The sequence below is a fragment of the Agrobacterium sp. 22-209-1 genome (assembly GCF_053522485.1).
Genome location: NZ_JBNWCH010000006.1, coordinates 1 through 57671 on the forward strand (window position 1 = coordinate 1; position 57671 = coordinate 57671).

Annotated in this window: 46 protein-coding genes (1 of these 46 running past the window's edge); 26 read left to right on the top strand and 20 right to left on the bottom strand. The window is 58.3% G+C overall.

Annotated features, from left to right (window positions below; genetic code table 11):
• Window positions 1–165 precede the first annotated feature (165 nt).
• The 5 genes from ACQZ48_RS14715 to ACQZ48_RS14735 form a co-directional block, all read right to left on the bottom strand.
• Window positions 166–564 (bottom strand): hypothetical protein, encoded by a 399-nt coding sequence (locus tag ACQZ48_RS14715; RefSeq protein WP_448728922.1) that lies wholly within the window; start codon window positions 562–564, stop codon window positions 166–168.
• Window positions 521–7714 (bottom strand): hemagglutinin repeat-containing protein, encoded by a 7194-nt coding sequence (locus ACQZ48_RS14720; RefSeq protein WP_448728923.1) that lies wholly within the window; start codon window positions 7712–7714, stop codon window positions 521–523. Before ACQZ48_RS14720 ends, ACQZ48_RS14715 begins: the two co-directional genes overlap by 44 nt.
• Window positions 7715–7782: 68 nt before the next feature.
• On the bottom strand, window positions 7783–8235 hold the full coding sequence (locus tag ACQZ48_RS14725; protein WP_448728924.1) for a hypothetical protein: 453 nt from the start codon (window positions 8233–8235) through the stop codon (window positions 7783–7785).
• 18 nt (window positions 8236–8253) lie between these two features.
• Window positions 8254–10083: a ShlB/FhaC/HecB family hemolysin secretion/activation protein gene (locus ACQZ48_RS14730; RefSeq protein ID WP_448728925.1), complete on the bottom strand. Its 1830-nt coding sequence runs from the start codon at window positions 10081–10083 to the stop codon at window positions 8254–8256.
• 427 nt (window positions 10084–10510) lie between these two features.
• A complete protein-coding gene (locus tag ACQZ48_RS14735) occupies window positions 10511–11311 on the bottom strand; it encodes a hypothetical protein (protein ID WP_448728926.1) in 801 nt (266 codons plus the stop codon).
• Window positions 11312–11450: 139 nt separating this feature from the next.
• Between ACQZ48_RS14735 and ACQZ48_RS14740 the strand changes: the two genes are divergently transcribed.
• Window positions 11451–12518: a linear amide C-N hydrolase gene (locus tag ACQZ48_RS14740; protein ID WP_077983983.1), complete on the top strand. Its 1068-nt coding sequence runs from the start codon at window positions 11451–11453 to the stop codon at window positions 12516–12518.
• 224 nt (window positions 12519–12742) lie between these two features.
• On the opposite strand, the gene ACQZ48_RS14745 is transcribed toward ACQZ48_RS14740, so the two are convergent.
• Window positions 12743–13102 carry a VOC family protein gene (locus tag ACQZ48_RS14745; RefSeq protein ID WP_080793764.1) on the bottom strand — a complete coding sequence of 120 codons (360 nt, stop codon included), beginning with the start codon at window positions 13100–13102 and terminating at the stop codon, window positions 12743–12745.
• A 292-nt stretch (window positions 13103–13394) separates the two neighbouring features.
• Here ACQZ48_RS14745 and ACQZ48_RS14750 point away from each other — a divergent pair, with 292 nt between their 5' ends.
• From ACQZ48_RS14750 to ACQZ48_RS14770, 5 genes are all read left to right on the top strand, one after another.
• Complete coding sequence (locus tag ACQZ48_RS14750) at window positions 13395–13994, top strand: superoxide dismutase (RefSeq protein WP_443387794.1); 600 nt, start codon at window positions 13395–13397, stop codon at window positions 13992–13994.
• Window positions 13995–14099: 105 nt separating this feature from the next.
• Window positions 14100–14435 (top strand): ferredoxin FdxA, encoded by a 336-nt coding sequence (fdxA, locus tag ACQZ48_RS14755; RefSeq protein ID WP_077983987.1) that lies wholly within the window; start codon window positions 14100–14102, stop codon window positions 14433–14435.
• Window positions 14436–14446: 11 nt separating this feature from the next.
• Complete coding sequence (locus tag ACQZ48_RS14760; protein ID WP_142913064.1) at window positions 14447–15022, top strand: flavin reductase family protein; 576 nt, start codon at window positions 14447–14449, stop codon at window positions 15020–15022.
• Window positions 15023–15154: 132 nt separating this feature from the next.
• Window positions 15155–15442, top strand: a complete 288-nt coding sequence (locus ACQZ48_RS14765) for a GntR family transcriptional regulator (protein WP_448728927.1) — start codon at window positions 15155–15157, stop codon at window positions 15440–15442.
• A gap of 78 nt (window positions 15443–15520) precedes the next feature.
• Entirely contained in the window at window positions 15521–16969 is a 1449-nt protein-coding gene (locus ACQZ48_RS14770) for an alanine/glycine:cation symporter family protein (RefSeq protein WP_448728928.1), read from the top strand.
• 159 nt (window positions 16970–17128) lie between these two features.
• On the opposite strand, the gene ACQZ48_RS14775 is transcribed toward ACQZ48_RS14770, so the two are convergent.
• Entirely contained in the window at window positions 17129–19111 is a 1983-nt protein-coding gene (locus ACQZ48_RS14775) for a phosphatase PAP2 family protein (RefSeq protein ID WP_448728929.1), read from the bottom strand.
• Between the two features lie 213 nt (window positions 19112–19324).
• Window positions 19325–20605 (bottom strand): ABC transporter substrate-binding protein, encoded by a 1281-nt coding sequence (locus tag ACQZ48_RS14780; RefSeq protein WP_448728930.1) that lies wholly within the window; start codon window positions 20603–20605, stop codon window positions 19325–19327.
• A 194-nt stretch (window positions 20606–20799) separates the two neighbouring features.
• Between ACQZ48_RS14780 and ACQZ48_RS14785 the strand changes: the two genes are divergently transcribed.
• The 6 genes from ACQZ48_RS14785 to ACQZ48_RS14810 are packed head-to-tail and all read left to right on the top strand — an operon-like array spanning window position 20800 to window position 28941.
• A complete protein-coding gene (locus ACQZ48_RS14785; protein WP_448728931.1) occupies window positions 20800–23322 on the top strand; it encodes a hypothetical protein in 2523 nt (840 codons plus the stop codon).
• A 13-nt stretch (window positions 23323–23335) separates the two neighbouring features.
• Window positions 23336–24430: a beta-galactosidase BglB gene (gene bglB / locus ACQZ48_RS14790; RefSeq protein ID WP_443387800.1), complete on the top strand. Its 1095-nt coding sequence runs from the start codon at window positions 23336–23338 to the stop codon at window positions 24428–24430.
• A gap of 5 nt (window positions 24431–24435) precedes the next feature.
• Complete coding sequence (gene pglB, locus ACQZ48_RS14795; RefSeq protein WP_448728932.1) at window positions 24436–25788, top strand: polygalacturonase PglB; 1353 nt, start codon at window positions 24436–24438, stop codon at window positions 25786–25788.
• Complete coding sequence (locus tag ACQZ48_RS14800) at window positions 25788–26891, top strand: ABC transporter ATP-binding protein (protein ID WP_448728933.1); 1104 nt, start codon at window positions 25788–25790, stop codon at window positions 26889–26891. The genes pglB and ACQZ48_RS14800 overlap by 1 nt, the downstream gene beginning before the upstream one ends.
• A 2-nt stretch (window positions 26892–26893) precedes the next feature.
• Entirely contained in the window at window positions 26894–27889 is a 996-nt protein-coding gene (locus ACQZ48_RS14805) for a carbohydrate ABC transporter permease (protein WP_448728934.1), read from the top strand.
• Between the two features lie 2 nt (window positions 27890–27891).
• A complete protein-coding gene (locus tag ACQZ48_RS14810; RefSeq protein ID WP_142913080.1) occupies window positions 27892–28941 on the top strand; it encodes a carbohydrate ABC transporter permease in 1050 nt (349 codons plus the stop codon).
• A gap of 9 nt (window positions 28942–28950) precedes the next feature.
• Here ACQZ48_RS14810 and ACQZ48_RS14815 read toward each other — a convergent pair whose 3' ends face one another.
• The 9 genes from ACQZ48_RS14815 to ACQZ48_RS14855 form a co-directional block, all read right to left on the bottom strand.
• A complete protein-coding gene (locus ACQZ48_RS14815) occupies window positions 28951–29997 on the bottom strand; it encodes a LacI family DNA-binding transcriptional regulator (protein WP_269826737.1) in 1047 nt (348 codons plus the stop codon).
• A gap of 183 nt (window positions 29998–30180) precedes the next feature.
• On the bottom strand, window positions 30181–31668 hold the full coding sequence (locus ACQZ48_RS14820; RefSeq protein ID WP_448728935.1) for an HlyD family type I secretion periplasmic adaptor subunit: 1488 nt from the start codon (window positions 31666–31668) through the stop codon (window positions 30181–30183).
• Window positions 31665–33851, bottom strand: coding sequence for a type I secretion system permease/ATPase (locus ACQZ48_RS14825; RefSeq protein ID WP_448728936.1), 2187 nt, complete (start codon window positions 33849–33851; stop codon window positions 31665–31667). The genes ACQZ48_RS14820 and ACQZ48_RS14825 overlap by 4 nt, the downstream gene beginning before the upstream one ends.
• 148 nt (window positions 33852–33999) lie before the next feature.
• Window positions 34000–37983, bottom strand: coding sequence for a hypothetical protein (locus ACQZ48_RS14830; protein WP_448728937.1), 3984 nt, complete (start codon window positions 37981–37983; stop codon window positions 34000–34002).
• A 43-nt stretch (window positions 37984–38026) separates the two neighbouring features.
• Window positions 38027–38671 (bottom strand): DUF1629 domain-containing protein, encoded by a 645-nt coding sequence (locus ACQZ48_RS14835; RefSeq protein WP_448728938.1) that lies wholly within the window; start codon window positions 38669–38671, stop codon window positions 38027–38029.
• 619 nt (window positions 38672–39290) lie between these two features.
• A complete protein-coding gene (locus ACQZ48_RS14840; protein WP_448728939.1) occupies window positions 39291–40076 on the bottom strand; it encodes a TIM barrel protein in 786 nt (261 codons plus the stop codon).
• A gap of 146 nt (window positions 40077–40222) precedes the next feature.
• Window positions 40223–41428: a 3-oxoadipyl-CoA thiolase gene (pcaF, locus tag ACQZ48_RS14845; protein WP_448728940.1), complete on the bottom strand. Its 1206-nt coding sequence runs from the start codon at window positions 41426–41428 to the stop codon at window positions 40223–40225.
• A 10-nt stretch (window positions 41429–41438) separates the two neighbouring features.
• Window positions 41439–42134, bottom strand: coding sequence for a CoA transferase subunit B (locus ACQZ48_RS14850; RefSeq protein ID WP_142913091.1), 696 nt, complete (start codon window positions 42132–42134; stop codon window positions 41439–41441).
• The gene (locus ACQZ48_RS14855; protein WP_077984019.1) at window positions 42131–42838 is read right to left on the bottom strand and encodes a 3-oxoacid CoA-transferase subunit A; all 708 of its coding nucleotides are present in this window, start codon (window positions 42836–42838) and stop codon (window positions 42131–42133) included. Before ACQZ48_RS14855 ends, ACQZ48_RS14850 begins: the two co-directional genes overlap by 4 nt.
• Window positions 42839–42977: 139 nt before the next feature.
• Here ACQZ48_RS14855 and ACQZ48_RS14860 point away from each other — a divergent pair, with 139 nt between their 5' ends.
• Window positions 42978–43739, top strand: coding sequence for an IclR family transcriptional regulator (locus ACQZ48_RS14860; protein WP_077984020.1), 762 nt, complete (start codon window positions 42978–42980; stop codon window positions 43737–43739).
• On the opposite strand, the gene ACQZ48_RS14865 is transcribed toward ACQZ48_RS14860, so the two are convergent.
• Entirely contained in the window at window positions 43709–44632 is a 924-nt protein-coding gene (locus tag ACQZ48_RS14865) for a helix-turn-helix domain-containing protein (protein ID WP_448728941.1), read from the bottom strand. The genes ACQZ48_RS14860 and ACQZ48_RS14865 overlap by 31 nt on opposite strands.
• A gap of 117 nt (window positions 44633–44749) precedes the next feature.
• Between ACQZ48_RS14865 and pobA the strand changes: the two genes are divergently transcribed.
• Complete coding sequence (gene pobA, locus ACQZ48_RS14870; RefSeq protein ID WP_271359030.1) at window positions 44750–45922, top strand: 4-hydroxybenzoate 3-monooxygenase; 1173 nt, start codon at window positions 44750–44752, stop codon at window positions 45920–45922.
• Here the strand turns inward: pobA and pcaQ are convergent.
• A complete protein-coding gene (gene pcaQ / locus ACQZ48_RS14875; RefSeq protein ID WP_142913097.1) occupies window positions 45916–46860 on the bottom strand; it encodes a pca operon transcription factor PcaQ in 945 nt (314 codons plus the stop codon). The two genes, pobA and pcaQ, sit on opposite strands and share 7 nt — an antisense overlap.
• A gap of 94 nt (window positions 46861–46954) precedes the next feature.
• Between pcaQ and pcaD the strand changes: the two genes are divergently transcribed.
• The 11 genes from pcaD to aroQ all read left to right on the top strand — a co-directional run bounded on the left by pcaD (window position 46955) and on the right by aroQ (window position 55413).
• Window positions 46955–47752, top strand: a complete 798-nt coding sequence (gene pcaD, locus ACQZ48_RS14880; protein WP_443387814.1) for a 3-oxoadipate enol-lactonase — start codon at window positions 46955–46957, stop codon at window positions 47750–47752.
• A 3-nt stretch (window positions 47753–47755) separates the two neighbouring features.
• On the top strand, window positions 47756–48190 hold the full coding sequence (pcaC, locus tag ACQZ48_RS14885) for a 4-carboxymuconolactone decarboxylase (protein WP_077984024.1): 435 nt from the start codon (window positions 47756–47758) through the stop codon (window positions 48188–48190).
• Window positions 48187–48927 carry a protocatechuate 3,4-dioxygenase subunit beta gene (gene pcaH, locus ACQZ48_RS14890; protein WP_448728942.1) on the top strand — a complete coding sequence of 247 codons (741 nt, stop codon included), beginning with the start codon at window positions 48187–48189 and terminating at the stop codon, window positions 48925–48927. The genes pcaC and pcaH overlap by 4 nt, the downstream gene beginning before the upstream one ends.
• A 2-nt stretch (window positions 48928–48929) precedes the next feature.
• Window positions 48930–49550: a protocatechuate 3,4-dioxygenase subunit alpha gene (gene pcaG / locus ACQZ48_RS14895; RefSeq protein ID WP_077984026.1), complete on the top strand. Its 621-nt coding sequence runs from the start codon at window positions 48930–48932 to the stop codon at window positions 49548–49550.
• 68 nt (window positions 49551–49618) lie between these two features.
• Window positions 49619–50680: a 3-carboxy-cis,cis-muconate cycloisomerase gene (locus tag ACQZ48_RS14900; RefSeq protein ID WP_142913102.1), complete on the top strand. Its 1062-nt coding sequence runs from the start codon at window positions 49619–49621 to the stop codon at window positions 50678–50680.
• A 367-nt stretch (window positions 50681–51047) separates the two neighbouring features.
• Window positions 51048–51716, top strand: a complete 669-nt coding sequence (locus ACQZ48_RS14905) for an amino acid ABC transporter permease (protein WP_077984028.1) — start codon at window positions 51048–51050, stop codon at window positions 51714–51716.
• Window positions 51717–51726: 10 nt separating this feature from the next.
• Complete coding sequence (locus ACQZ48_RS14910; RefSeq protein ID WP_173991540.1) at window positions 51727–52377, top strand: amino acid ABC transporter permease; 651 nt, start codon at window positions 51727–51729, stop codon at window positions 52375–52377.
• A 39-nt stretch (window positions 52378–52416) separates the two neighbouring features.
• Window positions 52417–53256, top strand: coding sequence for a transporter substrate-binding domain-containing protein (locus ACQZ48_RS14915; protein ID WP_269826623.1), 840 nt, complete (start codon window positions 52417–52419; stop codon window positions 53254–53256).
• Window positions 53257–53269: 13 nt separating this feature from the next.
• A complete protein-coding gene (locus tag ACQZ48_RS14920) occupies window positions 53270–54031 on the top strand; it encodes an amino acid ABC transporter ATP-binding protein (RefSeq protein WP_077984031.1) in 762 nt (253 codons plus the stop codon).
• A gap of 72 nt (window positions 54032–54103) precedes the next feature.
• Window positions 54104–54973: a shikimate dehydrogenase gene (locus tag ACQZ48_RS14925; RefSeq protein WP_448728943.1), complete on the top strand. Its 870-nt coding sequence runs from the start codon at window positions 54104–54106 to the stop codon at window positions 54971–54973.
• Window positions 54970–55413, top strand: coding sequence for a type II 3-dehydroquinate dehydratase (gene aroQ, locus ACQZ48_RS14930; protein WP_448728944.1), 444 nt, complete (start codon window positions 54970–54972; stop codon window positions 55411–55413). Before ACQZ48_RS14925 ends, aroQ begins: the two co-directional genes overlap by 4 nt.
• Here aroQ and ACQZ48_RS14935 read toward each other — a convergent pair.
• Complete coding sequence (locus ACQZ48_RS14935; RefSeq protein WP_448728945.1) at window positions 55388–56080, bottom strand: TetR/AcrR family transcriptional regulator; 693 nt, start codon at window positions 56078–56080, stop codon at window positions 55388–55390. The two genes, aroQ and ACQZ48_RS14935, sit on opposite strands and share 26 nt — an antisense overlap.
• Before the next feature lie 119 nt (window positions 56081–56199).
• Here ACQZ48_RS14935 and ACQZ48_RS14940 point away from each other — a divergent pair, with 119 nt between their 5' ends.
• Window positions 56200–57671 carry the 5' portion of a bifunctional sugar phosphate isomerase/epimerase/4-hydroxyphenylpyruvate dioxygenase family protein gene (locus ACQZ48_RS14940; protein ID WP_448729029.1) on the top strand. Its footprint extends 430 nt past the window's final position, so only the first 1472 of its 1902 coding nucleotides appear in the window; it begins with the start codon at window positions 56200–56202; its stop codon lies beyond the right edge, outside the window.

A 57671-nucleotide genomic window follows, 5' to 3' on the forward strand; every position in this document is an offset into this window, starting at 1 on the left:
CCGTCACCATACGCACGGCACGGGCGCGGACTTCAGGGGAGAATTTGTTCGTCGTCTTGCTTGTCATAGACCCTACTTCTCACGAGTTGGGGTCTCCGGCAAGTCCGGCGCAGTTCATTGGGAGCGATTGCCTAGTTCACCGACAAGTGGCTTTAGAGCCGTGGATCAAACAACGTGACATCGCCCGTCTATCCGCTTTTCGAGCAAGTCTCGAATCACAGAGGCCATCAACCTAATTTTGATCCATTCCCTAGAAGCAAATACAGTCCAATCGTTGATGTCTTCGGGAAGATGTGCCACCTCGGACATGAAATCCTCAATCATGCGAGATAGAAGATCGCCAATTAATGGCTCTTTGGTGGTGCGCCAGCTATCCAAATCAAGATCTTCTACCCAACAACACATTTCAGCAGGGGACGAAACCTCCGGCCCAATTCCAAACCAGCTCCTTCTTTGCAAGTCTTCATTAGCAAAGTCTTTGAAGAGCTGAACTATCTTTTCATCCCAATCTACTATCATCTCAGAACCTGAAATCTGGAAGCGGAATATGAGCTGCTGGGTCATTGCTCGCAACGGGGTTACCGTTCACATCTACAATGCGCCCATTTTGTGATCTGATCACATATGGCTGCTGTTGCGCAGGATTCGGACTATCCGGATTGCCTGGCATTACCCTTACAAAATCATGCGGGTTGTCGGGGTTGCTGTATCGTGTGCCACCACCTTTGTTTGTTGGCTTGGAAAGCCATGTATCCGGAATACCAACTGGCTTGGTTGTGCTTTCTGGGGCTTTCGGGAGAGTTTGGGCGGCCTTGACGACATCGTCAGTCAACTGCCCCCTTTCCGAGGCATAGGCCAGCTTGGCATAGACTGCGGCATAGAGACCGTCGCTGATATCGGCGAGAAGGCTACCGATCAGCTTACAACTGTCACCGGGGTTGCGTTCGCAATAACCAGCGCCCCTGAGATTGATGTCCGCCTCGATGCTCGCTGCATCCGGCGAAAAGAAGCCGGCGCTCAATTGCCGGGCGGCGGTGCGATTGGCCGCATTCAGCGAATACGCTGCCAGATCGACCAGATCCTGACCGAGATACTGCTTCGCTTCCTCGATCTCCGCTATGATCTTATTCACGCATTCCGCAGTCTGGCACTCGAACAGTGCAAGATCCTGCTTGTTGTCGATCACGAGATAATTTTGCTCGACCTGCCTGATGCAGGTGGCGTTCCCTTCGCACTTCGCCATCTCGTTGATCTGATCGCGCAGCTGTTGATGCGTAAGGTAGTTGTACCTGACCTCTGCCCCCGCGTAGGCGGCCGCGTCGCCGCCGCCTATAGCGGAAGTAAGTCCCATTACCAGCGCGCCGGAGACGATGTTGGCAAGGGACTGACCTGCGGCCGTGCCGGCAAGATCGGTTCCGTCAACCATGCCCTTGACCAGTTGATCGACGTAGGGAGCAATCAGCACCGAAGCGGCGCCGCCGAAGGCACCCTTGATCATGCCCGAGACATCGTTAACGCCGCCTAGGATGCCGCCGCCGACGGCATGTAGTGCCGCCCGGCCAATACCGCCAGCGCCCCAGAACTGCGCCGCCTTCAGGTCGCCGCGGGCCAGCGCCTCCCGTGCAAGTCTGTCGGAGATGTCGCCGACCAGCCCGGCCATGGTCGCTGAGGCTTCCTGATAGGCGGCCTGCGTTTTGTATTGCTGACGCAGAATGTGTTCGAGATCTGGCAGACCGGGTAGCGCGATGTTGGTATTGGCGGTATCGCGGCGGATTGTACCAATATCCTGTGTCTGGTTGGCCGGATCGGTAATGGTGATCGGGATGTTGCCGCCGATGGCCGAATAGGCCTTGCCGGTCTCGCTCTCGCCAGCCTTGACCGGCGGTGCGATGGAGAGGCCGTCAGTACCGATCGAGCCGCCATAGGTTTCTGCCTTCCAGCTTGAATGCGTATCTATATCGGTGGCCTCAAGGGTGCCAGTGGAGAGGTTGTTGCGTCCCGCGCCAGCCTCGCTGGTAATCACGCCAGCGATAAGCGAGGTGTGTTGCTCAATGTTGAGATCGATGCCACCCGTTCCGGCATGGATGCCGGATTGCTCGGTAACGACCGCCGCATCGCCTTTGGCCTTCTGCGTGGAGCCGGAGACACCAGTGTTTCCAAAACCAAGCTGGCCAGACACATTGAGTTGGTCCGCCTTTGCTGTGGCCGTATCCACTTGGCTTTCGATCGTCAGGTTTCTGACATCGGCCACGACCGAGTTGCCAGTGACGGTGGCACCCTTCAGCGCCAGATCATTGGTGACAATGGTCACATCGCCAGTGCCGTTGACATGCGTATTCGTATGGCTGGTTCCGGAGGTGGTGGAACTGCCCTTGCCGTAGGAGCCGTTGACACCGAGGCTGGCATTGCAGCCGCCTGACGTCGTGCAGCCTATATTGATGCCCGCGCCTGCACTCCAGGACTTGTTTGAACTTGCCGCATCGAACGTGCCTGTGGCGGCATTGAGATTGATGTCGCCATTCTCTGCGGAGAGGAAGATGTCACCGGTCAGCGCATCGGACGAGATGACCGGCAGGCCGTCCTTCCCGTAACCGGCGAGAATCTGTGCTCCCTCGCTTGTTATATTACCGTTTTCTGCCTCGATGTTGATGGAGCGACCAGCACGAATGTCGGTGACGACAGGCGTGGAGAACGAGGAAGAGGCGTGGCTCTCCTGATGGCTGACGCCGGCATTGATACCCACGTTGAAGGACAGACCCTTGCCCGCGGAAAGGTCCGACGAGACGCCCTGCAAATCCTTGTAGGCCTGATAGAAGCCAAGCCCGGCAATAGCTGTATTTGTGATGGCGTTGACACCGCCGCCATCCGACAGCCGCTCAGCCGAATTAATGATACTCTGAGCAGCCTTGCCAATCTGGCTGGTCACGGAAACGGTAACACCGGCAAAGGTTTTCTCGTGCATCTCCTGATAATTGGTGCGGTCTTTGGCCGAGAGGAGATTAATGTCATTCCCGGAAAAGAGGTCGACGTCACGTCCGGCGGAGGCGGTTGCCGCCTGCAGATTGACGTTGTTTCCTGCGGAAACAAGGAGATCACGACCGGCAGTAAGAACAGAGACCGCGTTCGTATTGGCCTGCTGCTCCTTGCTGTCTTTGGTCTTCTGTAGTCCGAGACCCACCGAGAAGCCGCCATTGCCGGAGGAGACGCTGATGCCAAAGCCCGAGCGTTTTTCCTTCTCCTGCGATGCGCTGCTTTCGGCGCCAGGGGTAATGTTGACGTCGCGGGCGGCGTCGAGCGTTATGTCACGACCGGCTGCGATGGAGGAACCGATGACATTGACGTCGTTTTCGCGCGCCGTGAGCGTGACATCGGTCCCGGCTGTCAGCGCGGAGCCGACGTTAAGGGTAGACGACTGGCTCTTTTCTTTCTGTTCCTTGCCCCAGAGGGAGAGGAAGCCGCCGCCGGAGCCGGCGAACAGGCCTGATTTCTTGCTCGAGCTTTCCAGCGCATGCTGCTCCTCGGCCCCGATGATGGCGACGCTATCGCCCGCGACGCTGATCGCATCGCCTGCCGTTATGTTCGAGCCGGCGATGACAGTGTTGCCGCCAGCATCCAGCTTGATGTTGCCGGAGGCGGAAAGCTCGGAGCCGACTGTCGCTTCGTCGTAGTTGTACTGCGTTGAGCTCTTTTTCGAGAGAAAGCCCTTGGATGAGGAACTCTGCTCGAACTCCGCGGTATTCTTGCCCGACGCAATCAGCAAATCGCCGCCTGCGCTGACATTGATATCGGCTTTGTTGGTCTCATCACCAGCCGTTACGTCGGAGGCGGAGACGACGGTATCTCGACCTGAGATGATGGACACGCCCTTCCCACTGCTAACCGATGATCCGACGACGGTCTGCGTTTCCGTGTGGCTCGTCGTTTGTTTGCTTCCGCCGAACAGACCGCCCTTTTTCCTGTAGGTGTAATCTATCGTGGTGGTGTCGATGGCCTCAGCGATTGTCACATCGCCGGTCGCTTTCAGACCGACCGTTCCATCAGCGGCAATCGTGCTGCCGATGACGTTGAGGTTGCCGCCTGCATTGGCGGAGATCGATCCGCCCGCGGTGATCTCGGAACCCTGGCTTGTGGTTCTCACAACGGTCGTCGAGCTACGCTTGTCGCGCAAGGTGCTGGTTGTCGACCTTTCGGTAACGGAGATGTTGATGTCTCCATTCGACGTCAGGCCGAGATTGCCGCCGGCATTTACCTTGGCATTGGCGAGCAGAATGCCCTCGTCACCTTTGATTGACGCATTGCCGCCGGCATTAAACGTGCCGCCGATTGCTGCAATCGATGAGCCGGAGACGGTCAAATCACCAGCCGACGCAATCATCCCTGACGTTGCAAGCAGACCAGTATCGATCGTCACCTGATTACCCGCGATCAGCGCGCCAGCGGAATTCAATCTCTCCCTGTCATTGGCGGCGAGATGCAGCACCGGTGCAAGAACATCCAAGCCGTTCACCGTCTGCCATTCATAGACCACGACGGATTCGGTGAGGCTGGCGATCTCCTCAGCCGTCAAAGGTTGGCCGAGCGGGCGTTGCTGCGCTCCGAGATAGGCGGCTCCATTGTCGAGAAGCTGCTTGATCTGGGTAATTGAATCCTGCCCGGTAAAACCTGAGCCCGTGGCCAGTCTGATCTGTTGCTCAATATATTGGTTCTCGAAATAGGCGTCCCCAAGGAACTGGATCTGCCGGTCCGGCTGGTAGCCGATGCGGCCAAGGAAATAGCTGGAACCATAGAATTTCGAGACATCGAGGAAGGCGGCGCGGGTTTCATAGAGAAAGCTGTGGCCGGGAATGGTGCCGCCAAAGCCGCCGGACTGTGGGGTGGCGACGCCGCCAAGCGTGAACAGCGCACCGCCTGCCGTCATACTGGACAGTAATGCGGTCGGATTGTTCGAAGGCGCAGGCGCTGCAACGGCAACACGGTCGGCGATCGTTCCGGCCGAAGCAGTATTGTTGACGGCAGCAAAGCCGGTGATACCAAGTGCTCCGCCCGAGCGGATTGCCGCTAGAACCCCACCGATCGCCTCTACGCTTTCCACGGTTCGTCCGGGGCCGATATCCTTTGACGCATCCCGCGTTCCAAACGGGCTGGGGCCAGGCATGGAAACCTGATATGAGTATTCATGGCCTCCTGTATCGCCACTATCCCGCCTTTCTTCCCACTGGAAGATGACATCAGGATAATATTGGCAACCCGAACTTTGATTGCAGTTGACCGACGTCGTGCGCTGCAGCTGCAAGCCCAGATTTGTCAGCGTGCCGGAGCCAACAAGTGTCATGCCGGAGCCAGCTTCGATGTTGCTGTAGGCATTGGTAAGATCGACGGTATCGACAAAAAGCGTATTACCCGCCTTGATAGTCGCTGCGGGGCTACCAGCCGATGTGAGGCGGTCCTCGGTCACATCACGATAGACATGGCGAATGGGGGCACCAATGACGAACTGCTTATCAGCAAAAGAGACGGAAGATGAACAATCTCCACACAGGTGTGCATAATAGGTGTCATAAGCCGACACGTGTGCGTTTGAGATTTGCTGGCTCGTATAGGTTGGAGCCACACTTTTCTCGTTACGCAGATTTGCCGTCAGGATCGAAATATTGCGACCAGAGGAAATCAGACCTGAACTGTTGACCGTAGCAGCATTGCGCGCGCCAGAAGCACTTCCAGCAATTGTGAGGTCACGGCCTGCGACAATCGCCCCCTGATCATTGGCAAGCACGCCGCCCACGAACAGTGCGGCGTCGCTACCGGCATAGATCAGCCCCGTGGCGGTGTTGGTCAGGTTGCCGGCGATATTGAGGGTAAGATCATTGCCAGCAGCCAGCTGACCGGAGTTGGCAAGTTGCGAAAGCGAGAGCGTCAGATTATGGGCAGCCAGAATGTTGGTAGCGCCATTCGCAGCAAGGCTACCCGCTTGGATCGCGATGTCACCTGCCCCCTGAACGGAACGAGCTGTGCTGCTCGCAGTGACAGCATTGAGCCGCGCACCCGTCAGATCTGTCGTTCCAGATGAGGTGAGATCAATGCCACCTGACGTTAGCGTGCTGTTGGTGAGATTAATATTATTGGCATCGATGTAGAGCGTGCCGGATGTAGCAAGTCTGCTCCTGTTATTGGAAAGGTCGGCATTTTGCTGCCTGATCCTGATGCCGCCCCCGGCGGCCGTGCGTTTATCGAAGCTGATGACACCATTTGTCGAAGACAGCAAAACGTCTCCGTTTGCCTCCAGACTGTCATAGCGGATGTCGGTGCCAGCCGAAGCCTGCAAATTCCCTTCTGCAAGCACGAGCCCGGAAATCCCGAGATCAAGGCCGGAAAGCAGCGCCAGATCGCCTTTCGAAAGCAGCGAGCCCGCTGTGATCGCGCCTGAGGTCGCCGTAAGCGACATCGCCGCGCCAGACTGGGCCGTGCCGCTGATGGCAATGGAACCAGCCCCCGACCATAGCGAAACAGGTCCGGCAGCCGACGCGTCGGCCAAGGCAATACGCCCATCTGCCAGAAGGTTGAGTGCACCACTGGCCCCGAGAGTACCAGCGACATCGACGAAGCCGGCCCCACCATTAATCAGGATATCCTCTTCTGTACCGATAGAAGCGACCCTGGCGTCCTTACCCGCCTTGACCGACACCGATTTCTTCGAGGTCAGACGACCGGCCGAAGCACTTCCCTTAGAGGAGATGCTGACGCCGTTATTGCCAGAGGCATTGCCGATCGAAATCTTGCCGTCTGCCGATAGCGAAAGCTCGCCGGCATTGGCGGCCATGTCGCCGCGCATGCGAACACCGGCGCCCTTTTCCGTGACGACCATCTTGATGCGGCCGGCCTGCATGGCCCCGAGCGCGGAACCATCAATTGCATATTCGGGTGTTCCAGAGGTCGCATCGAGCGCCGTCGCATCGCCAGTAGAATAATCGAACTTGCTCTTGCCGGCCGTGAGGCGCAAATCCTCTCCATAAATCGTGCCGTCAATCTGGATGGTGCGGGATACGATATCGAATAGATCGACCCTCCCGTCTCCCGTCGCAAAATTCGCACCCTTCGGACCAAATGTGACGTCTCCGCTATTGACCGTGAAGCCATTGAGACGTCCGTCAGTGCCAACGTCGGGCACACCCGTCGTCAGCATGGCGCGCGGCGTGTTGATAAAACCGCAACCGTCGCAGGTGATACCGTTTGGATTGGCGATGATGACGTCGGCGCGGCCGCCGAACACTTCGGTAGGCCCGAGAAGCGAACTGCGGTTTTGCGACGTGACCTCATTGAGGATGACGGTGGCAGAACCTTTGCCTTGAAGGTTTGGATTGCCCGGTGTCACGCCACCCAGTTTCGACGTGCCCACCTCACCATTGAAGTTATTGAGAATGACGCCGGGTGTGCCGACGTTGAAATCGTTGTATTTGTTGTGGGACAGGCCCTGGTTGTTGGGCCCAACGATATCGATGAGCGGAACCCCGTTCGGGGCAGCCCCTATCTGAGGGCGATTGTTTGGGTCCGCCCCCAGATCGGGGGCGATTTCCTGCGCACGCAGCAACACAGGCTGAAAGATCAGAACCGAACTCAGAATGCCGACGAGACCCTGTCGACCAAGCACAGCAAGGCGGCGGTGCGCCAGCCTCATCTGCGCAGATTGGCCATTCGGCTTTTTTGCGTTTCTGCTCATCGGTGTCCTCATTGGTCAGTAAAACAGGGCAGCCGCATCACCGGCTTGGCGGCGGTGATGCGGGCGGCTTAGCGATCTTTCCTGCTCGTGTCGGCTTGGGAGGGCTTGGTGTCGAGTTTCTTGTAGACATCCGCCAGCTTCGATTGCGGGGCCGGGCATTTCTTGCTTTTGGCGATCTCGGCAAGAACCTGATTGCGGTTACGCAATGCGTCGATTTCCAATTTCTCTGGCGATTTCGGATCCATGAAGAAAAGGGCCGGCCAAAACAGAAGAACACCGGTCGCGCCCAGGATCACATTTTTTCCCTGCGCATCGGATCGCTCTTTCACCGTCGCCAGCACTTGCCGCTCATTGGTCTCGAATTCGCGCTTTATGCCGGCGCAATCGAAAGCGCTGTCGGCAGGGTTTGTCGAAGCTACCGGATGCGCTGCCCGGCCACCGCAACCGGAAACGACAATGACTATGGCCACCAGTGCGGATACGAAAGATAATTTGGAGGTGTGAAAAGAAGATCTGATCATAATATTCTCTTTTGAAGCCTACCAGCGTGCCGTCACACTGGCGAAAATAAGATTGCCGCGTCCGTGACTGACGCTGCTGGAAAATGCCTGGGAATAGCCGAAATCGGCGCTGATGTTTCCGCCCACGAGTTTCGCGCCAACGGTCCAGCTTGCGAGGTGGCCGTCGGAGATATCGAAGCGATCCTGTGAAAACACGCGGCCGTAATCGAGACCAAGGTAGGGGCGTAATTCGCCCAGAACGGGCGCCACACTTGTGCCCTCCCATGGCATTGTCCGCCACGTCAGTTCGTTACGACTGAAAAATCCGTTGTTGCCGAATATGACACTTTCCCTTGAGCCCCGTACGTTGCTGGAGCCACCAAGTCCGATCTGTTCTGCGCCAAACATGTTGTCGGGCGAATATTGGGCATTGAGGAGCGTCGTTAACTCGAACCGCTGGCCAGCCGCCTCGAACGGCCGCGTCGCGCTGACGGTCGTGTTGAATTTCAGAAACCGAGGATCAGCCGTGCCCGCCCCCGGCTCTCCGGCCTCCACGGCATCAAAGAGATCAAGCCCCTTATCGAGGGCAAAATCCAGAGCGACGACGCCACCCAGAATTCTCTGTGAACGCGACAGGCCCAGACTGCCAATCGTGTATCGACGGCTTCCCACCTCAATTCGATTGCCGAGAAGAAAATTGTCGGTCTGCTTGTAGGTGAGACCGCCTCTGAGGGTCGTGATGGAATCCTTGTCGCGCAGAATGACGCGGTCTATGCCAAATCCAACCTGACCGGAATTTCCCGATGTTTCGATCGGTCCAAAATTGCCGGGAATGGTGCTCTCATATTCGTACCAGGACCCATTCGTTGAAAAAGTCCAGTAGCCATAAGCTACGCTCGTATTGAGCGAATAGCTGTTGCTGTGCCCGCGACCATCGTCGTCCCAAGGGTAGTCCGGGCCGCTGCGCCCATAGGAAAACCCCAACTGATCATTGATGCCCAGCAGGTCGTCTAAGCCGACAAAAACATTGGTCTGGGAGTAACCGGTACTTTCTTGACCGAGGTTGTTGTTGGAAATGCTCGCGTACCAGCGCTTGCGCGGCTTGTTCTCGACGTTGAGGATGGACGTGCCGTCCTCTTTGCCCGGCAACATCGAGGTTTTCGCGTCGTTCGATGACAGCCGGTTGATCTGGTCCAGCCCCTGTTCAATATCGCGGATATTGGCGACCTCACCCTTCACGCCGGGAAAAGCCGTAGCGAATGAACCGTTTCGCCCAGCCGGTTGACCGTTAAGATAGATATCCGAGATCGTGCCCTCGACGACGACCAGCCGCAGCAACCCTGTTCCGGCTATGTCCTGAGGGGGAACATAGGCGCGTGACGTCACAAATCCCTTGTCCAGATAGAGGTCGGTGATGGCCTTCAGCAGAGTGGTGATATCCGCAACACCGATGCAGCGATTGTCGTAACGCTGCGTAATTTTTCTGAATTCAGCGGCGGACAGCCTTGTCGCACCTTCGATCTCTACACGTGAGATATCGAAGCAAGGACCAGCGGATTTCGCGCCGTCTCCTGGCGCTCGGCTCTCACGACCAGCGACGCCATCAGGCGTGACCTGTTTCAGGTTTTCCAGCCGCTGCAACTGTTCTTGTTGTTCTTGCCGCCGGGAAAAATCATCGGCGGGCGACTGTGCAATTGCCTGCCCTGACGCGATCAGGGTTGCAAAAAGCGCAATGAAAAAGGTCCGCTTGAAACTGTTTCGCGCGCTCCTCGGAGAATTGGCTGAGATTCGAGCAACCGGCACAATTGCGAGACAAAAGTCAGGAGGGACTAGCCGTCGGAAACCAGGAATGAAAGCAGCAAGTGACATATTTCGGAGGCCTGCATTTGAAATGAAGTTGTCGCGGCAATGCCGCCCATGCTTCACTCTGCAGCTGTCCTTGCTGTCGATCCCCTACCGGGTGCATAGATCAGTTCATCTGATCCAAGAAGCGTTAAAGTAGTATCTTTCTTTACGAGACGATAGTCCCGATCATTTGCTCAAAGAACTGTACACATTAAAAATTCGCGTAATAATCAATCATACCAACACCATGGCATGCATATCATTTTTCATCCGTGAATTTTAATCGCGGTCCGCCAATTTCAAGCCATTCGGCTCTTCGAGTCAAACAACAACCAGAAGTTATTGCAACAAGCGTTGGTCTGCAAGAACGGATGAAAACCAAAGTTAAGGGGAAACTAAAATTGTTTCTCAGATGGGATATGAACGGTGGCGAGACAACGCAATTCAATGGCTAGAACCGATAGGTCAGACCGACCACCGGCCCGCTCAGCCTCGAATCAAAAACATAACCGTCATCCGAATAATCGACATCGAGAACCTTGTAGCCCGCCGAAACGGACAATGTATCGGTAAAGATGTAGTTCACCGTCGCGAGCGCTGACCAGGTGAGATCGGATCCCGCGCCGAAACCGCCAATATCCACCTGCCCCTGGACGGACAGCTTGTCCGTAAGGCTGAAAAAGGCGCGCGCGCCGATGACGGGATCAACCCAACCGAAACTTTCCTTATGCCTGGCTGATACGCTGCCGATCAGGGGATGGCTGGCAGTGACCGCCACCTCGTTGGAGATATGCCAGAAGCGGGCTCCCGCCAAGGCGTCGAGCGAAAATCCGTCTGCATCCACGATCCGGTAACCGGCCTGAAGCGTCGCCATGAACTCCTGCGTATCGACGTTCGCATCGATTGCCGCGCCAGCCGGAAGGGCGGGCAAACCCGGGATTTGCAGCGCCGGCAGCGGCCCGGCCGCCTTGCTGTCCGTGGTGTCGACATACATTAGATCGCCGGACAGGACAAAGCGGTCATAACGGCCCCAGATGTTCAAGAACCCGCCGAAGTTGAGATCCTCCATAACGTCGGAGAAGGATTTTTCGACATGCAGCGTCGGCGCGCGACGGAAGGGCGAAATGTTGCCGCTCAAACCCGCCGCCCACAGATAACCCGTTGCCTGAAACGCCCAATCCGCGTCATCAACCCTCGCAGGCAGGGAGCCGAGTTGATCCGCGGCTGAGGCCGCGCTTGCAGAAAAAGCCATAACGGCCACCAAAGCTGATAATTTTAGCAATGACGTCTCCCCAACCGATCGCCTGCAGCTAAACCTATTTGACACGCGCCAACAAGTCCGATTTTCTATCATACGCTGTATTGGTACCGCGAGAACCGGAGACGTTCCCATGCGCCTGAACACCCTTCCGTTTTTTTCCGCCTGCACCGCCGCGATCTTTTCCATCGCGACGCTCACAACCTCTGTCGCGCAGGCCTGTACGCGGTTCGTCTATCTCGGCGAAAATGATCAGGTGATGACGGCCCGGTCGATGGATTGGAAAACGGATGTGGGAACCAATATCTGGGTCTTCCCCCGCGGCATGGAGCGCTCCGGCGAGGCCGGGCCGAATTCGGTCAAATGGACTTCGAAATACGGTAGCGTCATTGCATCGGGCTATGATATTTCGACGACCGACGGCATGAATGAGGCGGGGCTTGCTGCGAACGTCCTCTGGCTGGTTGAGTCGAGCTATCCCGCCTATGACGGCAAATCGCCGGGCCTGTCCATCGCGGCCTGGGCGCAATACGTGCTCGACAATTTCGCGACGGTGGAAGAGGCCGTCGCTGCGCTCGAGAAAAACCCCTTCACAATCGTGACCGACAATGTGCCCGGCGAAGAGCGTCTGGCAACGTTGCACCTTTCCCTTTCGGATGCGAGCGGCGACAGCGCGATCGTTGAATATATCGATGGCAAGCAAGTCATCCATCACGGGCGTCAGTATCAGGTGATGACCAATTCGCCGACCTTCGACCACCAGCTGGCACTCAACGAATATTGGCAGCAGATCGGCGGCACTGTCATGCTGCCGGGCACCAACCGGGCGTCGGACCGGTTCGCCCGCGCCTCTTTCTACGCCAACGCCATTCCCAAGAGCGAGAACCCTGTCGAAGCCATCGCCAGCGTCTTCAGCGTGATCCGCAACGTCTCCGTTCCCTACGGCATCACCACACCGGACCAGCCGAATATTTCCTCAACCCGCTGGCGCACGGTGATTGATCACAAACGCAAACTCTATTTCTTTGAATCGGCTCTGACGCCGAATATCTTCTGGATCGACATGACGAAACTCGATCTCTCGAAAGAAACCGGTGCGGTCAAGAAACTCGATCTCGGCCCCAATCAGATCCATATTTATTCGGGTATGGCGAATGAGAGCCTGAAGGACACCAAACCTTTCAAGTTCCTCGGGCTTTGAGGGCGCCGATCGTGCCGCAAGGCATATGAGCGATTGATTGAGAAGGCATGACGCGCCGGACAGAGATCAGAATCTGTCGGTCAGAATTGTGTTTATCCCAATCTGAGCGACCGTTCTCCTCGGAAAGCCCATGTCGAAACAGCGCGGCCATCGATCCGGCATCAACCCTGGCGCGAGAGAAATCACTCACCTTCCAGTCATATCCGTGCGGGGCACAAATATCATCAGCTCCGAGCGGGTTCCCACAATTCCACCGGATTACCTTCCGGATCATGTATCCTTGCGAAGCGCCCCACCTCCGAATCCCATTCGGCGCGGGTTTCAACCTCGACGCCGTCTGCCGTCAGCTTCGCGATAAGAGCATCGAGATCATCCACCCGGAAATTGATCATCCATTGCTGTTCAGCACGACCAAAATATTCGCTATTTCTGGCGAAAGGCCCAAAAATCGTCATCCCAGCCTCCTGATGCCACACGGATTTATGTAGATCGTCGATGCCGAGATGTTTTTCATACCATTCGGCCAGACCGGCAGCATCTGCTGCTCTGAAGAATACGCCACCAATTCCAACGGCTCTGGCCAAGACTTTCTCCCTCTCATCGACAACGGAAGGCATGCTGCGCAGTCGCCCCCAAAATATCAAGCAGAACGGCAGTCGTAGAGGCCATTAAGACCGGTGGAGCATAGTGGCTCTGCTCTGCCGAAGCCGCTCTACCGGATCCAAAAGCGCTTTCTTCCCGCTTGCGCGTCAGCGTCGCATGGCCTTTCAAAAAACCTCTTGACCTGAACCATGGTTGAGGTCCTAGAAGTACTGTCACCTTGTTTTCGCAAGGCTTTTTACATGCTCTTGAGCAAACAGTGACAAAGGAACACCCATGGCTTTCCAGCTTCCCGACCTCCCCTACGCCCATGATGCGCTTGCCCACGCGGGCATGTCCGAGGAGACGCTGAAGTTCCATCACGATCTTCACCACAAGGCTTATGTCGATAATCTCAACAAGGCGATATCAGGCACCGAATGGGAAAACAGCAGCCTCGAAGAGATCGTCCGTGGCACCTATGAGAAGGGTGCGGTGGCGCAATCCGGCATTTTCAACAATGCCTCCCAGCACTGGAACCACAATCTCTTCTGGGAAATCATGGGCCCGGAAAATCATGCGATCCCCAAGGAACTGGAAGAGGCCTTGACGCAGTCCTTCGGCTCGGTCGCGCTGTTCAAGCAGAATTTCGCCCTTGCCGGCGCCTCGCAATTCGGTTCGGGCTGGGCGTGGCTGGTGGTGGATACCGACGGTTCGCTGAAGATCACCCGTAGCGAAAACGGGGTCAATCCGCTCTGCTTCGGGCAAAAGGCCCTTCTTGGCTGCGATGTGTGGGAACACAGCTATTATATCGATTTCCGCAACAAACGCCCCGCTTACCTTGAAAACTTCCTCGACAAACTGGTGAACTGGCAGGCGGTCGCGGCCCGCCTTTGATTTGAGCCCCACCGATCCGGCCGGTCCCGCTGCCCTTGAGCGGCCCGCCGGATCAGGCGCAGCCGGACAGCCGCCGTCCGGCTGCAACTCTCTTCGAGCATTCCCATGCCCTATGTCGTCACCGAAAACTGCATCGCCTGCAAATACATGGACTGCGTGGAAGTCTGTCCTGTCGAATGTTTCTATGAAGGCGAGAACATGCTCGTCATTCACCCGGACCAATGTATCGACTGCGGGATATGTGAGCGCGAATGTCCCGCCGCAGCGATCCGGCCGGATACCGAAGCCGGACTGCATGCATGGCTCGACCTCAATCGCCATTATTCCGGCATCTGGCCAAGAGTACACCAGAAAAAGTCACCGCCAGACAATGCCGACATCATGAATGGCGCAGCCGCGAAAATGTCCATCTTTTCGAAAAATCCAGGAGCGGGCGGGTAGCCCGGCACATCATGTCTCACAATCTCAGGCTGATCGATGGCGGTGCGGTTAATCATGCGCATATTCCGCTGAAGTCGTGCTCTTCTCCCACGATCTCCCCGCGTGAATTCAAGGATGTAATGGCCGGCCTCGCCTTCACCGTGGCGGTGGCTGCGGCTTCCCACGCTGGCGAACGGGTCGGGCGCACAATCACATCCTTCATGCCGCTCAGCGCAGAACCGCCGCTTTTGATCATCTCCATCGACGCCAGCAGCCGCATGGTCGATCTCATCGCAGCGAGCCGACGCTTCTCCGTTGCGGCGCTCGCCAGAGGGCAGGAGGAGATTGCCGACGTGTTTGCGGGCAAGGGAAATCACCCGGACCGGTTCAGCATCGGAGACTGGGATGTCTGGCCGTCAGGAAGCCCCAGGCTTGCCGATGCGCTTCTGTCAATGGATTGCGAACTTGTCGGTTCCATTGATGCCGCAGACCACATCCTGTTCGTGGGCGCCATAACCGAAGCAATGTCCGGTCCCTTGCGCAAATCCCTGCTCTGGAGCGAACGCGCCTATACCGGCACGGCCGCTCCTCGCGCACGCCAAACTTGAATGTAAATCGTTTGTTCGGAATCAATTAAGTTGGCGCAACTATTGCTCTTTCTTGTCTCCAAGGTGATAGTTCAGTTTGGATGCATAAACTATAGGCAGACATTCTGAAGAGCAGCATTGGAGCCGTTGTCCTTGCACATTGACCGGACAATTATCGACGCGATCTTCTGCGGTCGGTTGCAACCTGAAATGCGGCTCGGCGAACAGAAACCGACGACCTTGTTTAATGTGTCACGCACGGTCGTCCGGCAATCTCTGACACGACTGCAGTCCCGCGGCCTGGTTACGGAGCGACGCGGCTCGCGCGTGCGTCATGATCACCCACATAAGCGATATCGAAACCCAGATGACGGCGCGCATCAAGCACACGCCGCAACTCCATCTGCGGGAGGCACTCCAGATACGCCCCCGAAAACCTGACGTCATCGGCCGGACGAAAGCGACGGCCAAGGCATCGCAGACAACTTTAGTGCAACCGCGAAAACAGGAGAGACTGGCATGACGTCGATCATAGGATTTCTCAATACGTTTTTTTGGGGCTATGTTCTCATCTACGGATTGCTGGCTGTAGGCGTGTTCTTCACATTTCGCCTGGGCTGCCTGCAGATACGTCATTTTCCGGAGTTTATCCGCGTCGTCATGCGTGCGCCTGAGACGGATTCAGCTGGCATCACGCCGTTCCAGGCGCTTTGCACCAGCCTCGCCTCGCGGGTCGGCACAGGTAATCTGGCGGGCGTTGCGGTTGCAATGACGCTGGGCGGGCCAGGCGCTCTTTTCTGGATGTGGTTGGTGGCAGCACTGGGCATGGCAACAGCCTACGCAGAAAGCACGCTGGCGCAATTGTTCAAGGTTCGCGGGCAAAGCGGCGAGTATCGCGGCGGCCCAGCATTTTATATCGCTCGCGGCCTGAACGCCCCCTGGGCAGCGACAATCTTCGCGGTATGCCTGCTCCTGGTTTTTGGCCTCGTGTTCAACGCGGTGCAGGCAAATTCGATCGCCGAGGCGATGAATGGCGCATTTGGGGTACCCAAGCTTGCCGTTGGTGTCGTGATTGCCATCATTTCCGGTGTGGTCATTTTTGGCGGGATCAAGCAGATCGCACGTTGCGCAGAATATGTAGTCCCCTTCATGGCGGTCGCCTATCTCGGCGTTGCTTTGTACGTTCTGATCGTCAACATCGCGGATGTGCCCGCGGCATTCATGCTTATCATTAAGAGCGCGTTCGGCTTCGAACAGGCAGTTGGCGGCATTGCCGGCGCAATGCTGAACGGCGTCAAGCGTGGCCTCTTCTCAAACGAGGCCGGCATGGGCTCGGCGCCGAACATTGCCGCAGCTGCGACGCCCAATCCACATCACCCCTCCTCGCAAGGCATGGTGCAGGCGCTTGGCGTCTTCATCGATACGCTATTGATCTGCACCGCAACAGGGCTGATGATCGTGTTGTCCGGGGTGCTTGTGCCGGGCGGTGAGTTGACCGGTACGCCACTAACGCAGGCTGCCTTGACTGCCCATATCGGCGGTGCAGGGCATTACTTCATTGCGATCGCGATCTTCTTCTTCGCCTGGACTTCGGTGCTCGGCAACTATTCCTATGCCGAGAATGCTCTGGTCTATCTTGGATTGGACAACAAGATCGGTTTGACGTCAGCGCGTATCGGCCTGCTGTTGATGGTACTCTGGGGGTCTTACGAGAGCGCCATCACGGTCTTTGACGCTGCCGACGCATCGATGGGCCTGATGGCATCCATCAACCTCGTCGCGATTTGCCTGCTGTCGCCACTGGTCGTCAAATTGACACGCGACTACTTCGAACAGAAACAGTCCAAGAACCCGGTCTTTGATCCACATAAGTATCCGGAACTCTCCGGGAAGATCGATGCCGAAATCTGGCACGAGGTCTCCTCATCCCCGATTGCAGAGGTAGGGGTGACCCCGGCCAAAGCTTGATAGCTTCGCGTTCGGGCGATCCGTCCGCAATTTGGAACCGCTCTGCAGCCGCTCCGGGTTTGCTATTTCCTGTAGGGCGGCCAATTAGCCTACGGCACGTAAAGTCAAGAGCGAGCGGCGCGGCTGCGCATGCCGCGCCCAACCATATTTTGCGTAGGCTTATTCGACCACCACCGACAGTGCCGAGCCGGTATAAACTGGCCGCACCTTCACATTGCCCGCATCTATCGTGGCGAATGTCCCGGTCAGACCGTTGGCGGAGATCACGTCAAGCCGCGTGCCCGTGACTGGCGCGCCGCCATCGAAAACGAGCCTCAGCGTTGCGCCATCCAGCACCGCATTGCCCTTGATCCGAAGCTTAGTCTTCTGTGGGTCGATCGCCAGCGTGCCGCCAGACTGGTGATAGTCACCGCCGATGACGACCTGCTTCTCTCCCCCGAGCGAAAGCCTGCCGCCGCTCACCAGCACGCCGCCGGCTCCCAGCGCATTGGCGGAGGACGCCACCAGCGTTCCCTCCCGGACGATCGTGCCGCCGCCATAGCTGTTATGGCCGCCAAGCGTCAGCGCTCCACTGCCGGATTTGACGAGACGCCCTGCCCCGGCAATATCGTTCGCCCATGTGTCCGCCGCATTGAACCCGCCGGCGGCAGCATCCATCGTCACCTCGACATCGCCGTTAAACGCGCCGTAGCCACCGGCGGCGGCCACAAGATTGATCCGGCCCCAGCCATTGCTGTCATCCAGCAGCGGATAACCGGCCTCAATGCCGGTGGAAAACAGCACGGCGCGGCGCTGGGCGGCATCGAGATAGGGCAGACGTGTCTCCAGCAGAACCTCCGCCCCCTTCGGCACCACCATCGGCGCATCGCCTGCGGCCTTGTCGCGGCTGAAGGAATAGGTCATGCGCCGGCGATAATCCGCCCCGTTCTTCGCCGCATCGCCAAATTGGTCGACATCCGGCTTTGCGCCATGGGCGAAATCGATGAGCGACTGACCCTGCGGCAGGCGCTTAGTGAAATAGGCCTGCAAGGCCGCATGCGCGGCTTTCTTCACCTCGGCATTTTTCGGGTCCTGCAACATGGCGGCGGCCATGGCGGTTGCGGTGATGCGGCCGCCGATCACGTCGAGCGGCGAATGCATGCCGGCGACGATGCGGCTCTCGCCGAGTTCGGAGGCCGCTGTCAGCAATTCGGAAAAGCGCTCCGGCACCGCATAGGCGTAAGCGATGGCGGCCAGATAGGCGGCATTGGTGTGCCCGCTCGGAAAACCGCCATCCTTGCCGCGACCGCGGGTTTCACGCACGTATTTCAGCGCCGGCACGATGACGCCACGATCGCTTTCATAGCCTTCAAAGCTGCGGTCACCAATCGTTTCCTTGCCGGTCTCGATCACCTCGCCTTTGTCGTTCATGCGCCAGGGCCGTGGCGAGGAATAGAAATATTTTGCCGGCGAGGTCGTGCCCTCCGGGCCGCGGATCACCTTCATGAAGGCGACGAAATCCTTCAGTTCGCTATCGGCAGCACCCGCCTCGGTGCCCTTGTCGTCTTCCTTGAGAGCGATGACCTCGTTCGGATCGAAATCCGCCAGCGTATGATTGATCGTCGTCGTTGCGCCCGCCCCTTCCCGATACCAGGCGGCAAGCGGCCCCATGCCGTCGATGACGCTGTAACCCTGCGAACGCCGGTCGTTCATATAGGCTTCGAAAGCGGCGGCGCGCGTGCGGTTCTCGCCGGTGACGGACAGCACGTAACGCATGTTTTCCTGCCAGATAGCGGGATCGACGATCTTCACATGGCTGAAATCCGCCGGGCCATCGCCATTGGCACCGCCATCCGCCCATTTTTCATCGCCAAGCGTCCAGATGCGGTTGAAACCGGAGAGGATTTCGATGATCGGATTGTCCCGGTCGTCATAGGCGCGAACCGCCTCGCCCTTCTCATTCTTGCCGGTCTGGTTGCGGTAATTGTCGGCAAGCGGCAGCGGATAGGGGGCGACCGGCTCAGGCACCGCGATGGCATAACCCTGACCTGCCAGTGCATTGCTATCGAATGCTTCGGCGCTCGAAACGAGTACCAGCAATGCAACGGAGGCAAGCAGGGCCGAGCGTGCGGAGGGAATGGACGACATCTTCAGTTTGGCCATGACGGAGGATCCTGTGATTTGACGCGTGACGAAAGCAGGCGCGCGCAAAGGTTCGGCGCACCGCGCCGTCAGCTTTAAGCCGGGCATATTGCAGTTTTTTTTCGATATGCTGATCAAGATAGATCGCATGTAAGAGAACGGCCGGCAGATGGCGGCGCGATCTGCCCGAAGCTCGCTCCGGGCAGATCGACGTTTTATCTCGAAGCGACGCTCTTATTTCTTGACCGCAACCGCCTCGTTGATCTTTGCGACGTCGTCTTCCAGAACCTTGTAGGTCTGGTCGAGCGTCAATTCGCCGACGATGAGCTGGCTCATGCGCTGCACGATCTGCTGATAAATGGCGCTGCCGCCCTTGACGCGTTCGAAATCGCGGGCCGCCTGCGGCACGTTCTTCTTGTTGTCGAGGAACACCTTCATCGCCGCCTTGGCGTCTTCGCTCTTCAGCTTGTATTGCGGATCGACGATCTCTGCGCCAGTCAGGATGACGTAGTTCTCGGCGATTTCCCGCTGCACCTTTTCGGAGCCGAGAAATTCGATGAAGTGCGCCACATCTTCCGGATATTTGGTGCGCTTGAAGCCGACAATGGCGGTGCCGCCGGGCATGGCGTAGCATCCGGCATCGCCGCAGGGCGCATTGATCGCCGTCCATTCGAAATTGTCGCCGATCTTGTTCTGGAACGGATTGACCATCCAGTTACCGGCCAGATAGGTCACGACATTGCCGTTGACGAATTCGTCGCCCATGTTCTTGTACTGCGAACCGCCAGCCGCACCCCACATTTCCTTGGGGAAGCTGCCATTCTGCGTCCATGAATAGATATCGGCGATGTATTTCCTGGCCGCCTCATCCGGGAAGCTGAACTTGCCGTCCTTCACATAGGTCGAACCGTAAGAAAAGGCGCCGCCAGAGAAACGGTGGCCGGACCGATCCATGGTGAAGGGGATTTGCACGCCGGTTGCCTTGGCGACCCGGGCGGAAGCCTCGACGATCTCGCTGAATTTGGCGGTCGGGCCCGGCAAGGGTTCGCCCGCCTGCTCGAACAGCGTCTTGTTGACGAAGGGCAGGTTCAGCGTCTGCGACGCCATATAACCATTGATCGACTGCGGATCGTTGACATTCGGCAGACGAAGCTGATCGAGGCTCGAACCGTGCAGCTTGGCGAAGGCATCCGCATCCCTCATGTAAGGGCGCATGTCGAGATAATAGGGTGCAAGCTGCCAGTCGGTGATCTTGGCGATATCAGGACCTTCGCCGACCGCAAGCTGCACCGGCAGCTGCTTGGAAACCGCATCATAACCCGAAGACACGAAATTGATCTTCACACCTGGATTGGCAGCCTCGAACTCCTTGCTGAGATCGGCCATGCGCTGCACGTACCCCTGGTCGTCATCCGTAAAAAGGAAAGTAATCGTTCGGGTCTCGGCTTGGGCCGTCGCAAGACCGGCGACTGAGGCCACTACGAGGGCGCTGACGCCCGAAAACAATTTCATCATGCTCATCCTCCCAATGAAAATATTTTCATAAATCGAACGGAAGCTCCTCTGCTTAATTCGATTTATAATGTTTTGCGGCTTGACAGAATAAACGTCAAGCTGTTTGTTTTGGCGAAATCGCACAAATCGAAGCGAAAGAGCGAAAACAGGTTTGTGAAAATAATTTCATAAAGATCGACGGGAGGCGATCCATTATGACGGATGGACCATTTGCGGCGAACGCGTCGCAGCCGACATATACCGTCGCAAACGGCGAAACGGTGACCGCATGGATCGTCTCCGATCTGGTAGAGACGTCTTTTCCCGGAACCGCGGCCCCCGCCGAAGACCGCGTGAACTATCGCTTCATCAACGGTTTCGTGGATGTGGGCGACCTGCCCTGCCGCAAGGCCTTCCAGCAGACCATGATCGACCGCGATATCGCACCCGAGAATGGCTTTACGGTTTCGCACCTCAACCTGCCAGGCTCCAACCGCCGCGTCGAATTCACCGGCTTCTGGCATGTTCCCACCCACGTGCAGCGCTGGCTGAAGGGCACATTCCGCAGCGAAGCTGCAAGACAGGCGCATTTTCGGCTGCGCACATGCGGTGGCGTCCGCATCTGGGTCGGCGGCGTCGAACAGGTCCGTTTCCAACCCTTCATCCGCAATGTCGAAAGCTGCCGTGACATCACGCTCGATCTTTCGGCCGGCGATAACGAGGTGCTGCTGCTCTGCGAGGATCTGGCGGAGCGCGACATCATCTGGTTCTTCGAGCTTGAGGTCGTCGACGCCGTGCCGCTGACCGTCGTGCTGCCCGTGCCGCTCGACCGCGAGGAGACGAAGCGCCTTGCTGCGCTGGTGCGCGATGTTCACCCTGCGCGGGACGTGTTTTCCGGCTCGGCCCTCGAACTGGTCTTCGGGGCGCCGCCTTCGCACGATCTGCCGGTGCATATCGCCGTCAAAAGCCATGGCCATGAGCGCGCCACGCTTGCGGAGGTGAATACGGTGCTGAAGGCGGGGCAAGCCTCGCTGACGATCCCCGAAACGACAGGCATTTCGGATGGGTATCACGGTGTCAAAATCACCATGGGTTCGGAAACGGGAACGGTAACGCGCGTCATCGACGCCGCGTTCATGCATGATATCGCGCCGGAAGCATCCAAGGCCGATATCATCGAGCGAAAAAAGGCAGCGCTTTCCTTCAGCGCCTGCTTCGGCACCTGGCGCATCGGCCGCGCGCTGGCGATGGTCGCCACCGGCAGCGATGACATCGAGAAGATCGGCGGCATCGTCGATGCGACGCTGCATTCCATTGATCGGCGGGAAGACTGCTCCGATTTCGTCATGATCCCGCTTCTGTGGCTGGTGCGCGCCTATGGTGATCGCCTGCCGGCAGAGATGCGGGCGCGGATCGATGCCTCGATCCTCGGCTATCGCTACTGGGTGGACGAACCGGGCAATGACGTCATGTGGTTCTGGAGCGAGAACCATGTTCTGTGCTTCCACACCAGCCAGTTGCTGGCCGGCGAATATCTGCCGGATGCCGTCTTCGCCGCGTCGGGCCGCACCGGCAAAGAACAGGCGGCGCTGGCGGCCGACCGGCTGGAGCGCTGGTTCGACAGCGTCGAGGCCCATGGGCTGGCCGAATGGAACTCCGCTGCCTATTATCCGGTAGATTTCATCGGCCTTCTGGCCATCGAACATTGGGCAGGACCGGAGCTTGCCGCCCGCGCGCGCTATCAGATCGATCTCATTTTCGAAATGATCGCGCTGCACACGCTTGGCGGCGTTCCCTCCGGTTCGCAAGGGCGGGCTTATGACAAGGAGCTGCGCGCCGGGCCGCTGACGGAACTGGCGCCGTTTGCGCAGGTCGCCTTCGGTCAGGGCTGGCTTAACAATGGCGTCGCCTCGCTACCGATGTTCTGCTGCGGCAACTACCTGCCGCCAGCGCATCTTGCCGCCCTCTCCCAGCTGGAAGGCGGCCGTGCGGTCGAAGCGCGTTATGCGCAGGGGCTGGAGCCCGGCAAGCTCGTACTGTTCAAGAACGAGGCCGCCCAGCTTTCCACCGTTGTCGATCACAAGACCGGCCGCAAGGGTCACCAGCAGCACGTCATGGACATCAAGCTTTCCGGCCACCCCATGGCGCGGCTGTGGGTCAATCATCCCGGTGAGGACGATCCGTGGGGCAGCCAGCGCCCCTCCTATTGGGCGGGAAGCGGCATCCTGCCGCGCGTGGCGCAACATCGCGATCTGGCGATGCTGATCTTCGACACTGAGGATCACCGCAACGACTGGACCCACGCCTATCTCGGCCGCGACGGGCTGGAGGAGGTGCTTGTGGAAGGCAACTGGCTCATCACCCGTTCCGGCCGCGGCTTTGCCGCCCTTTACGCCACGAACGGCCTTGAACCCGTCACCTCTGGCGCCACCGCCAACCGCGAGATCAGATCACCCGGCCGCCGCGCCGGCTGGGTCGGTGTCATCGGCTGCGGCGACACGCAAGCTTTCGCCCGTTTCCGCGAGAAAATTCTCGCCACGAAGATCACCTTCGATGCCGAAAGCAGGCTCCTCTCAGTCACGCCACCCGGCGGACCGGAACTCACTCTCAACTGGGACGGCGCATTCACCATCGGCGGACAGGCCATGGCCTTCGACCATGACCAGCCACAACCGAAAATCACCTTCGACAGTGCCGACCCAGCTTCGGGCAGCGCTGCAAAACCCTTCTACTCCTAAGCGGAATTGACAGATGAACCAGCCAAGCATGGAAAAAGACACTCTCAGGACGACCATCGACAATGTCGCCGCCGCCTTCAGCCGCCTCAAAGGCATTCAGGAAGGTCTGGTCAGCGGCAGTTCCGACGGCAAGATCCAGTTCGATGAATGGGACTGGGAAGTGGGTGTCGGTCTTTACGGCTTCCTGCGGCGGGCGCTCGCCGCCAACGACCGGAAGGCACTGGACGACCTCGTGACATGGTATGGCTGGCAGATCGACCGTGGCCTGCCGCCGCGCCAGATCAACAGTTCCGCGCCGATGCTGCCGCTCGTCATTCTGACCGAACATGTCGACCGGCCGGATTTCCGGGCGCTGGTGGAGGACTGGGCCGACTGGCTGGTGCATCAATTGCCAAAAACCGAAGATGGCGGCTTCCAGCATGTCGTGAAGGAACGGCTGAATGAAGGTGAGCTCTGGGACGACACACTGTTCATGGCCTGTCTGTTTCTCGCCCGCGCCGGTGTGGTCTGTAAACGTCAGGACTGGATTGACGAAGCCGTCTACCAGTTCATGATCCATGCGCGGTATCTCTCCGACCCCATCACCGGGCTCTGGTATCACGGCTGGACCTTCAACGGGCGCCATAATTTCGCGGACGCCTTCTGGGCGCGCGGCAATTCATGGATCACTGTCGCCATTCCCGAACTCTTCGAACTGGTGCCGACGCTTGCGGGGAAAGACAAACGTTTCCTCGCCAATGTGCTGGCAAGCCAGGTACGGTCGCTAAGAAAATATCAGCGCGAAGACGGCATGTTCCATACGCTGCTCGATGACCCGACCTCACCGGTCGAGACATCGGCGACGGCCGGCATCGCCTATGGCATTTTGCGCGGCATCGAGGCCGGCATTCTTGGTGAAGAGAACCGTCCCCATGCGGAACGTGCGCTGAAAGCCGTGCTCGGCAATATCGATGACGAAGGCGTCGTTCACGGTGTCTCCGACGGCACGCCGATGGGCCATGATCTCGATTTCTACCGCCGCATTCCCAACCTGCCCACGCCCTATGGGCAGGCACTGACCATGCTGCTTCTTATCGACGTTTTTCTGAAAAGGCCAAAGGCATCGTGAGCATCATGAACATCAGTCAGGACATCACAGTTGCGGCCAGTGGCCTCGATGCCACGGCGACCATCCAGCACGCTATCAATGCCGCGTCATCAGCAGGCGGCGGGCGCGTTTCTCTCTCGGCGGGACGGCACGTCAGCGCCGGTCTCCAGCTCAAAAGTGGCGTAGAACTGCACCTTGCCGAAGATGCGGTACTCGTGCCGGTTTCAGACTACGACGCTTACGCGCTGACCCGTGTTTCGGTGATTGCCGAAGACTCCGATCGCGGCATGATCATCGCGAACGGCGCCCATGACATCGCCGTCACCGGTCCCGGCCGCATCGAGGCCGGCGGTGAAAACTTCATCATCGGCGACGACAAGGCCATGGGCACCTATATCCCGGCGAAAAAGCGCCCGCGCGTCATGGTGCTTGAAAGCTGCCGCAACGTCCGTCTTGAAAACCTGAACGTTAGTGGCTCCCCCATGTGGACGCTGCATATGGTCGATTGCGAAGACCTTCATTTCCGCAATCTGCGCATCGAAAACGACCGCCGGCTGCCCAATACGGACGGCATCGTGCTTGACGCCTGCCGGCGCGCGCTGATCGAGGATTGCTTCATCTCGACCGCCGATGACGGCATCTGCTTGAAGACCAGCGCCGGGCCGGATGGCAAGGCAGTGGGCATGTGCGCCGATATTACCGTTCGCCGCTGCACCGTTTCCAGCATGAGCTGCGCACTGAAGCTCGGCACGGAATCCTTCGGCGATTTTACCGATGTGGTGTTCGAGGATTGCAAGGTCGTGCAGTCAAACCGCGGCATGGGTCTTTTCTCCCGTGATGGCGGCGCGATGCGGAACATCCGCTTTTCAAGGATCGAGGCCGAGTGCCATGAAACGCCGGGCGGTTTCTGGGGTTCTGGCGAAGCGGTCACCGTCACCGTTGTCGACCGCCGCCCGGAGCGTCAGGCTGGCAGAGTCGACAATCTGATCGTGGAAGACTTAAGCGGTTCGATGGAAGGAGCAATCAATCTTGTCTCCACCTCGGCGGCCGGCATTCACAATGTCAGGCTCGAGCGCATCACACTTGCGCAGCAGCCAGGCATGCTCGGCACCGGCCTGCAATACGATCTGCGCCCCACCAATGCCGATATAGCGCCAAGCGCCGATGCGGCCGGTCGCGCCAATGCTTGGACGCAGGATGCTGAGGGCCGGATTGTCGGCATGGAGGATTATCCGGGCGGCATGCCCGCGATCTATCTGGAAGGCGTTCACGACTTTTCGGCTGATGATGTCGCCATCAAGAGAGCGATGCCCTTGCCCGAGGGATGGAACGGTCAGGAGATCGTCGCGACGGCGAGCTCGGTTGAAGGGAGCATATGATGGGAAGTCTGCAACTCGAAAACCTCAACAAGGCGTTCGGCGCCGTTCATGTACTGCATGATATCGATCTTCAGATCGAAAACGGCGAATTCGTCGTTTTCGTCGGACCCTCGGGCTGCGGAAAATCGACGCTGCTGCGCATCATCGCCGGTTTGGAAGACGTGACGTCGGGCAGCATCGCCATCGGAAATCGCGATGTCAGCGCGCTGTCGCCGGCCGAGCGCAAGATCGCCATGGTCTTCCAGTCCTATGCGCTTTATCCACATATGAGCGTGCGCAAGAACCTTGCATTCGGGCTGGAGAACCTGCGTTTCAAGCGGGCGGAGATCGAAAGCCGCATTAGCGAGGCGGCGCGCATGCTCGCCATCGAGCCCTATCTCGACCGCAAGCCGAAACAGCTTTCCGGCGGCCAGCGCCAGCGCGTCGCCATCGGCCGCGCCATCGTGCGCGAGCCTGACATCTTCCTGTTCGACGAACCTCTTTCCAACCTCGATGCGGCGCTGCGCGTGCAGACGCGCGCCGAAATCACCCGGCTGCACCGTGATATCAAAACGACGATGATCTATGTCACCCACGATCAGGTGGAAGCCATGACCATGGCCGACAAGATCGTGGTGCTGCGCGCCGGGCGCATCGAGCAGGTGGGCAGCCCGCTTGAGCTTTTCGACAATCCGCGCAATCTCTTCGTCGCCGGTTTCCTCGGCTCGCCGCGCATGAACATGCTGAAGGGCACCATCACCAAGGGCGAAGACGGCGGCATCGCCATCGATGCCGGTTACGGCGTGTCCCTGCCCTGCCTTGTCGATCCGGCGGCCGTCAGTCCAGGGCAGGCGGTTCTTGCGGGCATCCGCCCCTCGCATTTCACCATCGCGGATACCGGCCTGCCGTTCGAGGTTCAGTATCATGAAAGCCTCGGCACCGAGACCTATCTCTACGGCAATATCAAGGGCGAGAAAGAACAGATCATCGTGCACCAGGCAGGCCATTTCGCCCCCGCTTCCGGCTCGGTGCTGAAGATCATGCCAGCGCAGGAAAAGGTGCACGTCTTCGATCCGGCCACCGAACTGGCACTTCCGCGCATCGCGAGCGAAGGGAGAGGTTAAGCATGGCCAATCCGAAGCTTGCGAGACTGTCCGACCGCGCGCTCGATGCCGTGATGGCGATTGCCGAAGTGCCGCTCAATCTCATCGAGCGGCTGGTCGGCAAAAGGCGCATGCCCTATATCTTCCTGATGCCGAACCTCGTTCTTTTCGGCATCTTCACCTTCCTGCCGATTGCCATTGCCGTCGGTTACGCCTTCACCGGCGGCACCGAACTATTGATCACCGACCGCCCCTTCGTCGGTTTGGAGAATTTCGGCAAGCTGCTGGATTGCCAGAGCTATATGGACCCCGGCAGCTGCCGGGAATCGCTGTTCTGGACCGCAATCTGGAACACGCTGTGGTTCGTCGGCTTCAACGTCATCGCCACGTTGCTGGTCGCGCTCATCACCGCTCTCATCCTCAACAGGGCGATTGCCGCGCGCGGTTTCTTTCGCGCCATGTTCTTTTACCCGGTCCTGCTGTCGCCCGTCGTAATCGGCCTCATCTGGAAATGGTTTCTGGACCGCAACGGCCTCCTCAACGCCTTCTTCCAGATGCTGGGCGTGCCGCCGGAAATCTTCCTACTGGATGTCGGCTGGTCGCGGTTCTTCGTCGTTGTGGTCTCGGTCTGGTTCCACATGGGCTTTTATACGCTGATCCTGCTCGCCGGCCTTCAGGCCATCCCGAAGGACCTCTATGAAGCCGCCGCCATCGACGCCGCCTCACCCCGGCGCACCCTCCTGCGCATCACCCTCCCGCTTCTCGGCCCCAACCTGCTCGTCGTGCTCATCCTCTTGATGATCCGCTCCGTGCAGATCTTTGATGAAGCATGGGTTCTGACCAATGGCGGCGGACCGGGCACGGCCAATACATTCGTGGTGCAATATATCTACCAGATGGCCTTCGGCAGCGATCTGAGGCTCTTCGGCCTGGCATCCGCCGCATCGGTTCTGATGGGCCTTGTGCTTCTTGCACTCACCCTCGTGCAGTTGCGCCTCGGCAAAAAGATGGAGTCCTGACCATGTCCAACGCCGTCTCTTTCCTCACACGCACCCGCCGCCCCGGCCGGATCGGCCTCACCGATATCCTCTCTTGGGTCTGGCTCATCGGCGGCACGCTTGCCGTCCTCATCCCGGTCGTCTGGGCCGCCATGTCATCGCTGAAACCGGAAGCCGAAATCACCCGGTTTCCGCCGAGCCTTCTGCCGCGCGCCGCCGTGCAGGTGGAAGTCCAGGGTTACGACAAACCGCTCAGCCTGTGGAAAGCCCCCATCGACGGTATGGAGCGGGAAATGGCCATGATCCGCCGCATCGGCTTGAAAGCCCAGATGGTCGACCCTGCCAATCCCGGCCCGCCCGTCAGCGTCGATACCCGCGAAATAACGCCCGTCCAGAAACTGACTGTTGCGACGGAGAACTTTACCGATCCGCTCACCCGGTTCAGCTTTTTGACCTTCCTCAAGAACTCGGTCTTCGTCACCTTCGTCGCAACCGTCCTGACGCTGATCGTCAACGCCATGGCCGCCTTTGCGCTGTCGAAATACCGTTTCCGCGGTGAGAAGGCGATCTTCGTGCTGATTATCTCGACGCTCATGATCCCGCTCACCGTCGTCATGGTGCCGGCCTATCTCGTGATCGTCGGCGTCGGCCTCGTCGACAATCTCTGGGGCGTCATCATCCCGACGGTCGCGACGCCGACCGGCGTGTTCCTGCTCAGGCAATATATGCTGACCATTCCCGACGAACTGATCGAGGCGGCTCGCGTCGATGCGGCAAGCGAATTCCGCATATTCTGGCGCATCATCCTGCCGCTGACGGCCCCGGCGCTTGCGGTCCTCGCCATCTTCTCGGTGCTCTGGCGCTGGAACGACTTCCTCTGGCCGCTGATCGTTCTCAGCAGCCGTGAAAACTTCACGCTGCAGGTGGGGCTGAACGCCTTCCAGGGGGAGTTCTCGGTGCAATGGCACTATATCCTCGCCATGACCTTCCTCAGCCTCGCACCCGTCACCGTCGTATTCCTGTTCCTGCAGCGCTACATCACGACAGGCATTGCCGGCACGGGCATGAAATAAAACGACAAATCATTTGGGGGGCGGCGCAATGCTGCCCCTCAACACCAGCCGACAGCCGAGTTCCAGCCGGTGCGCTGGACGTGTCGGATCGGCCGCCATAAGGCGCTGCTCCAGCAGCGAAAGCGCCGCACCGCCCAACCGGTCGGCGGGCAACTGGATGGTGCTGAGCGGCGGCGCACTGAAGGCCGCCGGCATGATATCGTCAAACCCCAGCACCGAAACATCGTCCGGCACCCGGATTCCTGCCTCCGTCAGGGCCTTCAGACAGCCGAGCGCCAGATTGTCGGCGGCGCAGAAAATCGCGGTGGCGTTTCTGAGCGGCTTGTCATCGGCCAGCAGACGACGGATGGCAGCCTCGCCCCATTCGGGCTCATAGCTCTCCACCTCGATGACCATATCGGCGGGAACAGCGAGACCTGCCGCTAGATACGCGTCGCTATAGCCATCGTAACGGCGGCGGATCGTTGTGCGGCCCTTCCAGGTGATGTGAAGAATATTGCGATGCCCGAGAGACAGCAGATGTTCGATGCCGAGCCGCGCACCAAAACGGTTCTCGGCCGTTACCGTATCGACGATCATGGCCGGGTCCTCGCCATTGATCAGCACCACCGGCCGCGCACGCGCAGACAGCGCCTCGACCAGTTGCGGCCTGTCATCGTTCAGGATGACGATACCGTCGACCTTTTCAGCATCCGCCGCCGCCGCCACCGCAACCGGGTCGAGCCGGCTCGTTGCGCTGACATAGGGAACGATGCGAATGCCGCGCCGCTCGCATTCACGCCGGAAACCGTTCAGCATGGTCCAGCTGACCATGTTGAGATCGCTCTGCGGTGCGGCATCATTGGTCATGGCCAGAAGCACCACGCGCAGGGTGGCGATCGTCGCCTTCTGTCTGCGGTTCTCGAGATAACCGAGCGCCCGGGCCGCCTCCAGCACCCGGTCGCGAACCTGCGTGGTCAAGGGTGCGGTGCCGTTGATGGCGTGCGAAGCCGTACTCAGCGAAACATTCGCCTCCCGCGCCACGTCCTTAAGCGTCGTTTTCCTATCCGCTTTCATATAGGGAAAATTCAACCACTCTTCTTCAGACGGTGCGGGCAGAAAGCCTGCCTCACGCAGTTTATATATAGCCTATCTTTGCCATCTCTGTAGAGAAAAACTACAGCATCATCCTGAAATTCGGAATTGATTTCTTTGGATTTTTTGTGAACGGCTACATATTGGATCAGGCAGATTTCGAAATCATCGCTCTTTCATCGCTTCGGACGTAACCTCCGCTAGCGGCGAAAACAGATACTCCAAAATTCGTCGCTGCCCTGTTTTGATTTCTACAGTTACACTCATGCCAGGCGTAACCGGGACAAACCGGCCACTGATTTGCATCGCACTATCCTGAAGAGCGACGGTAACGGGAAAAACAAGATTTTGTACTCTTTGTGCGTTTCCCGTGGGAACAACGGATTGGGTAGTTTGCGCTGTTGTTGACTCGAGATTTTGAGCATCCGGTTCAGGAATGGCATCCGCGGAGATATGCTTTACCTCTCCTTTCAAAACGCCAAAACGGGTGTGCGGATAGGCGTCGACTTTCACAATTGCGGACTGCCGCGCTTCAACGAAACCAATATCTTTGTTTGGAAGATATGCTTCAATCTCCAGAACCGAATCGAATGGCACGATACGCATTAGCTCAGTATTCGCCATCACCACTTGCCCTACGGAGGTGATGGATGAAAGTTGAACGACGCCGTCAATTGGCGATCGTATCTGGAGGCGCTGCCTTCGACTTTTTATCTTGATCAACTCTTGCTCCAATTCATCCTTGGCTCGCAATGCTTCCAACCAACGGTTTGAATTGTCGGCGGATGCCGATTCTATAATTTTTTCACTCTCTGCTATGACAACATTCACCTCCGCTTTTGACACCATGAGCTGTGCCAACTTGTCGGCTAATACCGACTTCGCCTCCTGATATTCCTGCGTTGCATCAAAGACTTCGACTTGTGAGCCTGCGCGAGACAGAAAAATTTGCGTCCGCATATCGACCCGTTGCTCCAGCGTCTGGATAAGTTCGCGTTGGGACGCGATCGCCTCCGTCAACCCGACAATCTGCTCTTCTTTTTGCCGCCGTTGGGCGGCAAGACTAACTATACTGGCCCACAGGCTCCGAAGATCTGCCTCAAATACAGTTTGTTCACGTTGACGGATGGAAACAGGGATCTCACTGGCAAAAATAAGGACTGGATATCCCGACTCGTCAGGTTGTTGCCACGTGCTTTTCTTGAGCCCGGCCAGCACCTCCCTAAACGCACTGCGCCGCAGAGTTTCGGCCTGAAGAGTATGAAAGCTGCTCGATTTCGCGGCCTCGTCTGCTCTCGTTTCAGTGTCCTCCAGTTCAGCAACAATCTCGCCCGCCTCGACGCGATCTCCGTTACCGACGACAACTGAACTGGTCGTTCCATGTTCAAGGGATTCAATGATTTTTACGCGCCCGACCGGTTGAATCTTGCCCTGCGCCGTTGCGACAATGTCAAATTTGCCAAACCATCCCCAAGCAAGCAGCGAGGTTGCCAGAACGCAGATGAACCATAAAAAAGCAATCCGGACGGGAGACTGCGGGGTCTCCAATATCTCGAGAGCGGCCGGGAGAAACTCCATATCCCGGCGAGAGACTGCCTCATTATTTTTGCCGGCAAGCTTCGCGTGCCGGGTAAGACGAGCGTGGACTTTCACGCGAAAACACTTCCACTTTGAAGGTTCCAGAGATGAGCATAGGTTCCACTGGCGCGAGCAAGTAGCTCCTCATGGGTCCCTTGCTCAGTGATGGCGCCGTCCTTCATGCCGATAATGCGGTTACAATAACGAACAGTGGCCAGCCTGTGAGCGATGATGATGACTGTACGGCCGCGTACGATATCGCGCATGTTCTGGAGAATGATGCGTTCGCTTTCATAATCGAGCGCACTGGTCGCCTCGTCGAGAATGAGTAAAGGGGGATTGGTTGCCAGCGCACGCGCCAAAGCTATTCTTTGCCGCTGTCCACCAGAAAGATTTGCCCCACGCTCCTCAATCATTGTATCGTAACCGCGAGAAAGCTTGGTAATAAACTCGTTCGCACCGGACATTCGTGCCATCCGGATTACCATTTCGCGAGACATTGCGGGATTACTGAATGCAATATTCTCATGAACAGTGCGATTAAACAGCATGTTTTCCTGCAGCACCACGCCGATATGACTTCTCAGCCACGCGGGATCGGCTTTTGATATGTCCTGGCCATCCAGAAATACCTGACCGCTATCGGGTAAATAGAACCGCTGAATAAGCTTCGTAAGAGTAGACTTCCCGGAACCGGAAGCTCCGACGATTCCCACCACTTCACCCGGCCGAATGGTAACATTAATATCGTTCAGGACATTTGGTGTATCAGGCCGATACCGAAAGTTGACCCGCCTGAACTCCAAGGCACCTCTTGGCGGCGGCAGATTGATGGGTGTTCTTGGCCGTGGTTCCGCAGGGGCATTCAAGATATCCGCCAACCTCGAAACCGATATCTGGACCTGCTGAAAATCCTGCCACAATTGAGAGAGCCGTAAAATCGGCTGCGACACCTGACTGGCAATCATATTAAACGCAACAAGTGCCCCGACACTCAATTCACCATTGATAACGGATTGCGCTCCAAACAGTAGCAGCGCCGCACTCGTAATCTTGTTGATGTACTGAATGGCGTTTTGCCCCTTGGAAGCAAGCATTGTCGCAGCGAAAGAAGACCGCACATAGGCCGCCAGCCGCTCTTCCCATTGCGCGGAAACGACAGGCTCGACTGCTGACGCCTTCAGCGTCTGAATGCCAACAACGGTTTCCACCAGTAACTGCTGGCTGTAGGCACCCCGATCAAACTTCTCATCGATACGCTCTTTAAGAAATGGCCGGATCAGAATTCCAATCCCAATATAAAATGGGATTGAGGCAACAACGATCCATGCCAAGGTCGTCGAATAACAAAACAGAACGAATATGAAAACGCCTGTAAAAAGCAGATCGAGACCTGAGAACAGTCCCTGCCCCGTCAGAAAATCCCGAATGGTCTCCAGCTCCCTAATGCGGGCAACGGTTTGACCTGCAGCCCGCGTTTCGAAATAGCTCAAAGGCAGGTTCATCATATGCCGAAAGAGCCTCTGGCCGAGTTCGACATCGATACGGTTGGTGGTATGGGATAGAGCATATGTTCTGAGATATTGGAGAATGACATCAAAGAGGCCGAGTGCGACAAGCCCGACAACCAGAACGATAAGAGTTGAATAGCTTCTGTGAGCAAGCACCTTATCGACCACTACCTGAAAGAACAGGGGCGTTACGAGTGCAAAAATCTGTACAAAAAGCGAAGCGATTAAGACGTGGCCGAATGCCTTGCGGTATCGGAACAGGGATGGAAGAAACCATCGAAAACCGAAAGTTTCCTTGGAAGCGCCCGGCCCTGCAAATCGCCTTTGCACGAGAATGAACGCGCCGTTGCCAGCCTCCAGCAAACCGGCAATATCCATCTGCCGTACAGCCAGATTTTCAGGATCGGCGACCTTGCACATGCCCTCGCCTGCCGCTCCAAGATACAGGCCATAGGTGCCGTCATTAAAGCAGAGCACAGCGGGAACCGGTAACGACATGATGCGCTTTTCCGATTTCGCCTGTATAAGTCTTGCTTTCAGACCGATATTCTTTGCGGCCCTCAAAATATCGTGAGAATGCGCTTTACCTGAAATAGCAAGCTCATATCTGATTTTTTTCGGCGCCGCCGCTATCCGATAGTGAGCGGCGATAGCACACAGGGCGGCGAGACCGCTATCATGTTCAACCTCAGAGGTTTGTGCATCATCGGTTTTTCGTTCGTTATAGGAATCAACGAGACCTGGCATGGCTCTATTCTGTTTCATCGATATTTGTGTGATGACACAGCCACATGGACGTGGCTAACGCCTGAACTGCACGCGATGGCTAGCCTGAGAGTCGGCTGGCGCGTGAGACAAACACGCCAGCCGACATTTCCGAGAACCTGACAACGCGTTATGGCTGAGGCCTGTAAGCGAGCGCTACGTCTCCGACCAGAATAGACGTTCCGTCTATCCTCTTGGCGGAACTCGTTCCCGTGATCATGGAACCGTCCGGGAACAATTTTACGCCTTCTCCTCTCGGCATAAGGTCGATGAAAGCGATACCTTCGGCCTCCAATGTACTCAGTTCGCCCTCGTCCGAGGAACCGTTCTGGTTAAAATCCTGCCAGATGCGGAACTCACTCCACCGAGCATCGCGATTATCGAGAATATCGTCCTGGTTTGTGTCGAACGCGAAACGCAGGCCTTCAAGATCGGTGACAGGGCGGCCGGTGTCATCTATGCCCTGAGCTTTGAGTTCGGCTACTCGCTCTTCTTCGGATTTCCACATTGAGAAAGCTATTTCCTCCGGTCTGCTGATTATGCCATCAGGCCCGGTCGCTTCGCTCTTTCCAAGATCAATTGCAAGTATCCCGTCGTTTGGGCCTATCCAGGCTGTATTGTCTAAAATACCATTCCCGTCTGAATCGAAGTGTGCTGTCGAACCATGTCTGACACCTGCGACGGTGTAAATATCTCTGTCCACGCCATCTGAAAGAAGCAGCATCTCCAGCAGCGCATCACCATTAAGATCGAAAGCCACTGGACGTATTCTGCTCCCGCCATAATACCATCGCTCATTACCGGTTATGCCGATCTTTGGATTGTAAGGGACGTTGATTTCAAGACGACCTGGCGGTCTGAAAATTGTGGGGCTGGACGGCAAGTTAGAGAATGTCTGCTGCCTTCTCAAATTCTCGAAAACTCTTTGCTCCGCCTCCCGGTTCAAGCGCTCGCGCTCAGCATCCCGGCGCGCTTGATCGGCTGCGGCCTGTTGGCGACGCTGTTCCGCTTCACGCTGCTGTTGCAAGTTCCATTGGCGCTGCCGCTCGTCCCTCTCCCGTCGGCTTTGTTCTTCTTGCCTCATGCGTTCATTATATCGCTGAAGCTGTAACTCCTGAGCCTTCCGGGCTTCCTCCGAAGCGATCCTGGCACGTTCCGCTTCGGCCTTTGCCGCCGCCTGTCGCTCCGCCTCAACCTTCACAGCCGCCTGTCGCTCCGCCTCAGCCTTCGCAGCTGCCTGTCGCTCTGCCTCAGCCTTTGCAGCTGCCTGCCGCTCTGCCTCAGCCTTTGCAGCCGCCTGCCGCTCCGCCTCAGCCTTCGCAGCCGCCTGTCGCTCTGCCTCAGCCTTCACAGCCGCCTGTCGCTCCGCCTCAGCCTTCGCAGCCGCCTGTCGCTCTGCCTCAGCCTTCACAGCCGCCTGCCGCTCCGCCTCAGCCTTCACAACCGCCTGCCGCTCCGCCTCAGCCTTCGCAGCCGCCTGTCGCTCCGCCTCAGCCTTCGCAGCTGCCTGTCGCTCCGCCTCAGCCTTTGCAGCTGCCTGCCGTTCTGCCTCAGCCTTCGCAGCCGCCTGTCGCTCTGCCTCAGCTTTCACAGCCGCCTGTCGCTCTGCCTCAGCTTTCACAGCCGCCTGTCGCTCTGCCTCAGCCTTCGCAGCTGCCTGTCGCTCTGCCTCAACCTTCACAGCTGCCTGCCGCTCTGCCTCAGCCTTTGCCGCCGCCGCTTTGGCTGCAGCGGTTTGACTGTCAGTATCCGTCTGCGCCCTAGCTATTTTTTCCGTCAAAGCTGAAGTAAAGGCGTCTATGTCGCTGGAGAGATTGTCGTTAGCGTCATTGAGAGCCTGCAAATCTTGAAGAAACGTCGTTATATCTAAATCTGCTTCCGCACTCCCAACATCCCGTTCACCGGGAGCTGCTGCACGTTCACGTCCAGCTTGCGCCATCTCCCTTCTTAATTCAGCAAGGTCTCTACTCCAATCGTCCGTTGCCTTGACGTTATTCGATCTAGTATCGCCCAAGGCTGCGGGTCCGGGCATCTGTTGTGGGACATTGGCCGAACCAACCATCGGAAGCTGAAAGTTTTCCTCCCTCTTCAGCTCCGCTTCCGCGTATTTTAGCTTTTCATCAGCCTCGTTCATCAAGTTGGTTGCTTGCTGAAACGTCTGGTCAGCCAGGCTATATTGTGATTGCAATCGGTCCCGCTCAGCTCTCGCCCCAGCCGTAATCGAACGCAGTCGCTCAAGATTAAACTTATCTTCTACAGTGGCAATTCGGGTTCTGTAGGTGTATTTGCCGTTGGCGTCCCTTACCCGTATAATAAGAGAACTCATTTCGCGTTCACTCACCTGCAGAGCCTGTTGAGTGCGATCGAAATATTCGGTTGCCGCCTGTAAACGTTGTGACGCGGTTCTTTGGTTTGCCTCAGCTTTAGCAAACTGTTGGCGGGCACGTGCCTGATTTGCCAGCCTGATCAAAACCTCCTTCTTTTGGCTGACGATTTGAGAATCCAATGTCAGATTCATAGAAGCAATATAAAACTGCTCCCGTACAACCTCGCCCTGTGGACTGAACGATCTTTCTATACGGTTGCCATCTGGATCATAGGATTTTTCTGTGGTCGATCCATCCGCACTAAATACAACTTCGCCCGTCTTTTTTCCGAGATTATTATGGAAGACAGAAGACACGGGCTTGCCGGTTTCGATTTCATTTATTGATTCGATTTTGCCGCTGCCGCTATTGATAATTGTGGTGGCGTAACGCCCACCCCGAATAGTGGTCACACTGGCACCCGCTTCGTTTTCAGGTTCTATCGCCTGATTTGCGCGAACGTCCCTTATGACGCTTTCTATCAAAGCCTCAGCAGAGGCATCCGGCTGCTGAAGGCGCCGTTCTTTATATTCCGAATTTAACTCGCGAATGAGTTTGTCGGCTATATCCTTGGGCATGCCACTTGCGATCAGACCGCGATAATATTTGCCGGAAGGTTGCAGCAATGGCGTCTCGACACCCGCTTCAGGCGTGCCAGCCTGCAACAGCGAAACGACATCATCAGCAGCCTTCCAAAGCGCATCGACGGCCGCATCACCTAAAATCGCGCCGCTGACTCCGCCGACAAGAGCGCCTACAACGGAAGTTGCAAGTGCGGCGGGTCCACCTGCAGCGCCTAGAGCAGCACCGACCGCCGCACCGCCCGCGGCACCTATCGCTCCCCCTTCCATGCCAAGATAGATTCTGCCTGCAAGGCGGGCCATTATATTCCCAGCGCCGGCTTTATCGCCTTTATCGACTGCATTCGCAGCTTCCGCAGTACTTGTGGTGATGTCGTAGAACAGGCCGGCAACACCGAGAATTTTCAGACCCGTTAAAACCATGGGCATTTGAATGCTTGAGACTGTGGCTTTCCCGCTGAGGATTTCTTTTAAGAGCTGGGCTTCCCAAGTGCCATCGAGCTTCTGTGCGAAAGTCGGTGACACAACCAGACGACCGGATTGCCGCGCTTTCGCTACAGCCAGTCCCAATTCTAATTTGGCTACCTCCGCCGCGCCTTTAGCGCCTTTATAGCCGGTCTGCTCAATTGCTTCGAGAGCCGACTTAAGCTTAGCCTCAGATGCCGTGGCTGCATCCCAACCATTGAATTGCCCTTTATCAAACCTATCAATCTCGACGGGATGCTTACTTGCGTAGGATTTTGGGTCTTTATAGAACCTGTCGTTTATCGCACGCGTCACTTCCGCCAGATTCTCATCAGGAAAGTTAGTAAACAGGTCGCCGTTGATTATCGCTGACCGCATCGTATTGCGCAACGAACTCACTTCTCCAGCAACACGCAAGGCGGCCGATTTGTCACCTTTCATCGCCAATTGGCCATCGGGCGATTTTTCCAACTCCGCTAATTGAAACGCTAACCCATTGGAGTACTCTTTAATAGGCCCGCCTAGATGCGGAGACACGCCCATCTTAATTGCCACTGTACGTTCGCGCGGCAAGTTTATGAGGTTGGCCTGATCGCCCACCTTAAAAAGTCCTAGTTCAATTAGCGCTTCCAACAAAGCGCTCTTGCCCACCGCTTGTTGCTCTATAATATGGTGACTTTGAAACGCAGGAATATCGACCACTAAAATAGCTCCAGCTGAAGTAAATTTTTAATAAAAAATCATTCTAAAGATTTAATGCGTCTAAAAAACAAATACCATTAATGTTTTTTACAGCTTTAAAAGCAACATATAATGCATCGTCACAAATTGGATCTGCCGCAAGTCGTGGCTGAACAAAAACATGAGCGTCGCCAACTACATCTTCGCGGAAATAAATGCTCGCGCCGCCTGCGACGCTGTAAATCTCTTCATCTTCACCAGTCTGATGGTTTCGATAAATTTTAATGCGCATGTCTGAAGCTTCTTTGTCCAATGCATCAATTGATCTGACAACATCACACAAGAAGTGCTTCGGCCCAATCGATCCGTCAGCAAGCGTGTAGTCGCATTCTGCGAAAGCAAACGCCGCTGCGTCGATGGATTCAAAAATGTTCTTCAGTCGCTCGGACACGAACCAGTATCCGCTTAGCGTCCCCTCCAGATCACGTGGGGGTCTCCCCTTCTTCTTGTCGTAGGAAATGTGCGGCCTCTCATTTAATTTTGGGAAGCCGCCGCCGTCAGGACGAAGGATCAGGCGGGGTGGCGTCAACAGTTTCTCTTTGTTGACAAAAACAAGACCATGACCTGGACCTCCACCGGTTATGTCCGGGCCAAATACATAAAATTTTCTCTCGCCGCTGTGGCGGTGGGGTGCTCTCGCGTCGTTCACAATCAACTCCGGAATTATATCGTCTATAATATCTACGTCGCCATACGAGCCTCGGTCCAACAAATTAATCAAGCGCCGTGGGCCGCCCTCGTGTGAAGGACAAACCAACCTCCAGATGACTCGCAGAGAACGCGCCAAGCTTACAAATCATGCTTTTGAGCCAAACACATCAGGCGTCGCCACTCCAGCTCCAAGCTCAAGCGGCCTCCTTTCAGACTCCAATGGCATGTCAAACACCACTTCCTTACAGTCTAACACCCAAATCAACTTGGATACCATTTCAAGCGCTAAGCAATAAATTTGTCAACTACAAAACAGTTTAAATGCAGTTTTAAATATTAACAATATCAAGCCGTACATAATATTTGTTATGAACGAGCTATATTAAAATTTATTAAGAAAACATATAACCATTCACAAAATCACGCTGGAATTTCTAGAGCATGGCGAACACGCGATCATTATGTAACAATCGCGGCGACGAAACACGCAAAAGTCAATATCAGTTCGGCAATGTCTTTTATGGGATCTTTACGGAGATGCGTCGAACGTTCCTCTCCGCTCCTCACATTTTACCATCGAGCGCACCGCCCGCGGCAAACCGCGGGCGGCAAGGCGTTCAGAGCGCCTGGCAGATATGGTCGATGCTGTCCTTCACGGCAGCGCCAGGATCCTTCAACTCGTGCACCTCGGTTGCGAAGGGTTCGAAACTGTAAGGTCCCTTGTAACCGGCCGCCTCCAGCCTCCTGATCTGGGCAATATTTTCCAGCCTGTCGCCGCCATCCACCAGTACACGGTGGGCGTCCAGCATGTCGGCGACGGAGACGCCGGGGTCGATCACGCCGGAAATATGCACGAGGCCGGTACGTTCGGGGAAGAACTCCGTCTCGCCTGCGAGATGGTGGTGGAAGGTGTCGTGCACCAGCCTGTAGACATCGCCGCCGCCTGCCGCATCGATGGCCCTGATGGCTTCGGCCTTGGTGCGCATCGAAGAGATCGGGAAACCGAGCGGCTCGACGAAACCAATCAGGTCACGTTCCTCGAGGATCGGTTTCATGGCCTTCAACGCCGCCACGAGATCGTCGAAGGAAACCACTGTACCGTCGTTAAGCGGGCACATGACCAGCGCTTTCGCGCCGCTTGCCGCCGCATAATCGGCCATGGCGACGGCCCGCGCAGGCAGGTCGCCCGACCAGACGTTGAAGGGATAAAGCGCATTGATCGAGATGATCGTCACGCCGGCCTTTTCGGCCGCCGCCTTCACGGCCGCCGGCTCCACCGTGCCGACGATATCAGGCAGGTCGTTGCGGATTTCGACTTCGGTAAGGCCGAGTTCGCGGGCCGTCGCAAAGAACGCCTCAAGGGAGAGCTTCGGCGCGGTGATGTGGTTGATGGCAAAACGCATGTAGACCTCTTGGCACAGGATTTTGCGACCCTATGGCCGATCCCGCTGCCAGTCCAGCGCCAGCTTGTCCGCGCATATATGTTCTGTGCTCGCGGCAAAACGCGAGCACAGGGAAGATCAAAACGGACCTCAGCTGAAGCGAAAGGTCACACCCGCTCCAGCGCCACGGCGATGCCCTGCCCGACACCGATGCACATGGTGGCGAGCGCAAGACGCTTGCCGGTCAGCGAAAGCTGCAGCGCCGCCGTGCCGGCAATGCGGGCACCCGACATGCCGAGCGGATGGCCGAGCGCGATGGCGCCGCCATTCACATTCACCCGGGCATCATCATCGGCAATGCCGAGCTGGCGCAGCGTGGCGAGGCCCTGGCTGGCGAAGGCCTCGTTCAGCTCGATCACGTCGAGCTGTTCCTGCTTCAGGCCGAGCCGTGCCAGAAGCTTGGCTGAGGCAGGCGCAGGGCCGATGCCCATGACGCGCGGCGGAACGCCGGCGGCGGCACCGCCGAGAATGCGGGCAATCGGCGTCAGCCCGTATTTTTTCACAGCTTCCGCCGATGCGACGATGAGTGCGGCAGCACCGTCATTGACGCCAGACGCATTGCCTGCCGTCACGGTCGCACCATCGCGTTTGTTAACCGGCTTCAGCTTCGCCAGCGCTTCAAGGCTTGTGGCCCGAGGATGCTCATCCTTCGATACCACCAGCGGATCGCCCTTGCGCTGCGGGATGGTGACGGACACGATTTCTCTGTCAAGACGACCATTGGCCTGCGCATCCGCCGCCTTCTGCTGGCTGCGAACGGCGAAGGCGTCCTGATCCTCTCGGGAGACCTGATAGTCAATGGCGACGTTATCGCCAGTCTCCGGCATGGAATCGACGCCATATTGCGCCTTCATCAACGGGTTGATGAAACGCCAGCCAATGGTGGTGTCGTAGATTTCGGCATTGCGCGAAAAGGCGCTCTCCGCCTTGGGCAGCACGAACGGCGCGCGGCTCATGCTTTCCACGCCGCCGGCGATCATCAATTCCGCCTCGCCCGATTTCACGGCGCGGGCGGCTGTGATGAGCGCATCCATGCCCGAGCCGCACAGCCGGTTAATCGTCGTTCCGGTCACCGACACCGGAAGGCCGGCGAGCAGCAGCGACATGCGTGCGACGTTGCGGTTATCCTCTCCCGCCTGGTTGGCGCAGCCGAAGATCACATCTTCGACCGCTTCCCAGTCGACGGACGGGTTGCGCTCGACAAGCGCCTTAAGTGGCACCGCGCCGAGATCGTCGGCCCGCACCGAAGAAAGCGCGCCGCCGAAGCGGCCGATGGGCGTGCGGATATAGTCGCAGATGAATGCATCGGTCATCAGTTCTTCCTCAAAGTTCCGGGGCGACGAGATCGGCGACCTCGCCATCGACCGCCAAAGGCGCGCCGGTCATGGCCTGCAATTCATCGAAGGTCATCGCCGGCAGTTTTTCACGCAGCACGAAACGGCCGTCCACCACATCGATCACCGCATGGCTGGTATAAATGCGGGTGATGCAGCCGACGCCAGTCAGCGGGAAGCTGCATTTTTCAACGAGCTTCGGCTCGCCGTTCTTGGTCACATGTTCGGTGATGACGAAGACCTGCTTGGCGCCATGCACCAGATCCATCGCGCCGCCGACGGCCGGCACGCCCTTGGAGCCGACGCGCCAATTGGCGAGATCACCATTCTGCGCCACCTGATAGGCCCCGAGGATAGCCACATCCAGATGCCCGCCGCGCACCATGGCGAAGCTGTCGGCATGGTGGAAGAATGCCGCGCCCGGCTTCAGCGTCACGGCTTTCTTGCCGGCATTGATGAGGTTCCAGTCCTCTTCGCCTTCCGGCGGCGCCTCGCCGAAATTCAGGATGCCGTTTTCGGTATGGAAAATCGCCTGACGACCGGGCGGCTGGTAACGCGCCACCATTTCGGGAAAGCCAATACCGAGATTGACATAAGCGCCGTCCTCGATGTCCTGCGCCGCGCGCCAGGCGATCTGGGCGTTGGAAAGCTTGATGTCTTCGCGGGTGTCGATGGTCGTGGTCATGCGTAGGCTACTCCGGCGCGAATGAGGACTTCTTCCTGTTGCGGATCGGGGATTTCGACGATGCCGTTCACGAAAATGCCTGGTGTGACGACATGCTCCGGATCGATCTCGCCGGCTTTGACGATCTTCGAGACCTGCGCGATGGTGGTCTTTGCCGCCATGCACATTAGCGGGTTAAAATTGCGGCCCGCCTTATTGTAGGTGAGGTTGCCATAGGTATCGCCAAGCTCCGCCTTAACGATGGCGAAATCCGCCTTCAGCCATCGCTCCTGCACGTATGAGCGACCGTCGAATTCCGCGATGACCTTGCCTTGCGCCAGTTCCGTGCCAAAGCCGGTCGGGGTGTAGAACGCCGGAATGCCAGCGCCGCCAGCGCGAATGCGCTCGGCAAGCGTGCCCTGCGGCACCAGTTCCAGCTCGATTTCGCCAGCCAGATACCGGTCGGTGAAAGCGCGCGGATCGGACGAGCGCGGGAAGGAGCAGATCATCTTTTTGACCATGCCGGCATCGATCATTGCGGCGATGCCGATGCGGCCATTGCCGGCATTGTTGTTGATGACCGTCAGGTTCTTTGGGCCCTTGTCGATCAGCGCGTGGATCAGTTCGATAGGCGCGCCGGAGCCGCCGAAACCGCCGATCATGATCGTCGCACCATCGCCGATGCCGGCAAGCGCCTCTTTAGCGCTCTTAATTGTCTTGTCCATTCTCAAAACCTCCATCCAGCCGAGCGGATGGAACCCGCAAGGCTGCCTGACCGTGAGGTAAATCCGAAACCACCTCGACGGCAAGGATTTTGTGCGTTATATGATTTTTGTTCGTATATCGCACAAACGGAGCTGGGACATGGCCGTCAGCGAAAGAGACATGATGGGTGGTCTTGCCAAGGGATTGCGGGTGATCGAGGCCTTCAGCGCCGAACGGCCGCGCCTGTCGATCTCTGACGCCGCCGAGATCGCCGGGCTGGACCGAGCCACGACGCGGCGTTGTTTGCTGACTCTTTCGGAGCTTGGCTATGCGGCCTATGACGGCAAGTTCTTCACCGTGACGCCGAAAGTTCTGCGGCTCGGCACCGGCTGTTTGGCCACCATGCCGCTTCCGAAGATCGTCCAGCCGCTGCTCGACCGATTGTCGGAGGAGATCGGCCAGAGCACCTCCGTTTCCATCCTGGACGAGACCGAAATCGTTTATGTGGCGCGTGCCGCTCAGCAGCGGGTGATGTCGATCGCGCTGATGCCGGGGTCGCGCCTGCCGGCCTATTGCACCTCCATGGGCCGGGTTCTGCTTTCGGCGCAGATGGCCGAGCGGCAGCGCGCCATTCTCGAGGCCTCCAGGCGGGTGGCACGCACGGAAAAGACGATCACCAGGTTGGACGCACTGCTCGCGGAAATCGAGGTCACCGGCCATCGCGGCTATGCGCTGATCGATCAGGAGGTCGAGATCGGCCTTCGCTCCATCGCCGTTCCGCTGAAAAGCGTGCGCGGCCAGACGGTTGCCGCCCTTAATGTCGGGCTTGCCGCCTCGGTCGCCTCGATGGAGGATCTGGTGGAGCGATATCTACCCGCCCTACTTGCCGTTCAGCGCGAACTGGCAAGAATGCTGGTCTGAAGCGGCACCTGCCGCGCGCCGGAATCCCCCATTTTCCGCTTCTCCGCCAGCCGCCAGGCACGCGGGGTCATGCCGGTCTCGCGCTTGAAGAACCGGTTGAAATAGGCCGGATCGGCAAAACCCAGCCCCTCGGCGATCATCTGCACGCTCGAAACGGTAAAAATCAGTTCCTGCTGGGCGATCTCGATCTGGCGTTTGGCGATCAGCCGCTGCAGGCTGAGGCCGGAAACGGAACGGACGAGGCGATTGAGATGCGTCTCGGAAAGACCGAGCTTTTGCGCATAAAACTCCGCTTTCTGCGGATCGCGAATATGGCGTGCAATCAGTGACAGCAAAAGTTCGAAACGCTGTTCCGCCAGACCTTCGCCGGTTCCCTCAAGCAGAGGCCGCGCCGCCCGCGCCAGAAGCCCCGTCACGATGGCCAACTGACCTTCGATAATGGCATCCCGGCCCGTTTCACGGGTTTCATATTCGACGGAAATCTGTTCGAACCCGCTGCGCAGGCGTTCGCCATCGGCGAAATCCCGCAACGGCAACAGGACAGGCCGGTGGAAATTCCGCAGCAACAGCGCCTGCACCGATGCCGGCAGGGCGCCCGGCAGCACGGTAACGATCACCCCGCCGATATCGCGCGAAAACCGGAAGCCGTGTTCGAAACCCGGTGGCACGACAATGGCGACCGGCGGGCGGATCGCTTCGGTGCGACCATCCAGCAGGGCATCGCCCTCACCGCCCCAAATGTACAAGATTTGTTGAAAGGCCGCGTGGCGGTGCAGGCCGATTTCGAAGCGGTGCAGGCTGCTTCTGGAAAAAAGCGTCTCGCAATGGAAGCGGAAATCAGTGCCTTGCACCGCCTCTTCGCCATACAAACCTTCGCTTGCAGCAAGCCGCATGTTCCTTCGCTCCTCCTCACAATGGTCGGATTGTGCAATTTGCCGATCAGAAAGTCCATTGAGCTTGCAGCATCCCTTGGTCAATTTCTTGATAGGAGACAAGTTCGGGAGGAAACAATGCGCACCCAGGTCGTCATCATCGGCTCCGGCCCCTCGGGGCTTCTGCTTGGCCAGCTTCTGGCCAGAGAAGGCGTCGAGACCGTCATTCTCGACCGGGTCAGCAAGGAGTACATTCTCGGCCGTGTCCGCGCCGGCGTGCTGGAAGAAGGCACGGTGCAACTCATGGAAAAGGTCGGCGCGGATAAGCGCCTGCACCGGGAAGGCCTCCCGCATGACGGTTTTTCGCTGACCTTCGGCGGCCGCGACCACCGCATCGATCTCTTCGACCTGACCGGCGGCAAACGCGTCATGGTTTATGGCCAGACCGAGGTGACCCATGACCTGATGGATAGACGCGAAGCGGCAAATCTTGTGACCATCTACGACGCCGGCAATGTCGAACCGCATGATTTCGATGGCGCAAGCCCCTATGTCACCTATCAGAAGGACGGCGTAACCCACCGTATCGATTGCGATTTCATCGCCGGTTGCGACGGCTTTCACGGGGTGAGCCGCAAATCGGTGCCGCAGGGGGCGATCAAGGAATTCGAGAAGGTCTATCCTTTTGGCTGGCTCGGCATTCTCGCTGACGTGCCGCCGGTCAATCACGAACTCATCTATGCCAACCATCCGCGTGGTTTTGCGCTCTGTTCCATGCGCTCAAACACGCGCAGCCGTTATTACATTCAATGTTCGCTGGAGGACCGGCCGGAAGACTGGAGCGACCAGCGCTTCTTCGACGAAATCCGCCGCCGCCTGCCGGAAAACCATGCGGATGCCATGGTCACCGGCCCGTCCTTTGAAAAATCCATCGCGCCGCTCCGGTCATTCGTCTGTGAACCGATGCGGTTCGGAAGGATGTTTCTGGCCGGAGACGCCGCCCATATCGTGCCGCCGACGGGCGCCAAGGGCCTTAACCTTGCCGCCAGCGATGTTCATTATCTGAGCGAGGCGCTGATCGAATTTTATCGCGAGAAGTCCGAGGCCGGCATCGACGGCTATTCGCAGAAAGCGCTTTCCCGCGTCTGGAAGGCGGTGCGCTTTTCCTGGTGGATGACAACGATGATGCACCGCTTCCCCGATACCGGAGATTTTGGCCAGCGCATACAGGAGGCGGAGCTGGATTACCTGGTGCAATCGCGCGCCGCTTCCACCGCGCTTGCGGAGAATTATGTGGGGCTTCCTTACTGAGAGACAGCCTCCGGCCGACCATCCAGCAACTCGCCCGCCGCCTCGCGGATGGCCTGCATCAGCAACGACAGCGGCAGCGTGGGCTGCGTATCGGCCCTCACCGTCAGCCCCACCGGGCCACTGGTATCGCCGGTCTCGACGGGCAGGATTGCGAGAATACCATCCGCCACATCGGCCGCCACCACGCCTTCCGAGATGATCCAGATCGCATCGCTGGTGCGCAGGAAGGCGCGGCCGAAGGCGTCGGACACGGTTTCGATGCGGATCGGCAGGGCCGGCACGCCGTTGGCGATCAGGAACTGCTCGACGACTGGGCCGATGACTGATTGGCGTGTCGGCATCAACACCGGATATTCATGCAGGTGATCGAACACGGAAAGGCCGGGTAAGAGCAGCGGATGGCCGGCGCGCACCACGAAGCGCACTTTTTCCGAATAGAGATGCTCGAAGGAAAAACCGGCCATTTTCTGCGGCGCGGCGAGACGCCCGACGACGAGATCGAGATCGCCGACACGCAGCTGCTCCAGCAGAACCGCATTTTCTCCCGTTACGATCTTCACCGGGCTGCCGGTCTTTTCCGCCAGAAATCCGGCCATCGCTTTCGGCATGATGCGAACAGACACCGTGGGCAGAGCGCCGACCCGCACCGGCGGACCGGCGCGCGCCGCCTCCTGCGATACCGAATCGACCGCCTGGCGCAACGCCGTCATCGTCGCGCCCGCGTGGCGCAGGAACACCTCGCCATAACGGCTGATGCGGATGCCGCGCCCCTCCCGGTCGAACAGCGAGACGCCGAGAATCTCTTCCAGTTCACGGATCGTCTTCGTTACCGCCGGCTGGCTGACATGCAGGATCTCCGCGGCCCGGATGACGCTTTTTTGCCGCGCCACCTCCACGAAAGTCTGCAGGTGGCGGAACTTGATACGCTGATCGACCATCGCTCATATAATCCAGTGGTTATGATTTTCATCGATAATGTCATTTTACTTAACCGGAACCCGCTTGCAATATCCCCGGCAGGAGGAGCACATCATGCATTTTCTGCGCTGCGGCGAGACGGTGATCCATTATCACGTCAAGGGATTGGACACAGGCAAGCCGGTCGTCGCCTTCATCAATTCGCTCGGCACGGATTTCCGCATCTGGGATGCGGTGATTGAAGCGCTTGGCGATGATTATGCCTATGTGCTGCACGACAAGCGCGGCCATGGGCTTTCCGATGTCGGGCAGCCGCCCTATTCCATCGACGATCACGCCGGCGATCTGATCGCACTCCTCGATCATCTTGGCGTGAAGAGCGCGATCATCTGGGGCCTGTCGGTCGGCGGCCTGATTGCGCAGGGGATTTATGCCCGCCGTCCCGATCTGGTGCGCGCGCTCATACTCAGCAACACCGCACACAGGATCGGCACGGCCGAGATGTGGAACGCCCGCATCGACAAGATCGCCGCAGACGGCCTCGTCTCGCTGGTCGATCCCGTCATGGAGCGTTGGTTTACACCCGCCTTCCGTCAGCCTGACAACGCCGTCTATGCAGGCGCGCGCAATATGCTTTCGCAACAGCCGGAGGCCGGTTACAGCGGCACGTGTGCGGCCATCCGCGATGCGGATTTTACCGAAGAGGCCGGGCGCATCGCCGTGCCGACGCTTTGTGTCGCGGGCGATCAGGATGGCTCTACCCCGCCGGCACTGGTGCAATCGCTGGCCGGTCTCATTCCCGCAAGCCGCTTCGTCACCATTGCCGGCTGCGGCCATATTCCCTGCCTCGAACAGCCGCTCGTTTACGCACAGGCGGCAGGCATTTTTCTCAATACCTTGCCGGAGCATTGACCGATGGCGGACCATATCGACAAGAACGCAAGATTTGAACAGGGCATGAAGACCCGCCGCTCCGTACTCGGCGACGCCCATGTGGACCGGGCGCAGACCATGACGTCCGGTTTCGACCAGCCTTTCCAGCAGCTCATCACCGAAGCCGCCTGGGGAACGGTCTGGTCCGGCAACCACTGGACGAAGCGGGAGCGCTCGATGGTGACCATCGCCCTGCTCGCCGCCCTCGGGCAGGACGAGGAGCTGGCCATGCACGTGCGCGCCACCGCCAATACCGGCGCCACCGAAGCGGATATTCGCGAGGCACTGCTGCATGTGGCGATCTATGCCGGCGTGCCCGCCGCCAACCACGCCTTCAAGATCGCCAAGCTTGCCCTGGCCGGTATGAAGGCCGATAGTTCCGCTGATAATTCTGGCGATGGGGAGGAGACGAAATGAGCAACCAACCGCCCGAAACCGGGCCCTTCTTCGCGCGCAACCGCGATATTCATCCGCTCGCCTATGCGCCCGGCTACAAAACCTCGATCCTGCGCTCGCCGCAGCGCGCCCTGATTTCGCTTGAGGGCACCAAAAGCGAGATCACCGGCCCCGTTTTCGGCCATGGCATGCTCAACCCGCTGGATAACGACCTCATCCTCAACTATGCCCGCCCCGGCGAAATGCCTGTTGGCCCGCGCATTCTGGTCCACGGCCGGGTGCTGGACGAACGCGGCCGCGGCGTGGACGGCGCACTGGTGGAATTCTGGCAGGCCAATGCCGGCGGCCGTTACCGCCACAAAAAGGAAAGTTACCTCGCCGCCATCGATCCGAATTTTGGCGGCGTCGGCCGCACGATCACGGATGAAAACGGCTATTACTGGTTCAAGACCATCCAGCCCGGGGCTTATCCCTGGCCGAACGGCGTCAATGACTGGCGGCCGGCCCATATTCACTTCTCAGTCTTCGGCCACGGCTTTGCCCAGCGGCTGATTACCCAGATGTATTTCGAAGGCGATCCGCTGATCTGGAAATGTCCGATCGTGAAGACCATCCCCGATGAGGACGCGATCAAACGCCTGATCGCACCGCTGGACATGAATGTGACGCTGCCGATGGACATGCTCGCCTACAAGTTCGATATCGTCCTGCGCGGCCGCCGCTCGACCCTTTTCGAAAACCGCATGGAGGGAAACTGACCATGGTTCAGCCGCTCAGCTATCTCAAGGAAACCGCCTCGCAGACGGCAGGCCCTTACGTGCATATCGGCTGCACGCCGAATTTCGTCGGCATCGAGGGCGTGTTCGAGCGGGATCTCGGTTCAGGTCCGCTTTATAACGACAAGGCCCGCGGCGAACGCATCAGCGTGCGCGGCACTGTCTATGACGGTGCGGGAATGGCGCTGAAGGACGCGCTGATCGAAATCTGGCAGGCCGATTGCGACGGTTATTACAACAGCCCCAGCGAAACGCGGGGCAAGGCCGATCCGAATTTCATCGGCTGGGGCCGTTCGCCCGGCGACATGGATACGGGCGAATTCGTCTTCGAGACGATCAAGCCTGGTACCGTGCCCTTCCGCGATGGCCGGCCGATGGCGCCGCACATCACCTTCTGGATCGTCGCCCGCGGCATCAATATAGGCCTGCAGACCCGCATGTATTTCCCGGAAGAACAGGAGGCAAATGCCGCCGACCCGGTTCTTGCCCGCATCGAGCAAAAAAGCCGCATCGCCACGCTTGTCGCCAAAAAGGAAGAAGGCAACGTTTATCGCTTCGATATCCGTCTTCAGGGCGAAGGCGAAACCGTGTTTTTCGATATCTGACGCATATCGCGCTAAGGTGTGCAGCGGTTTTGCGACGACGATATGCGCAAAAGAAAGCGAGACGGAAGATGAGCCTTTCCCCCTTCGAGCATCCGTTTCTGTCAGGCCTCTTCGGCGACAGTGAAATCGTCGAGCTGTTTTCGGCAAGAGCGGATATCGACGCCATGGTCCGTTTCGAGACGGGGCTGGCGCAGGCGGAAGCACAGGCCGGCATTATCCCTGAGGAGGCGGCAGAAGAAATCGTTTCGCGGCTTTCGGACTTTGCCGCCGATATGACCGCGCTTCGCCATGGCGTCGCGAAGGACGGCGTCGTGGTTCCCGAACTCATCCGGCAGATGCGCGCGTCAGTCGGCGGCAAGGCGGCCGACAGGGTGCATTTCGGCGCCACCAGCCAGGATGTCATCGACACCAGCCTGATGCTGCGGCTGAAGGCTGCGGCGGAAATCATCACGGCCCGCCTCGGCCACCTCATCGATGCGCTGGGAGACCTTGCCTCCCGCGACGGCCGCAACCCGCTGACGGGCTATACCCGTATGCAGGCCGCCATCGGCATCACCGTCGCCGCCCGGGCGGCGAGCTGGACTGCGCCGCTTGAACGCCATCTGCTGCGGCTCGAAACATTCGCACAGAGCGGCTTCGTCCTGCAATTCGGCGGGGCTGCCGGAACGCTGGAAAAGCTTGGCGACAATGCCGCAGCGGTGCGTGCCGATCTCGCAAAACGGCTCGGCCTTGCCGACAGGCCGCAATGGCAGAGCCAGCGCGACGGCATCGTCGAATTCGCCAATCTGCTCTCGCTGATCACCGGCGCGCTCGGCAAGTTCGGGCAGGATATCGCGCTGATGGCCGAGCTCGGTGCGGAGATCCGCCTTTCCGGCGGCGGCGGCTCCTCGGCCATGCCGCACAAACAGAACCCGGTCAATGCCGAAACGCTGGTGGCACTGGCCCGCTTCAATGCCGTGCAAATCTCGGCGTTGCACCAGTCGCTTGTCCATGAACAGGAAAGGTCGGGCGCGGGCTGGATGCTGGAATGGATGACACTGCCACAAATGGTGACGGCAACAGGGGCGTCCCTGCTGATCGCCGAACGCCTCGCAGGACAGATAGACAGGCTGGGCGCGAAAGACGGCTAACCGGAAGACCGTCGAGTTCTTGATTAAATCAGCTTTCCCGGCACCTCCCGCCACCTCATTGGCGGCAGGATTTTCGCGCGTTGAAATCGCTTGGACCCTTGCGTATTAGCCATTGATAACAAAAGATTTTCTTAAAAATATCGAATGTAGAAAAAACAGCTTTTTAGCTGCTTTTTGACCGGGTGTAACGCTTGACATAAAAATGAACTAACTGGTACAAACAATCATGTTGAAGTCATGCCGCAGGTGAGGAAAAGAACCTTCTGGACATGGTCAGACGAATGGAGGGCTTTGGCGCCGTAAGGTTCCCAAAGCGATAAGGACACGGCGAAACGCCTGTCCGGACCCGAACGGGTTGGGAGGAAGAATGTCTTACAGTCTCGATTTTTCGGCGGTCATAGACCGCCTGCCCGAGCTGCTTTTAGCCTGTCTGGCGACGATCGGCCTTGCGATTGCCGGCATGTCGCTCGCCACCGTCATCGGCGTTCTGGGCGTCGTCGCCCGCCGCTCGCGCTTCAAGCTGCTGCGCGGCCTCGTCATCGGCTTTGTGGAAGCCATTCGCAACACACCGTTTCTGGTGCAGATATTCTTCATCTTCTTCGCCCTGCCGCAGATTGGTATCAAGCTCAACCCGACGGTGACGGCCATCATCGCGCTGGCTCTCAACGGCGGCGCCTATGCGATAGAAATCATTCGTGGCGGCGTGGATTCCATTCCCAAGGGGCAGGTGGAGGCGGGGCTTGCGCTCGGCCTTCACCGCGCGCAGATCTTCCGGCACATCATCCTGAAGCCGGCGCTGCGGGCGGTCTATCCCTCGCTTACCAGCCAGTTCATCATGTTGACGCTGACCACCTCGGTCTGCACCTCGATCGCCGCTTACGAGCTGACCTCGGTGGCGCAGAAGATCGAGGCCGATACCTTCCGGTCCTTCGAGGTCTATTTCTCGATCACGCTGCTTTATCTCATCATTTCCTCGCTGATGATGGGCATTTTCTCGCTCATCTCCCGCACATCCTTCAGCTATCCGGTCAAGTGAGGAGAAGACAATGGCATCCATCGGTCCCAACGAATTCTTCTTCCTGCTGCAAGGCCTGAAATGGACGCTTGCGCTGACCATAATCGGTTTTATCGGCGGCGGCATCTTCGGCCTTTGTGTGGCGCTTGCCCGCGTCGCGGACAGCACGGCGATCCAGAGGGCGAGCACGGCATTCATCGCCGTTTTCCAGGGCACGCCGCTCCTGATGCAGCTTTTTGTGGTCTATTACGGCGTGGCGCTTGCGGGCCTCAATGTCGATGCCTGGGTCGCGGTCGCCATTGCTTTTACGCTGCATGCCAGCGCCTTCCTTGGCGAAATATGGCGCGGCGGCATCCAGGCGGTGCCGAAAGGCCAGACGGAGGCCGCCAATGCGCTCGGCCTGCACTATATCTCGCGCATGAAGGACGTAGTTCTGCCGCAGGCCTTCAAGATTTCGCTGCCCGCCACCATCGGTTTCCTCGTGCAGCTCATCAAGGGCACTTCGCTTGCGGCCATTGTTGGCTTCGTCGAGCTATCGCGCGCCGGCCAGATCGTCTCCAACCAGACGTTCCGCCCGCTCACCGTCTTCGCCATCGTCGGCATCATGTATTTCCTGATCTGCTGGCCGCTTTCCCTGTGGGGCGCCAGCGTTGAAAAGCGGCTGCAGACCGCAACCCGCTAAGTCTCGAAAACTCATCAGCTTTGTAAGGAGGAGCAAAAGATGAAAACCACCAGCATGAAATTCTCTCGTCGCGCCCTGCTCGCGCTTGCCGCGGCAACGGTTGCCCTGCCCTTCGTCGCACCGGTCGATGCTTTCGCCGGTACGGTGGAAGAGGCCAAGGCCAAGGGCAAGGTCGTCATCGGCATTCAGGGCGACAACTCACCGTGGGGCTTCGTTAATTCCAGCGGCGTGCAGGACGGCCTCGATGCCGATATCGGCAAGGCCTTTGCCGATTATCTCGGGGTCAAGGTTGAGTTCGTACCGCTCGCCGTGGCGAACCGCATTCCGGCCCTTCTGACCGGCAAGGTCGACCTGCTATTCGCAACCATGGGCATGACGGCCGAACGCGCCAAGACCATTCAATATTCTAAGCCCTATGCCGGCAACGTGCTCTCGGTCTATGGCCCGAAGGACAAGAAGATCACCGGCTATGACGATCTGACGGGCATCGCCGTCGGCGTGCCGAAGTCGAGCGCCATGGACACCTCGATCACCGCAGGCGCCGGCTCCAAGGCCAATATCCTGCGCTTCGACGATGACGCCGCCAATATTCAGGCGCTGATTTCCGGCCAGGTCGAGGCCGTCGGCGGCAACCAGTTCTACGGCGACCGCCTGAACAAGGCTGCCGAAGGCAAATACGAACCGAAATTCGACCTGACGACGCTCTACAACGGCGCCGGCACCCGGCCCGGCGAAAAGGACTGGAACGAAACCGTCAACGCCTTCCTCGACAAGATCAAGTCCGACGGCCAGCTCGCCAAGATCTATGACAAGTGGATGAAGCGCGAAGTCCCGGCCTTCCCGGACAGCCTGCCCGACATCCCCTTCACCGTGAAGTAAGCAGGAGATTTCCATGCCGCAATCCGCCGCCGCACAGGTTCCGCTGATAGCCCTCGAAGGGGTTGGAAAGTGGTATGGAGCCTTTCATGCGCTTAAAGACGTCAACATGACGGTTCGCAAGGGCGAAAAAATCGTTCTTTGCGGGCCGTCCGGTTCGGGCAAATCCACGCTCATCCGTTGCATCAACCATCTGGAAGAAATCCAGGAGGGCAAGATCACGGTCGAGGGAACGATGCTGTCCGATTCCAGCCGGGCCATCGATGCGGTTCGCCGCGAAGTGGGCATGGTGTTTCAGAGCTTCAATCTCTTCCCGCACAAGACCATCATGGAAAACTGCACGCTCGCGCCCATGCGGGTGAAGGGCCTGTCGAAAGCCGATGCGGAGGCGACGGCGCGCAAATATCTGGAGCGCGTGCGCATTCTCAACCAGGCAGACAAGTACCCGGCCCAGCTTTCCGGCGGCCAGCAACAGCGCGCGGCGATTGCCCGGGCGCTGTGCATGGAGCCAAAGGCGATGCTGTTCGATGAGCCGACCTCGGCTCTCGACCCTGAAATGGTGAAGGAAGTGCTCGACACCATGATCGGCCTTGCCCGTGACGGCATGACGATGATCTGCGTGACCCATGAAATGGGTTTCGCACGGCAGGTGGCCGACCGGGTGATCTTCATGTCGGAAGGCGAGATCATCGAGGAAGGCCCGCCGGAGGAATTCTTCCGCGATCCCAAGCAACAGCGCACGCGCACGTTCCTCGGTGAAATTCTCGCCCATCACTGAGGTTCGCGCGCTCTTAAGGCGGGCGGGGATAATCCCGCCTCTCCCACACCGTCCGATGAGCGACACCCGATCATGACAGAACAAACATCCTTCAAGGTCGGCCTGATAGGCGCCGACATACAGCTTTCCAAATCGCCCGCGCTGCACATGCGCGAAGGGGCGGCTCACGGCCTCGATTATTCCTACGAGCTAGTGGACGTTACCGCCCGCAAGCTGCCACCGGGCGCCCTTCCCGACCTGCTGGACGAGCTGGAAGCGCGCGGTTTTTCCGGCACCAACATCACCCATCCCTTCAAGCAGGCCGTTATTCCGCATCTGCACGAACTGTCTGACGATGCCCGCATGCTGGGCGCGGTCAATACGGTCGTCTTCCGGGACGGACGCCGCATCGGCCACAACACCGACTGGTACGGCTTTTACGAAAGCTTCGTGCGCGGCCTGCCGGATTCGCGGCGTGACCGGGCGCTTCTGGTCGGCGCGGGTGGCGCGGGCGTTGCGGTGGCCCATGCCGCATTGAAGCTCGACTTCGCCCGTCTCGACATTTTCGACCGGGATTTCCCAAGGGCGGAGCAACTGGCCCGGGAACTCAATGCCCGCTTCGGCGAAGGCCGCGCGCTTGCAGTCAAAGACCCCGCCGCCGCCCTGCCCTTTGCCGATGGCCTGATCCATGCAACGCCGATGGGCATGCCGGCCCATCCCGGCATGCCGGTTCCGGCCGATCTCATCGAACGGCGGCACTGGGTGGCCGATATCGTCTACATGCCGCTTGTCACAGAATTGCTGGCGACGGCAGCGAAAAAGGGCTGTCGAACCCTGCCCGGCGGCGGCATGACGGTGTTTCAGGCCGTCGGCGCATTCCGCCTCTTCTGCGGCCGCGAGCCGGATGCCGGGCGCATGACGGCGCATTTTACCGAGCTTTGCATGGCGGAGGGCGTCGCATGAGCCTTTTCACGGTTCTGAACGGTCCCAACCTCAACCTGCTCGGCCAGCGCCAGCCGGAAATCTATGGTTATGAAACGCTCGCCGATATCGAAGCCAATTGCCGTGCTATCGCTGATGCCACTGGCCACGAGCTGTTTTTTGCCCAGAGCAACCGGGAATATGAGCTGATCGACTGGATTCACGAAGCCCGCGGCAAGTCTTCGGGAATTGTCATCAATCCCGGCGCCTTTACCCACACCTCGGTGGCAATCCTCGATGCGCTCAATGCCTTCGAGGCGCCTGTGATCGAGGTTCACATTTCCAACATCCACAAACGCGAGGTTTTCCGGCACCATTCTTACGTCTCGACCCGCGCCGAAGGCGTGATCGCCGGTCTCGGCATCGAAGGTTATGAAGTGGCGCTGCGCCACCTCATCAACCGTCTTTCGCGCCCGTCGTGATATGGGCGGGCGTCAGCACATAACGCAGCACCATGTCGCTGACATGCCGCGACAATGTCTCCTGGCCCTTGTCCGTATAAAGGCTGTCGCCGAAGATGAACGAGAAGGTTGCAACATTCGAGACATTGAAAAAGGACAGCGCGCTGATCTGCCAGTGCAGTTCCAGTGCATCGATGCCCTCGCGAAAGACGCCGCTTTTCTGGCCGCGCAGCAGCACGCTTTCGAGCGCGTCGATCGCCGGGCGGTTGAGCTGACGGATCGTTTCGGACGACTGCATATGCCGGCCATGGTGGATGTTCTCAATCATCACCATGCGGATGAAAGCCGGATTGCGCCTGTGGTGATCGAAGGTGAACCGACAGAGCTTGTCGAGCGCCGCCGCCGGCTCCAGATCGTCCAGCTCCAGATCGCTTTCGCCGCCGCGCACCTTGGCATAGGCCTCTTCAAGCACACGCTGATAAAGGCTCTGTTTGTCGATGAAATAATAATAAATCATGCGCTTGGAGGTTCGCGTGCGCGCCGCGATCTCATCGATACGCGCGCCGGAAAGTCCGTTTTGCGAAAACTCCTCCATCGCGACCGAAAGAATGTCGCGGCGCACCCCTTCCGGGTCGCGTTTCGCCTGCCGGGTATCGCGGGCGCCGCTCAAGGTCGTGCTTTTGCTCATGCTTCATTCCCTGGACGGGGCTGCCATCCGGCGGCGGCCCCTTTATTAACCAATCAGTACATAATGCTGAAAAGGAAGGCAATATGGCGAGCTATGACACAATAAGACACGGCATGCCAATGCGCACATCCATTGCAACCGTATCGATCAGCGGCGAATTCCCCGAAAAGCTGGCGGCCATCGCCAAGGCGGGCTTTTCCGGCGTTGAGATTTTCGAAAACGATTTCCTGACTTACGACGCCTCGCCGCGCGAGGTGAAGGCCTTGGCCGCCGATCACGGGCTGGATATCACCCTTTTCCAGCCATTCCGCGATTTCGAGGGCATGCCGGAACCGCACCGCGCACGGGCCTTCGAGAGGGCTGAGCGCAAATTCGACATCATGGGCGAACTCGGCACCGATCTGATGCTGATCTGCTCGAATGTCTCGCCGGTCTCGCTCGGCGGCATCGACCGCGCCGCCGCCGATTTCCATCAGCTCGGTGAATTGGCAGCAAAACATGGCGTGCGCGTCGGTTACGAGGCCCTGGCCTGGGGCCGCCATATCAGCGATCACCGCGATGCCTGGGAGGTGGTGCGCCGCGCCGATCACGCCAATGTCGGCATCATTCTCGATAGTTTCCACACGCTGTCGCGCAAGATCGACCCCAATTCGATCCGCTCCATTCCCGGCGACAAGATTTTCATCGTGCAGCTTGCCGATGCGCCGCTGATCGACATGGACCTGCTCTACTGGAGCCGCCACTTCCGCAACATGCCGGGCGAAGGCGATCTGCCGGTGGTGGATTTCATGCGCGCCGTCGCCGCAACCGGTTATAGCGGCCCGCTGTCGCTCGAAATCTTCAACGACCAGTTCCGCGGCGGCTCGGCCCGGCTGCTTGCCGAAGACGGCCACCGCTCGCTCATCAATCTCATGGACCAGGTCCGGCGTCTCGAACCCGACATCCGCATCGATGTGCCATCAATGCCGGAACGAGTGGAGACGGACGGCGTGGAATTCGTCGAATTCACCACGGCACCGGAAGAAAAACCCAATCTGGAAGCCCTTCTCGCCACGCTCGGCTTTGAAAACACCGCCCGGCACCGCAACCGCGATGTCGATCTTTATACGCAGGGCGATATTCGCATTGTCATCAATACCAGCGATGGCGGCGACAGTTTCGCGGGCGCGTCCTATTCCATCCACGGCACCAATGCCTATGCCTTCGGGCTGAAGGTGGATGATGCCGCAGCAGCCCTTGCCCGGGCAGAAGCGCTCGGCGCGCCCACCTTCGCCGAGCCGCGCAATTCAGGCGAAGTCGCCGTTCCCGCCATTCAGGGCGTGGGCAACGGCGTCATCTATTTCCTCGACGGCTCACCAGAGCTTTCCTCCATCTGGGACAAGGAATTTGCGCCCACCGACAACCAAGAACCGGCGGGCGACGCAGGACTGAAGCGGATCGATCACCTCGCGCAAACAACGCATTACGATGAAATGCTGACCTGGCTTCTGTTTTACACCTCGCTGTTTTCCACCCGGCGCACGCCGATGGTCGATGTGGTGGATCCCGGCGGACTGGTGCGCAGCCAGGCGATTGAAAGCGTGCCCTCGCC

Excerpts from the sequence above, each read along its gene's own strand:
- ACQZ48_RS14855 (WP_077984019.1), bottom strand. The coding sequence starts at position 42,838 with ATGGACAAGACAATTAAGAGCGCTAAAGAGGCGCTTGCCGGCATCGGC.
- ACQZ48_RS14860 (WP_077984020.1), top strand. The coding sequence starts at position 42,978 with ATGGCCGTCAGCGAAAGAGACATGATGGGTGGTCTTGCCAAGGGATTG.
- ACQZ48_RS14925 (WP_448728943.1), top strand. The coding sequence starts at position 54,104 with ATGACAGAACAAACATCCTTCAAGGTCGGCCTGATAGGCGCCGACATA.
- ACQZ48_RS14785 (WP_448728931.1), top strand. The coding sequence starts at position 20,800 with ATGACGGATGGACCATTTGCGGCGAACGCGTCGCAGCCGACATATACC.
- ACQZ48_RS14750 (WP_443387794.1), top strand. The coding sequence starts at position 13,395 with ATGGCTTTCCAGCTTCCCGACCTCCCCTACGCCCATGATGCGCTTGCC.
- bglB (WP_443387800.1), top strand. The coding sequence starts at position 23,336 with ATGAACCAGCCAAGCATGGAAAAAGACACTCTCAGGACGACCATCGAC.
- pcaG (WP_077984026.1), top strand. The coding sequence starts at position 48,930 with ATGGTTCAGCCGCTCAGCTATCTCAAGGAAACCGCCTCGCAGACGGCA.
- ACQZ48_RS14825 (WP_448728936.1), bottom strand. The coding sequence starts at position 33,851 with ATGCCAGGTCTCGTTGATTCCTATAACGAACGAAAAACCGATGATGCA.
- ACQZ48_RS14900 (WP_142913102.1), top strand. The coding sequence starts at position 49,619 with ATGAGCCTTTCCCCCTTCGAGCATCCGTTTCTGTCAGGCCTCTTCGGC.
- pcaQ (WP_142913097.1), bottom strand. The coding sequence starts at position 46,860 with ATGGTCGATCAGCGTATCAAGTTCCGCCACCTGCAGACTTTCGTGGAG.
- pcaF (WP_448728940.1), bottom strand. The coding sequence starts at position 41,428 with ATGACCGATGCATTCATCTGCGACTATATCCGCACGCCCATCGGCCGC.
- pobA (WP_271359030.1), top strand. The coding sequence starts at position 44,750 with ATGCGCACCCAGGTCGTCATCATCGGCTCCGGCCCCTCGGGGCTTCTG.
- ACQZ48_RS14775 (WP_448728929.1), bottom strand. The coding sequence starts at position 19,111 with ATGGCCAAACTGAAGATGTCGTCCATTCCCTCCGCACGCTCGGCCCTG.
- ACQZ48_RS14905 (WP_077984028.1), top strand. The coding sequence starts at position 51,048 with ATGTCTTACAGTCTCGATTTTTCGGCGGTCATAGACCGCCTGCCCGAG.
- ACQZ48_RS14715 (WP_448728922.1), bottom strand. The coding sequence starts at position 564 with ATGACCCAGCAGCTCATATTCCGCTTCCAGATTTCAGGTTCTGAGATG.
- ACQZ48_RS14805 (WP_448728934.1), top strand. The coding sequence starts at position 26,894 with ATGGCCAATCCGAAGCTTGCGAGACTGTCCGACCGCGCGCTCGATGCC.
- ACQZ48_RS14850 (WP_142913091.1), bottom strand. The coding sequence starts at position 42,134 with ATGACCACGACCATCGACACCCGCGAAGACATCAAGCTTTCCAACGCC.
- ACQZ48_RS14865 (WP_448728941.1), bottom strand. The coding sequence starts at position 44,632 with ATGCGGCTTGCTGCAAGCGAAGGTTTGTATGGCGAAGAGGCGGTGCAA.
- pcaC (WP_077984024.1), top strand. The coding sequence starts at position 47,756 with ATGGCGGACCATATCGACAAGAACGCAAGATTTGAACAGGGCATGAAG.
- ACQZ48_RS14810 (WP_142913080.1), top strand. The coding sequence starts at position 27,892 with ATGTCCAACGCCGTCTCTTTCCTCACACGCACCCGCCGCCCCGGCCGG.
- ACQZ48_RS14740 (WP_077983983.1), top strand. The coding sequence starts at position 11,451 with ATGCGCCTGAACACCCTTCCGTTTTTTTCCGCCTGCACCGCCGCGATC.
- ACQZ48_RS14725 (WP_448728924.1), bottom strand. The coding sequence starts at position 8,235 with ATGATCAGATCTTCTTTTCACACCTCCAAATTATCTTTCGTATCCGCA.
- pcaD (WP_443387814.1), top strand. The coding sequence starts at position 46,955 with ATGCATTTTCTGCGCTGCGGCGAGACGGTGATCCATTATCACGTCAAG.
- ACQZ48_RS14935 (WP_448728945.1), bottom strand. The coding sequence starts at position 56,080 with ATGAGCAAAAGCACGACCTTGAGCGGCGCCCGCGATACCCGGCAGGCG.
- fdxA (WP_077983987.1), top strand. The coding sequence starts at position 14,100 with ATGCCCTATGTCGTCACCGAAAACTGCATCGCCTGCAAATACATGGAC.
- ACQZ48_RS14840 (WP_448728939.1), bottom strand. The coding sequence starts at position 40,076 with ATGCGTTTTGCCATCAACCACATCACCGCGCCGAAGCTCTCCCTTGAG.
- ACQZ48_RS14730 (WP_448728925.1), bottom strand. The coding sequence starts at position 10,083 with ATGTCACTTGCTGCTTTCATTCCTGGTTTCCGACGGCTAGTCCCTCCT.
- ACQZ48_RS14770 (WP_448728928.1), top strand. The coding sequence starts at position 15,521 with ATGACGTCGATCATAGGATTTCTCAATACGTTTTTTTGGGGCTATGTT.
- ACQZ48_RS14760 (WP_142913064.1), top strand. The coding sequence starts at position 14,447 with ATGTCTCACAATCTCAGGCTGATCGATGGCGGTGCGGTTAATCATGCG.
- aroQ (WP_448728944.1), top strand. The coding sequence starts at position 54,970 with ATGAGCCTTTTCACGGTTCTGAACGGTCCCAACCTCAACCTGCTCGGC.
- pcaH (WP_448728942.1), top strand. The coding sequence starts at position 48,187 with ATGAGCAACCAACCGCCCGAAACCGGGCCCTTCTTCGCGCGCAACCGC.
- ACQZ48_RS14800 (WP_448728933.1), top strand. The coding sequence starts at position 25,788 with ATGGGAAGTCTGCAACTCGAAAACCTCAACAAGGCGTTCGGCGCCGTT.
- ACQZ48_RS14780 (WP_448728930.1), bottom strand. The coding sequence starts at position 20,605 with ATGATGAAATTGTTTTCGGGCGTCAGCGCCCTCGTAGTGGCCTCAGTC.
- ACQZ48_RS14815 (WP_269826737.1), bottom strand. The coding sequence starts at position 29,997 with ATGAAAGCGGATAGGAAAACGACGCTTAAGGACGTGGCGCGGGAGGCG.
- ACQZ48_RS14735 (WP_448728926.1), bottom strand. The coding sequence starts at position 11,311 with ATGGCTTTTTCTGCAAGCGCGGCCTCAGCCGCGGATCAACTCGGCTCC.
- ACQZ48_RS14720 (WP_448728923.1), bottom strand. The coding sequence starts at position 7,714 with ATGAGCAGAAACGCAAAAAAGCCGAATGGCCAATCTGCGCAGATGAGG.
- ACQZ48_RS14915 (WP_269826623.1), top strand. The coding sequence starts at position 52,417 with ATGAAAACCACCAGCATGAAATTCTCTCGTCGCGCCCTGCTCGCGCTT.
- ACQZ48_RS14920 (WP_077984031.1), top strand. The coding sequence starts at position 53,270 with ATGCCGCAATCCGCCGCCGCACAGGTTCCGCTGATAGCCCTCGAAGGG.
- ACQZ48_RS14910 (WP_173991540.1), top strand. The coding sequence starts at position 51,727 with ATGGCATCCATCGGTCCCAACGAATTCTTCTTCCTGCTGCAAGGCCTG.
- pglB (WP_448728932.1), top strand. The coding sequence starts at position 24,436 with ATGAACATCAGTCAGGACATCACAGTTGCGGCCAGTGGCCTCGATGCC.